This window comes from Endozoicomonas sp. ALC020, from assembly GCF_049275935.1.
Lineage (GTDB): Bacteria > Pseudomonadota > Gammaproteobacteria > Pseudomonadales > Endozoicomonadaceae > Endozoicomonas_A.
Genome location: NZ_CP184830.1, coordinates 1,284,730 through 1,342,400, shown reverse-complemented (window position 1 = coordinate 1,342,400; position 57,671 = coordinate 1,284,730). Strand labels below are relative to the sequence as shown.

Annotated in this window: 34 protein-coding genes and 1 tRNA gene (2 of these 35 only partly in view); 15 read left to right on the top strand and 20 right to left on the bottom strand. The window is 49.4% G+C overall.

What is annotated here, in order from left to right:
• The 4 genes from ACOJUO_RS03970 to ACOJUO_RS03955 form a co-directional block, all read left to right on the top strand.
• Positions 1-40, top strand: the 3' portion of a protein-coding gene (locus ACOJUO_RS03970) for a hypothetical protein (RefSeq protein ID WP_422138989.1). Its footprint begins 437 nt before the window's first position; the window shows 40 of its 477 coding nt (coding positions 438-477); its start codon lies beyond the left edge, outside the window; it ends in the stop codon at positions 38-40.
• 323 nt (positions 41-363) lie between these two features.
• Positions 364-702: a hypothetical protein gene (locus ACOJUO_RS03965; protein WP_422138988.1), complete on the top strand. Its 339-nt coding sequence runs from the start codon at positions 364-366 to the stop codon at positions 700-702.
• A 20-nt stretch (positions 703-722) separates the two neighbouring features.
• Complete coding sequence (locus ACOJUO_RS03960; protein ID WP_422138987.1) at positions 723-1,157, top strand: hypothetical protein; 435 nt, start codon at positions 723-725, stop codon at positions 1,155-1,157.
• Positions 1,158-1,256: 99 nt separating this feature from the next.
• A tRNA-Arg gene (locus ACOJUO_RS03955) sits at positions 1,257-1,333 on the top strand.
• 97 nt (positions 1,334-1,430) lie between these two features.
• Here the strand turns inward: ACOJUO_RS03955 and ACOJUO_RS03950 are convergent.
• A complete protein-coding gene (locus ACOJUO_RS03950; RefSeq protein WP_422135464.1) occupies positions 1,431-4,424 on the bottom strand; it encodes a hypothetical protein in 2,994 nt (997 codons plus the stop codon).
• 348 nt (positions 4,425-4,772) lie between these two features.
• Here ACOJUO_RS03950 and ACOJUO_RS03945 point away from each other — a divergent pair, with 348 nt between their 5' ends.
• Positions 4,773-6,356: an NTP/NDP exchange transporter gene (locus tag ACOJUO_RS03945; protein ID WP_422135463.1), complete on the top strand. Its 1,584-nt coding sequence runs from the start codon at positions 4,773-4,775 to the stop codon at positions 6,354-6,356.
• Positions 6,357-6,515: 159 nt separating this feature from the next.
• The gene (locus tag ACOJUO_RS03940) at positions 6,516-7,877 is read left to right on the top strand and encodes an OprD family outer membrane porin (protein WP_422135462.1); all 1,362 of its coding nucleotides are present in this window, start codon (positions 6,516-6,518) and stop codon (positions 7,875-7,877) included.
• 23 nt (positions 7,878-7,900) lie between these two features.
• On the opposite strand, the gene ACOJUO_RS03935 is transcribed toward ACOJUO_RS03940, so the two are convergent.
• Positions 7,901-9,052 (bottom strand): HD domain-containing protein, encoded by a 1,152-nt coding sequence (locus tag ACOJUO_RS03935; RefSeq protein ID WP_422138986.1) that lies wholly within the window; start codon positions 9,050-9,052, stop codon positions 7,901-7,903.
• A gap of 481 nt (positions 9,053-9,533) precedes the next feature.
• On the opposite strand from ACOJUO_RS03935, the gene ACOJUO_RS03930 reads away from it, so the two are divergent.
• The 3 genes from ACOJUO_RS03930 (at position 9,534) to ACOJUO_RS03920 (ending at position 31,654) form a co-directional block, all read left to right on the top strand.
• Positions 9,534-10,232, top strand: a complete 699-nt coding sequence (locus ACOJUO_RS03930; RefSeq protein ID WP_422135460.1) for a SapC family protein — start codon at positions 9,534-9,536, stop codon at positions 10,230-10,232.
• A 107-nt stretch (positions 10,233-10,339) separates the two neighbouring features.
• On the top strand, positions 10,340-29,920 hold the full coding sequence (locus tag ACOJUO_RS03925) for a leukotoxin LktA family filamentous adhesin (protein WP_422138985.1): 19,581 nt from the start codon (positions 10,340-10,342) through the stop codon (positions 29,918-29,920).
• A gap of 48 nt (positions 29,921-29,968) precedes the next feature.
• The gene (locus ACOJUO_RS03920) at positions 29,969-31,654 is read left to right on the top strand and encodes a ShlB/FhaC/HecB family hemolysin secretion/activation protein (protein WP_422138984.1); all 1,686 of its coding nucleotides are present in this window, start codon (positions 29,969-29,971) and stop codon (positions 31,652-31,654) included.
• Between the two features lie 62 nt (positions 31,655-31,716).
• Here ACOJUO_RS03920 and ACOJUO_RS03915 read toward each other — a convergent pair whose 3' ends face one another.
• The 3 genes from ACOJUO_RS03915 to ACOJUO_RS03905 form a co-directional block, all read right to left on the bottom strand.
• Entirely contained in the window at positions 31,717-32,055 is a 339-nt protein-coding gene (locus ACOJUO_RS03915) for a DUF5615 family PIN-like protein (protein WP_422135457.1), read from the bottom strand.
• Positions 32,055-32,276, bottom strand: a complete 222-nt coding sequence (locus tag ACOJUO_RS03910) for a DUF433 domain-containing protein (RefSeq protein WP_422135456.1) — start codon at positions 32,274-32,276, stop codon at positions 32,055-32,057. Before ACOJUO_RS03910 ends, ACOJUO_RS03915 begins: the two co-directional genes overlap by 1 nt.
• Before the next feature lie 164 nt (positions 32,277-32,440).
• Positions 32,441-32,656: a hypothetical protein gene (locus ACOJUO_RS03905; RefSeq protein ID WP_422135455.1), complete on the bottom strand. Its 216-nt coding sequence runs from the start codon at positions 32,654-32,656 to the stop codon at positions 32,441-32,443.
• A gap of 13 nt (positions 32,657-32,669) precedes the next feature.
• Between ACOJUO_RS03905 and ACOJUO_RS03900 the strand changes: the two genes are divergently transcribed.
• Both ACOJUO_RS03900 and ACOJUO_RS03895 read left to right on the top strand, forming a co-directional pair.
• On the top strand, positions 32,670-33,119 hold the full coding sequence (locus ACOJUO_RS03900) for a ShlB/FhaC/HecB family hemolysin secretion/activation protein (RefSeq protein ID WP_422135454.1): 450 nt from the start codon (positions 32,670-32,672) through the stop codon (positions 33,117-33,119).
• A 335-nt stretch (positions 33,120-33,454) separates the two neighbouring features.
• Positions 33,455-34,018, top strand: coding sequence for a hypothetical protein (locus tag ACOJUO_RS03895; protein ID WP_422135453.1), 564 nt, complete (start codon positions 33,455-33,457; stop codon positions 34,016-34,018).
• A 170-nt stretch (positions 34,019-34,188) separates the two neighbouring features.
• Here the strand turns inward: ACOJUO_RS03895 and ACOJUO_RS03890 are convergent, their stop codons facing one another.
• The 6 genes from ACOJUO_RS03890 to ACOJUO_RS03865 all read right to left on the bottom strand — a co-directional run bounded on the left by ACOJUO_RS03890 (position 34,189) and on the right by ACOJUO_RS03865 (position 41,867).
• Complete coding sequence (locus ACOJUO_RS03890) at positions 34,189-35,835, bottom strand: ABC transporter ATP-binding protein (RefSeq protein WP_422135452.1); 1,647 nt, start codon at positions 35,833-35,835, stop codon at positions 34,189-34,191.
• A 1-nt stretch (position 35,836) separates the two neighbouring features.
• Positions 35,837-37,207, bottom strand: coding sequence for an ABC transporter permease (locus ACOJUO_RS03885; RefSeq protein ID WP_422135451.1), 1,371 nt, complete (start codon positions 37,205-37,207; stop codon positions 35,837-35,839).
• 10 nt (positions 37,208-37,217) lie between these two features.
• Positions 37,218-38,195 carry an ABC transporter permease gene (locus tag ACOJUO_RS03880; RefSeq protein WP_422138983.1) on the bottom strand — a complete coding sequence of 326 codons (978 nt, stop codon included), beginning with the start codon at positions 38,193-38,195 and terminating at the stop codon, positions 37,218-37,220.
• 43 nt (positions 38,196-38,238) lie between these two features.
• The gene (locus ACOJUO_RS03875) at positions 38,239-40,410 is read right to left on the bottom strand and encodes an ABC transporter substrate-binding protein (protein ID WP_422138982.1); all 2,172 of its coding nucleotides are present in this window, start codon (positions 40,408-40,410) and stop codon (positions 38,239-38,241) included.
• Between the two features lie 65 nt (positions 40,411-40,475).
• Entirely contained in the window at positions 40,476-41,447 is a 972-nt protein-coding gene (locus ACOJUO_RS03870; protein ID WP_422135448.1) for an aldo/keto reductase, read from the bottom strand.
• Between the two features lie 114 nt (positions 41,448-41,561).
• Positions 41,562-41,867 carry a DUF1244 domain-containing protein gene (locus ACOJUO_RS03865; RefSeq protein ID WP_422135447.1) on the bottom strand — a complete coding sequence of 102 codons (306 nt, stop codon included), beginning with the start codon at positions 41,865-41,867 and terminating at the stop codon, positions 41,562-41,564.
• 263 nt (positions 41,868-42,130) lie between these two features.
• Between ACOJUO_RS03865 and ACOJUO_RS03860 the strand changes: the two genes are divergently transcribed.
• Both ACOJUO_RS03860 and ACOJUO_RS03855 read left to right on the top strand, forming a co-directional pair.
• Entirely contained in the window at positions 42,131-42,352 is a 222-nt protein-coding gene (locus ACOJUO_RS03860; RefSeq protein ID WP_422135446.1) for a TA system antitoxin ParD family protein, read from the top strand.
• The gene (locus ACOJUO_RS03855; protein WP_422135445.1) at positions 42,345-42,641 is read left to right on the top strand and encodes a type II toxin-antitoxin system RelE/ParE family toxin; all 297 of its coding nucleotides are present in this window, start codon (positions 42,345-42,347) and stop codon (positions 42,639-42,641) included. The genes ACOJUO_RS03860 and ACOJUO_RS03855 overlap by 8 nt, the downstream gene beginning before the upstream one ends.
• 122 nt (positions 42,642-42,763) lie before the next feature.
• On the opposite strand, the gene ACOJUO_RS03850 is transcribed toward ACOJUO_RS03855, so the two are convergent.
• The 5 genes from ACOJUO_RS03850 to ACOJUO_RS03830 form a co-directional block, all read right to left on the bottom strand.
• Positions 42,764-44,980, bottom strand: coding sequence for a YgiQ family radical SAM protein (locus tag ACOJUO_RS03850; protein ID WP_422135444.1), 2,217 nt, complete (start codon positions 44,978-44,980; stop codon positions 42,764-42,766).
• A gap of 179 nt (positions 44,981-45,159) precedes the next feature.
• Positions 45,160-46,491 (bottom strand): hypothetical protein, encoded by a 1,332-nt coding sequence (locus ACOJUO_RS03845; RefSeq protein ID WP_422138981.1) that lies wholly within the window; start codon positions 46,489-46,491, stop codon positions 45,160-45,162.
• Complete coding sequence (locus tag ACOJUO_RS03840; RefSeq protein WP_422138980.1) at positions 46,491-46,985, bottom strand: SycD/LcrH family type III secretion system chaperone; 495 nt, start codon at positions 46,983-46,985, stop codon at positions 46,491-46,493. The genes ACOJUO_RS03845 and ACOJUO_RS03840 overlap by 1 nt, the downstream gene beginning before the upstream one ends.
• 111 nt (positions 46,986-47,096) lie before the next feature.
• A complete protein-coding gene (locus tag ACOJUO_RS03835; RefSeq protein WP_422138979.1) occupies positions 47,097-50,303 on the bottom strand; it encodes a hypothetical protein in 3,207 nt (1,068 codons plus the stop codon).
• Positions 50,304-50,413: 110 nt separating this feature from the next.
• The gene (locus tag ACOJUO_RS03830; protein ID WP_422138978.1) at positions 50,414-51,001 is read right to left on the bottom strand and encodes a hypothetical protein; all 588 of its coding nucleotides are present in this window, start codon (positions 50,999-51,001) and stop codon (positions 50,414-50,416) included.
• 228 nt (positions 51,002-51,229) lie between these two features.
• Between ACOJUO_RS03830 and ACOJUO_RS03825 the strand changes: the two genes are divergently transcribed.
• Positions 51,230-52,231 (top strand): hypothetical protein, encoded by a 1,002-nt coding sequence (locus ACOJUO_RS03825; protein WP_422138977.1) that lies wholly within the window; start codon positions 51,230-51,232, stop codon positions 52,229-52,231.
• Between the two features lie 84 nt (positions 52,232-52,315).
• On the opposite strand, the gene dbpA is transcribed toward ACOJUO_RS03825, so the two are convergent.
• Positions 52,316-53,695, bottom strand: coding sequence for an ATP-dependent RNA helicase DbpA (gene dbpA / locus ACOJUO_RS03820; RefSeq protein ID WP_422138976.1), 1,380 nt, complete (start codon positions 53,693-53,695; stop codon positions 52,316-52,318).
• A 103-nt stretch (positions 53,696-53,798) separates the two neighbouring features.
• Positions 53,799-55,343, bottom strand: coding sequence for a hypothetical protein (locus ACOJUO_RS03815; protein WP_422138975.1), 1,545 nt, complete (start codon positions 55,341-55,343; stop codon positions 53,799-53,801).
• 200 nt (positions 55,344-55,543) lie between these two features.
• Between ACOJUO_RS03815 and ACOJUO_RS03810 the strand changes: the two genes are divergently transcribed.
• The gene (locus ACOJUO_RS03810; RefSeq protein WP_422135436.1) at positions 55,544-57,013 is read left to right on the top strand and encodes an SLC13 family permease; all 1,470 of its coding nucleotides are present in this window, start codon (positions 55,544-55,546) and stop codon (positions 57,011-57,013) included.
• A gap of 17 nt (positions 57,014-57,030) precedes the next feature.
• Here ACOJUO_RS03810 and ACOJUO_RS03805 read toward each other — a convergent pair whose 3' ends face one another.
• On the bottom strand, positions 57,031-57,372 hold the full coding sequence (locus tag ACOJUO_RS03805) for a DUF2956 domain-containing protein (protein WP_422138974.1): 342 nt from the start codon (positions 57,370-57,372) through the stop codon (positions 57,031-57,033).
• Between the two features lie 71 nt (positions 57,373-57,443).
• Positions 57,444-57,671 carry the 3' end of a methyltransferase domain-containing protein gene (locus ACOJUO_RS03800; RefSeq protein ID WP_422138973.1) on the bottom strand. 627 nt of this gene lie beyond the right edge of the window, so only the last 228 of its 855 coding nucleotides appear in the window; the start codon falls outside the window, past its right edge — the gene reads right to left on this strand; the stop codon is at positions 57,444-57,446.

The following is a 57,671-nucleotide window of genomic DNA, read 5'->3' as shown; positions in this document are numbered from 1 at the left end:
GTTGTTTACCTGTAGTCGTTTGTTTCATGGCGTAAGCTGATTGCCTGACTTTTCCGTTGTTAATTTGTTGCTCCTGTCATCTGGGGAGCTCTGCTGTTTCTGATTTTTCCCCTTTTTGAGTGATTCGCTTGTTGTTTGTTATGGTAAACGATTAATATCCTCATTTGAGAGGTTGTCAGGGCTTAATGGATTGCTGGGCTCACGGCTTTTGGGCAGTGTTTATTAGGGTTTATTTTATATGGATGTCCTATTTTTCCATTTTTCTCTCTTAATGATGAACGACACTACAAAGAAACGCACAGCTTTTCAGAAGTAAAGGAAACAAAATGGAGAAGAAAGTTTGTTGATGGTAAAAATGTGACTATGACCGATAAATATGGTGATCCGAAATGGGGGGACTTGGATGATGTTCTTGGTGCAGTAGCTTATGCAGCGGATATCGTACTAGGTAGAGCCCTTAATTTAGATTATCAAGCTAAAATTCAGCACTACGGCGAATATGAAATGTGGGAGCAGGTTGAGGTCACAAAGTACTATGAACATAGAATGCGTTCATTAAGTGACTATGATGAAACACTGCTTTCGATCAGCGACCCTGTTCCAACAGGTAGACATGAGTGGCGGCCAACCGGTCTAGTAACAGATACAAAACAAGTAGACTATACATTATGCCCAATATCATGCAGTCTGATTCATCAGTAAATTTATGGAAGTGCTTTCTGTTGTTAGTGTTTACAGTTTTACTATCTGTTGCTAACGAAAGATTTAGTAAGCCAGATATGTCATTTGTCACTGATGACTATAGACAGTACTACCGTGATATAGAAAAAAAAGATTCTCTTACAGAAGAGGAATTTCAAAAACTTACAGATAGGTCTAACGCTTTTATCGAAGAGTTGAATAAAAAAGAGTCAGTAAATAAAGTTGTTGGCCAAACAGTATTTGTAAAGCTGTTAATTATTCCAATTTCTGCATTATTGTTCTTTTTTGCTCCTTTAGTCCTTAAACTAAGAGGGAGGGGGAGCTTACTTTTTGCAACCATCCATATAGTGGTTATTGTGAGCCTACTAGTGAATATTTTTGAGGCAGTGCTCTATCTAGCCGCTTTCTTGATGGGTAGTAGATTTCAGAATAGAAGGGCTAATGATGGGTTATGATTATTTCTGGTTCTTGAGAAAATAAAAAGGTGGCGGGGCACTATCAGAAAAATATGCTGAAGGTTCCCCGCCCACCGCCAGTGAACAAGTTAGCATTACGCGCTCGTAGCTCAGCTGGATAGAGTACCTGGCTACGAACCAGGCGGTCGTGGGTTCGAATCCTACTGAGCACGCCATCTTCAGAAAGCCCTATTTTTATAGGGCTTTTTGTGGTTCATGTAGTGATTTTTACGGCTCCTTGCCTGTTTGAAAATAATCCAAAGACCTACTCTGTCAACTTTCACCTTCCACGGGTTCTGACCAGGCCTGTTGCATCATTTTTACCTTAATCATCCCATCAGAATAGATATCGCTTTCCACGGGAGCTTTACTTTTTAATTGCTCACTGACTTTGTTGAGAATATTGTCGCTCAAAGCATTCAAGTCATCACGATAGGAAGCTGTCAGGGTTTTAAATGCATTTTTCAGATGGATATCATTTCCAGATAAATCCGGAGCGTATAAAACGATTCTAACCAGTGCTGAAGCGATCAGGTCAGCCGCTTTGTCTGTTTCTTTGTCAGCCATTAAAAAACGGGCTTCTGAAAAACAATGAATGACAGATGTAATAATTTGTACGAGCTGGGTGCGGGCATCCAGCTCTGGTTTTCCAAAGTAGAATTTTTGACGTCGATAAGACTGCGTTAACTCTTCATTGGCAGAATCTGCTGCCATTTGCTCATCCTCGCTATGGGATGCCGCAACATTCAACATGGCCTTGCGGGAATGGGCATAAATTCTTTTTCTGAGAGGATCTGTTGTTCCGAATTCAAAAACATTGGCCAAAAAGTTAGCTATAGACCGCGAAACCAGATCCATGCTGTGGAAATAAGCTTTAATGGACGCCTGCACTACAAAGCCTGCTATACCAAGCATATATTCACCATAAACTGCCCAGGAATCCAGGACATCCTGAGCATATTCTGTATCTTCCTGATCACATTTAATACCCCAGTTATTTAATATATCCAGATAACTATCCTTAATGGCTTTGTCACCATAGTTTGAATCCAGCTCGGCAAGATGAAGTAAAACCTGTCTTGCATAAAGGGGCATCAGATTTTTTTGTTGTAACATGTTCAGAGCATTGCCCAATCGTGCGTTGGCCAGGGCAGAGATGACCTTACTGCTGGTTTTAAATTCCGGATGATAATATCTGAGAGCGTAAGCAGAGTATGCGACAACTCTGGCTGAGTCAGTGTAATTTTTCTCCTGATCCGTCAAGAGGGTGTTCGCCAGTAACCAGCATTTTACCAGCATGGCTTCCATCGTCATCTTATAGGAGCGACTGGTTTGGGCTTCAATACTGAGTTTCCGGTGTACAACATTCACCTTGGCAGCAAGCTCGCTCTGAATCTCCTGATCTTCCGGGTCAAGAATGCCGGTTGTGCTGCCTATCCCGTTTTTAACGACAGTTTGCAGATGCACAATGGCAGGTTCACCCACTGAACGAAGTCCGAACTCTATCATTGAGAACAGGAAATAATAACTAACCAGTCGCCAGAAATGTTTTTGCCCGGTTTTCTTTGGATCAACTTTATCAATGGTTAAAGGTTTGATTAGCCCCATTATCATTGAGTACCCGAGAGCGGCACCATGTATTGTTGCGGTAGTCACGGTCTCTCTGCTGGGCAAATATTGGTAATAAAATGGAGATTCTTCTTCGGGTTCAGTCAATCCCTCGGGTAGACACTCTTCTGCAGGGCAAATGTCAGTCTGGTTGTTGGTTGCCACTGAATGGGATGTAACAGGTTTTGCGCCATCCAAAGAAATCTTTGCCCAGCTTTCGCTGAGTTCCTTGTACCCTTCACAATCAGAACATGCAGGGTCGAGAGTTATAACCTGTTTATAGATCTTGTTAACCTCTGATACCGATTTAATGGGCTGGTAAGCTATCAAAAGGCTTCTCATAAGTGTGTCCTGGGCGTTGACTTCAACGATCTCCCGATAATTCTGCACCAGGGCACCGGCTAAAATAGGGGCTTTTTCAGAGGGGGTTCTGTAGGCATCCGCAAAGTGAATAATCAGTAACTCCATTGCCCTTTGACTATTTGATCGGGCGAAATTGGGTTGCTCAGCCAGAATCATCCCCGCTTTTTTTTGCAGGGTACTGAAATACTGGTTGCTATAATCGGCGATGCCGGATGTTCTGTTGACCGATGAGCCGGTATTAATAGCACCCCAGTTTTCAAGGGAGCGCCTTGATTGGGAAGCAAAGCGTTCCATATTTTCTTTTGTGGTTGACAGCCCGACTATTTTGGAAAAATGTTTAGTTATCACCTGAATAGCGATATGTTTTTTATCAGCGAAATAAAGGAAAGTTCCGGGTACAGAAACCCCTAAAATAAAAATACTTGTTCTGATTTGATCCTTCGAAACACTTTTTAGCAATGACTTAATAAGCCCTGTTTCCTCAAGGTTAGAATGAGAGGCAAGCACTTTTAACTCATCTATCGCATCGTTTTCATATTGAAGGCAATCAATACTCCCAACTTTCCACTGATTCAGCATATCGCAATACCTGAGACCCATAGTGGCCGAATGTTCCATCAGTGGATCCATAACCTTCAGGTAGTGCGTTACTCGAGATCTGAAGCCAGGATGCTGACGCCAGTCAATCGCCCGGCTGAAGCTGGCGTAAACACTGTCGAAAACATCAAGGGCTGTCGCCTCCGGATGAAGGTAAACCATAGATAGAGCACTAAATGCCATCAATGCTGCAGCGTGATCTTCATCGCCTCTGGACATAGCCAGGCTCGCAGAAGAAGACACTGTATCAATAATGTCGAGTAGCCGGAAATAGGTTTTTCTGGCCTTTTGCGCATGAAGGCTCAATATTGAAAATGTTGATAGTGAGCGGTAGAGCAAATCAGATTGCAGTTCGTCTGTCTTTTTAGTTATATGACTGTCCGATAAAGCTTTATAGCTGATACTTTCGAGGCGGGCACTGATATTATCAGTGAGGTGTTGGCTCATAGCTCTTTGTACATTATTGCTGTGAATCTTTAGTAGCTTATAGAGAAAGTTATAGCCTTTAGAATCCAGATACTTATCAAGAGAAGTGATCGCTACCTCTGAGCCAAGGGGGACCAGCCCCCAGGCGACACCTGTCTTTAAATGATCTGTTATGTAAAATTGATGATTGTCATCATCCTGCTTCTCTGTGCCTAAAGCAGATTGACCAAACAGCACGAACGTGATGATCAAGTTCACCGTGATTTTGTTCATTAGTCACCTGATAGGTTGAAAAAACCAGTTTTAACCATTGGCTGTTGATATTCATAGTAACGTGACTGCCCCCCTACCCTCTCGAAAGTGTTGCGTAAGTTCTGGTTCCCATGCTTTCAAGCCCTGTGGGTTCCATCGGGGAAGCCCATACCTTCACTGAAAGGAATAAAAAATGCGTTCCCACAGAGATCATATTAATGAGTTTTCGAACTTTTGCGAAAACCTCAATTGAGCGAGGGTTTACGGCACTTTTGCAATAACTATAGTTAGAAAAAAGTTGTCGTATTTAACCTTTTCGTCTAGATAAAGTGAGTTTGTCTCAGAATTCACCAGTCACAAGGCGATAAAATGTCAGATAATACTGAATTCAGTAAATGGAGAGCGAGGCTTTGGCCCGTCTACGTTTATGAGCTTAAAAAGCTACTTCCGATGATCCTGATGTTCTACCTGATACTCTTTAACTACACCATATTGCGAGACACGAAAGACACTCTGGTAGTTACTGGTGCTGGTTCAGGAGCGGAGATAATACCTTTTTTAAAATTATGGGTGAATGTACCTTTTGCAATAATATTCACAGTTACATACGCAAAGCTGAGTAATATATTTGAGAGGAGAACTTTATTTTATTTAGTTATATCCAGCTTTCTGTTGTTTTTCTGTTTTTTTTCTCTGGTTCTTTATCCCGCTCGGGATATGCTTCATCCAACAGAGTTTGCAGATTACTTGCAGAGTATTTTGCCGCCCGGATTTATGGGATTGATCGCTGTTATGCGTAACTGGACGTTTTCTCTTTTCTACGTCATGTCTGAGCTTTGGGGAAGTGTCTGCCTCTCTCTGATGTTCTGGGGCTTTGCCAACCATATTACCCGAGTCTCAGAATCCAAACGATTTTATGCGCTTTTCGGCATGATGGGTAATTTGGCATTACCAACGGCAGGACTGTTTGTCTACTTTGCTTCACAGACTCGTGAAAACCTTGCTGAAGGTGTTGACCCCTGGGGTTACTCCCTGAATTTAATGACGGGTGTCCTTACTATTGGTGGCATTTTGATTATGGCGACTTACTGGTGGATCAACCGGTATGTGATGACAGATCCAAGGCTTTATAAACCTGATGAGATAGCAAGCTCCAATAAGGAAAAATTATCCTTATCCCTGAAAGAAAGTTTTATGCATATTATCAATTCAAAATATCTGCTTTGTATTGCCCTTTTGGTTATTGGATATGGTGTCTGTATCAATATTGTTGAAGTCACCTGGAAAAACCAGCTACGCATGCAATATCCAAACCCCCATGAATACAATCAGTTCATGGGATTATTTTCCACCTGCACAGGCATTGTGACTATTTCCATGATGCTGTTTTTTACTAACAATGTTATCCGTCGCTTTGGCTGGACAATAGCTGCACTTTGCACTCCGGTGGTTTTATTAATTACCGGAACTTTGTTTTTTTGTTTTGTTTTATTCAGGGATATCGTACCCGATATTTTATTTCTGGCGCTGGGCACCACTCCATTGATGCTAACCGTCATATTGGGGGGTGTACAAAATATCATGAGTAAATCGACCAAGTACTCCTTGTTCGATCCCACCAAGGAAATGAGCTACATCCCACTTGACCCTGAAGAGAAAGTGAAAGGTAAGGCGGCAGTTGATGTTATTGGCAATCCGACCGGTAAATCAACAGGCTCAGTCATACAGCAAATATTAATAATTTATTTGGGTTCACTGGCGGCTATTGCTCCTTACGTAGCTGTTATCGTTCTGCTTTTTTTTGCTATATGGATTGCCGCAGCCCGCTCATTAGGGCGCCAATTTAATGAACTCTCGAGGGCGAAGAAAAAGCCGCCTGAGGCGCAATCTCAGGAAGCTGCCCCCAGCTCGCAAGCACCTTTGGGCAAAAAACTGGGTCCGGCTGATTACTGAGGCATCTTTCAGAGTGCCTTAGCACCTGACCAATCTTGGCGAAGGTGAAATTGATCCTGGTCGGTCAGTCCGTATTGCCATTAAGCAGGTATGACCGTAATCAAAATGTCAAAAGGTAGCTATTGTGCAATCCACAGTGGCTACATAGCAGGTTTTTATATGCACTTAAAATCAGGTTTGCAGCCATTAATGCTTTTTGCTTCAGGATTTTGGAATACTGCAGTTTTATCGGGTGAATCATTATCAGATAACTCGCGCTTTATTAATAATACGACACTGGGCGGAAAGCTTCGGACTGTCTATTACGATGTACACAACACGGTAAAAGACTCGACATCAGGAGCCTGGACGGGAGGCTTATCGCTTGATTTGCGTTCCGGTTTGGGTGAAATGGTAGGAATAGGAGCCAGTTTGTATAGCGCGGTCAAGTTGTACATGCCCGAAGAGAATACTAATTCATATCAATTGTTGAATAATGCTAACGAAGGCTTCAGTAAGCTGGGGCAAGCTTATGTCGAACTAAAATTACCGTCAACGTTCGAAAACCGATCACTCAGCTTTAAGGCGGGACGACAGAATTTACGTACCGGACTGATTTCCGGCTCCAGCTCAAGAACCGTTCCCAGCAACTGGAATGGGTATAATCTCAAAGGCACGATTGAAAACCTGGAAATCGGTTTTGCTCTGGTTGATCAAATGTCACTTAGAAATCAGGCAGGTTTTCATAGTCTGATGAACTTTTCCGGTGAAAAAATTGATTACATCATAGGTGCTGAAGCGATCTATACACTTCAGTTTTCCAAAGAGCGTGAATTGCAGCTTAAATATCGCAATGCTTTTGCCAAAGAATTTTTAAAGGCACACAATGGCGATATCTTGTTTACCACATACGCAGGACAGAATCTCAAAATTAACCTGGGGGGTAGTTATTATCAAACCCAAAAAAGTGGTCGTCTCTGGCAGGGTGCAGGCTGGGGTGGCTCGCCATTATTTGACGATAAAGCCAGTGTTATCAACCTTCACGGGGGCTTGGCTGCTGGTGCATGGCATTTTCGTGCAGGAGTCAGTCATTTTAAGGCACCATCCAGCGTAAAAGCTTCAGGCAATGCTTACACTCCACCCGGTGCTTATTATTATGATTTCGGAGCAAACACCCACGGGTACTGGGATATTAACACTTCAGGTTCTGCAGAAGATATGTTGTATGACGGTGAAACCGCATGGATGATGGGTGTTACTTATCATTTTTCAGAATCCTGGCTCAAAGGGCTGAAAGCAGGTTATTCATTTCATTATGGCTCCGGCATGAAGGTCATCACCCCCGGCGGCCAAAAAATAGCTGTCGCAGAACAGGAACACGACATTCATCTGGTTTATGCCTTTCCGAAGACTGTATTGGAAGGGTTGAAATTTAAACTGAAATACGGTCTTTATCGAGATGATAAGGCATTACGAAAAGCCATTCACAAAGAAGAAAACGATCTGCGTGTCTGGCTTGATTATGATTTCCGGATTTTCTGATTTCAGCCGGAGGTGCTGTCGCCTTATGGAGACTTAATGGCTGCATAAAAGAACCGACAACGTTCCATTTCAGCCTGATATTTTCTTTTAAAGGATGGACTAAGGGCTGACAGCCTTTTCCAGCTCGCTGAAACCATTACTCTGGGATCAACAACCCGGCAACGAAGATTTTCAAAGGTTGTGCTAGCCTCATTTGCATCAGTCGTCTCATAAACCCGGTACCAGGCTGATTTTATTTTTTCGACAAGAGCGGCAACCTTTGTATCTTCGCTGCTTAGCATGGACTGCCATACTTCTCTATCTCCCATCTGGTATTTGATATCTTCCAAAGTCAATTCATTTATAGATATCATGCGTCTGATTGCCTCTGTCGTCCATTGGTAAAGTGTCCGTCCCCAGGCGGTGACAAATATATTCTTGTTGAGCTCCAGGCTGGCATCTGCAAGTAACTGGGCTGAATCCTGACTGCTAAAATACCAGTGGTTAGTTAACGGATCATGGCGAAGGGACTTTATGATCTGATCGACCTGTTCCCGGGTTAAAGTCTTCCTTCTGACTGAGCCTTGTAATATGTAATCCAGCCGATCTGCGCATATATCCGGCAGCTCTCTTTCAAGCATTGTGAATTGAATATTTTCAGGGGCTACGTCGTCAGGCGTTAGACCATGATTTTTCAATATCAGGGCAACCCCGTGCTTTTCTAAAAAACCTCTGAATAGCGAATCATGGTAATCAGGATTCCCTGCAGAGCTTGTAGTAAAAAGGTAATCTGAGACATGACTGAATGTAGTGTGAGATATATCGTGGAGCAACCCGCTGACCTGCTCCTCAAAGGGAGCCCCGAAATAATTCAGAAGATAAAGTACCCCAAGGGAATGGTCATAACGGGTATAAGATTCATTGTTATGCCCCTGAGAGTCAACCAGCTGAATAATTCCATACTGGTTAATGTTCTTCAGTCGTTTAACAGGTTGACTGTTCAACAGTTCTGACAATAAAGGAAACTGGGCACGATTAAACTCCAACACGCCATAATAGGTTTCTATCTGCTCATGGTCGTTGCTATTGGCTTTGGTCAGGAATCCCAAAACACATAAATGAGCTAAAAGCAGGTACCACGAGAAGCGTCGGAACTGCTGGTGGCCGGACTCAGACAGGGTATGACAGGTTATCATTTGATGCACCTTAAAACACTGGTAAACCAAAGTTAGCTCTAAAGCGGTGTTTGCCAGTATAGTCGCCAGTTCTGCCCTTTTTATCTAAACTGGCTGTTAGTTAAAGAGAGTGTGCAAGTAATCCAGGGGAGCGTAAAATTTCTTCCATAGATTCCATTCCGACTCCATGAGATTTTCTTCAAGTGAGATACAATAAACTGCATTGTTTGAAACGCCATTGATCAAAGCAAGAGCCAATGCAGAAGCGAGGATAATGTCGAGGTTTTTCAATAAATGTTTTGAGTCCAGTTGTGAGCTACCGTTGTAGACTCTTCGTTTATTGTGATTATTGATCCAGTCCGGCTTTCATCGTCTTTAACGGAATTGCAGTCGTATTTGCGACCTTCTACCTGTATTACGGTTTGAGTAGAGCGCGTGATTTGTGCGACAATGCTCTTGCCAATGAGATTAAACAAGAATTATACGAGAATGGACTTCAAGCATGGCAGCATTACTTTTCTATAAAGACCCTGCACCACTCAATCGTGATCTTCACAAGGCACTGAGATACCAATCTTCCGGAGATTATTCATTTACCGATAGTGTAAATTCTGTACCTCTGACGGGTATTGAGTTTTTTGAAGCCAGTCGAGATATGCCTGTGCTTTTCAGCAAAGATGATGAAGGACGTTTTTTTCCTCTGGCGCTGCTTTCACTGATGGATGCCGGCCATAAACAACTGGATGGCGAAGGACGCTGGGAAGACAGTTATGTTCCAGCCTTTGTCAGACGCTATCCTTTTGCTCTCACCGATGAGGGAACGGTTTGTTTTGACAAGGAATCTGCTCAAATTGGTGGTGAAGAGGGTGAGGCACTCTTTAATGACGAAGGTGAAAACTCCGAAACCCTGAACAACATCATCCAGTTTTTGAACAACTACGACCAGCAGTACAAAAATACTCGCGCCTATTGTGATGAATGCAGTGAGCTGGAGCTGTTCTCACCTTTTAATCTTCAGGTCATGGCCGATAAGGATAATCCCCTGAGGCTGGAAGGGCTGTATGTCATCGATGAGAAAAAGCTGGCCGGGTTGCAGGAAGAAAAAATAAACGACTGGTTCAAGGCTGGCTGGCTGGCCTGGAGCTATGCGCACCTGCACTCTCTGGGAGCGCTCAAGCGGTTGCTGAAAAAACAACAGTAAAACTGCAGTCATTGAGAGTTAAAACAGACGGGGGCTTGCCCCCTCTTCTTCGTCTGGGGCGCCTGAAGGACAGCGTCAGGAATAAAAAGAAAAAGGAAAGGGATTCTATGACATGCTTTAATCGCACGCTGTTGTCGACCTCTATTGGCCTGGCTAACAGAGCAACATTCAACAAGGTTCCCTGGCCGGTAGTGACCGGTGCCCTGTTTTCTGCGCCGGCAATGGCAGTGGATAACGACATTCGTGCCGTAGATGGAATCACCTCGGTGTCCAGTTCCGGTAATGTCCATACCATTACTTCCACAAAGCGCTCCAATGCTTCCGCCATCAATGTCTTTGACAAGTTTGTAGTCGGCACATCCCATACCGCTAACCTGACAGTACCTGCTGATGCCAGTAATCTGGTCAATATCGTCAGGGGCTCTGATGCGCCGGAAGTACACGGTATCCTGAACAGCTACAAGAACGGCTCCCTGGGCGGCAATGTGGTATTCGCCAGCTCTGCTGGCTTCATCGTAGGTGAGACCGGTGTCGTCAATGTCGGCAAGCTTTCTATAAAAACACCCGATAGCAGTGAAATCGCTGCGCTTCTGTCCAATGGCGCGCCGGTAGACAGTGAGGTCAGTGATCTCCTCGGTAACAGTTTCAGCGTCTCTTCCTCTGGCCTGGTGAGAATCCAGGGCAAGATCAACACAGCTTCAGGCATAGACATCTACGCCAACACCATTGATGTTGATGAAAAGGCTATCATCATTGCCGGCAATGCAGCGGCTGCCAGCGGTGTCAGCAACTATGGACAAAACAACGATTACACGGCGGTTAACGTCGATGACCTGACTATTCCAAACGAATTAAAGGTCGATGGCGGCACTATTGTTCTCAAGGCTTCCAGCAGCGCAGACGCTGCCATTAACCTTTCCGGTGATCTTTATGCCGATGGTGGATTTACCATCACGGCTGAGAAAATTTCCGTCAACTCGGGTTCCACTCTGGATGCAAGAGACGGCGCCAGTCTGGCTTCGTCCGGCAGTATTCAGTTTCAGGCTGACGGTAATACATCTACGACACTGACTCTCAATGGCAGTAGCAATCGTGTACTTCTCCAGAGTGGTTCTGCCGCTTCTCCGGAAACCAATGATTCCGGCATTAACCTGATTGGCAGTGTTCTCTCTGATGGATCAGTGACAGTTGCCGGTGACAAGGTTCAGATGAATTCTGGCAGTTCTCTGGATGCAGAGGGCAGTGTAACGGTCACGGCTGCTACTCAGGCCAGCGTCAGTGGCACTTTGGCTGCGGAATCGGGCATCAGTATTGACTCCAAAGATATAGATCTGAACAGCGGCAGTGTTCTCGATACTCGAAACTCAAGCGACACTGCCCGGGGTGATGTAACACTCACGGCCTCAGCCAGTCAGGATGTCAGCCTGGCTTCCGCCAGCGCGACAACCAACATTGATTTCAGCGGTCAGGTATACGCCGGAAGTCTGACCGCAAGCGCCAAATCGAAAGCTGCCAGCAGCATCAAAGAGGAACCTGGCGTAGCCATGGGCTCCGTGGTGGGTGGTGCCCTTGCCGGAGCGTCATTTTACCTGATGGACGCCGATGCTGAAGCAACAGTCAACGTCAACAGCGGCGCCAATATAAACGCCAGTGGTAATGTTTCTCTGGCATCAGAATCCCATGCCGTTTCCGACGCTTCCGCCATTACCCTGGGCAATGCTCTGCCCGGAGCACTGGCAGCAGTTTACGCCACCAGTGACGCCACCAGTACCACCCACGTGAAGTCAGGAGCTACGATTCAGGCGGGAGGAAACCTGGACGTTTCTGCCCACAACGAGTCCTATGTGGCGGCCACAGCATTCAACCTTATTGCTGAAGATGCCAACAAGGTAGTGATTGCTGCCGCCGTCGGGGAATCCGATGTTGACGCAACCGCCAAGATTGACAGCGGAGTTACCCTGGACGCCAACAACCTGGTGGTCGCCGCAGAGAACCAGAATTACTACCATATCTCTGCTTCTGCCTATGGCCTGAAAGCAACCCGCTATGGTGTTGCGGTTGCTGTGGGTGATTTTGATACCAATGCTACGGCCGAGCTGGGCAGCAGCCTTGGAACCGATCAGGATAAGACGGGAAATGTTACCATCACAGCCCTGGACCGGACTCTGAACCAGAGGGTTCACTCCGGTGTGACAGTGGGCAGTAACCTGTTCATGCGCACCATCGGCTCCAAAGCCATCAGCGGGGTTTCTGCGTTGCAGAATGGTGTCCACAACTTCACCACCAAATACCTCCCGATAGGGCACTCTGCTCCCACCGATGAAACGGGCAAGGTCAGCTTCAAAGGCGGCCTGGCATTTTCCCTCAACCTTTCGGATCACGATGCCTACAGTTTCCTCGGCACCAATGTATCAGGGCAGACGGATGCACCACATATTATTGCGACTGGCAATATTCTGGTTGCCAGCCAGACCGATCTGGGCAGCGATAATCAGGCCGTTGCGGGTGGTAACAACAATGGTGCCCTGGGAGGCGACCAGGGCGGTTACAGAACTTCGGCAGAAGCGGCTGTATCGGCTCCCAAAGAGAATTCCAGTGGCAGCAACCAGACTCCGGCATCGGACAAAAGTCTGGCGCTGGCCCTTAACCTTGCCATTAACGACAGTGACGCGGTAGCAGAAGTCGGCCAGTCGGTACAGATCGATGCGGCTAATCTCGGTGTCATTGCTCTGCAACATATGCCTATTGTCTCCACCTACGACAAGTGGGACACCTTCTCTGATGTCGTCGGCAAATTTAACGGTATCGGCGGGTTACAGAACAATATTCTGACCGGTTTCGCCAATGCCGGTGCGGCTGCAGATAAGGAAGCCTACGGCGGCAGCTTTAATGTCCTGTGGAACGATATGGACACCAAGGCCTGGGTAGGCGACAAAGCCAAAATAACGACGACCGGTACGGGCAACTGGAGTGCGAGCAGAGAACTGAAGGCCAACAGTGAAGTTCCCGGAATTCTGGGTAGCAGCAAGGTCTTTAAAGACGTCACCTATACCTTCTCTTTTGATGATTCGGTAGCGGTCAGGGCCTATAACCTGATGGAAACCGCTACTGTTGCTGGTAATCTCGGTAGTCTGGGGCTGATACCGAACGCCAACGGCACCAATGAGAAAGGTAAGTCGGTTGGCGGCTCCATTTCCTATATCCAGCAGTCCGGTTCAGCCGTGGCGGGTATTGGCAAAGCCACGGTCAATGCCAGTGGCAATGTGGGGGTTTATGCAGAAACAGACGAACGTCACTTCCTGGTGACGCCTTCCTCCGGGCAGTCCAGTGGTATTGGCTTCAGTGGAGTTCTCGGCTTTCTCAATTCGGAAGTGTTGACTCACGCATCCCTGCACAATCAGGCTCAGCTGAGCGCTGATAATCTTGTTATCATTGCTGACCATGAATTTGGCAACTGGGCGGCGGCTGGTGCCTTCAGCTGGTCAGACCAGTCAGCGGTTGGCATCGCTATAGCGGCGAACGTTTCCCAGGGCGATACCAAGGCGTTTATTGGTGACAATTCAAAGGAATACAATAAGGTCAAGTTTCAGGACAAGAACAATAGCGAGACCGATAAGCCTTCCCCAAGTTCGCCAACGGCACCTGATCCAACAAAAGGCATCGTCGTTAATTCGGTAAGCGTGCGTGCCCGTTCAACAGGCACCAACGGATCTCTGGCGGTTGCCGGAGCATTAACCACAGAGCCCAGTGATGAGCCCGGCATTGGCGCCAGGTTCGAGAATTGGTACAACGGCTTGTCTTCAAAGCTGGCTGCGAATTACACCGGCGCTACCGGAAGCAGCAGTGATTCATCGATAGGCAAATCTTCAGAAAGCGGCAAGAACGACGACAGTGGCTCAGGTTCTGGCAAAAGTTCTGCGGAAGTCTCCAAGGAGCAGCTGGGCCTGACAGGGGCGGGCAGCTTTACTGTCTCCGTCAACAATATGGACGCCAAGGCCATTATTGATGGTGCTGCCATCAGCGGTCACCAGAACGGTAACAGCTACAACGATGTCGATGTTGACGTTCAGGCTCTGGAAAAAGTGATCTCCGCTTCTGCGACAGGTTCAGCAGCGCTGTCTATGCTGGGAGCAAATTCGCCTACCAATCAGGATACTATTGCCGGGGCTATCTCCTATCAGATCAGTTTCAATGATGCCCTGGCCTGGATTAAAGACTCTGTCATCACTTATGCCGATGACGTAAATGTTCAGGCATTGCACGGTGGTGAACTGACTTCCGTCGCCCTGGCGCTATCTGTCACCAGGCCGGACTCTTCCTCTGGCCAGACACGTAATGGTGCGCTGTCCATCTCGGGTGCCCAGATATACGACGGCACATCAGCACGGATTGAAGGTTCGTCCATCAGCTCAAATCAGGGGGCGAATAATGATCTTGAAGTCTCCGCCTATAACAACAGTTATGTTGGCGTAGGGGGCGGTACCCTTTACGGCGGCGGCAAGCAGGGGGCCGGTCTGGCCATTACCTTTGCCGAGATTAATGATCCGTCCGCCATTCCCGGAGACGCCAACCCGGATGGCAATAATGTTCTCAGTACCGCCTATGATGAGGATGTTTATGACGGTGCAGCCACCGAAGCCATCGTTGACTTCAGTGGTTCCAACCGGTCTTATCTCAATAACTTTGACCGGGTCGACATCAGTGCCCGCAGCCTGAACCGGATCGGTATTGGCGCCGCAGGTATTGGCTATAACAATAATCAGGAAGATTCCCTGGGCTTCCAGGGCAGCTTTGCCATAGGTTCCATCGGTGCGGACACCAAGGCGCTGATGAAAGGCACCAACATCACTGGGGCGGGTGTCGTTAATCTTAATGCCAGTGGTGAGAAAGACGGCGATCTTGACAAGATTCTCAGTGACCTCGGCTCCAGTAATACTAACAAGGATTACGACTTCAGCGGTGCTGAAGCCATGGACAATACCAACGTCCACACCAGTGAAGACGGTAGCGGCTCGACTTACAACTACTCCTCAGAAGGCAAGCGCATCATTGCTGTGGCTGGTGCTGTTCAAGCTGGTAAAAAGAATCTGGGTATTTCCTACGCCCATGCGGATGTGAAAAGTGAAACCAAAGCCCGCATGGAAGACGTCAATATCAATAAGTCAGGAGCCGGGGCAGACGTTAATATCAATGCCCGTGACAACTCCCTGCTCTACAGTGTTGCCATTGGTGTGGGTGTAGGCACTGGCGGCTTCTCCGGTGTCGGCTCTGTTGCGGTTAACCGCCTGAATAACCAGGTCCTGGCTGAAATTGGTGACTGGAACGGTTCCGATAAGGGGACCATCAACGCCAGTGACTTGTCTGTGGTCGCCCAGAATGACATGGATCTGATTAACGTCGCTGGTTCAGTAGCGGTGGCCAGTGGTCAGGGTGGCGCTATTGCCGGAGGTCTGGCAGTAGCCCTGAATCTTGTAGGTACTGACGAGCATTCAACAAAAGCCAGGGTCAGCAACACCAGCCTTAAGGTGGATGAGGATCTTACCGTCAGGGCGCTCAGCGGAACATCCAATGATCATAATCTGCTGGTGGGCAACGCCATCGCTATAGGTGCCAATCTTGGGCAGAGTGGTATTGGCTTTGCCGGCGCAATTTCTACCAACAATGTCGATCAATCCATCGAAGCCGGTATTAAAGACACCGCCACCAATCGTTCCAGCGCAGCATCTTCAACCAGTGGCGGTGATGTCGTTGTCCAGGGTCAGGATTACAGTGATAGCGTAGCCACAGCCTGGATGGGTGCTGGCTCCGGCAATGGTTCCGCCGGTGGTGTCGCCATTGCTACCAACCGTGTCGATTCAGATGTCACGGCAGAAGTGCTGGGTAACAAAGGCAACCCTGGCAGTACAACGCTCAAGGCGCAGAACGTTACTGTTGACGCTTTCCGCCGTAACTGGCTGTTGACCATCGACGCCGGTGTTGCTGCTTCCAAACAGGTATCCCTGGCGGGCTCAGTGGGAACCGGCGTTATAGACGGCAATGTGACAGCAAGAATTGCCGACGATGCCCGAATAGATGCCTGGAACAATGTCTTGGTCAATGCTGATGCGATGAGCGTCAATCTGGTGGGCAGTGGTGCTGTCGGCATTGGTGTCGATGCAGGCGCTGGTGCTGTCGCCATCTCTACAGCGATGGAATACGGCAAAACAGAAGCCTACATTGACGATGCAGTTGTGATTGCCAGAGGCAAGGGCAGCACTATGCAGGTGGATACCGGTGATCTCAAGGGCTATGGTGATCTGCCGGATCTTTCTACTGCCGGTGACAGTTCCAATCCGGATGCTGTCTCCATGGGTGACCTGACTTCCGGCTTCAACACGTTATCTGTGGAGCGCACCAAAGAATCGGTCAATGGTCTTGTTGTTAATGCAACGTCCAGAACCAAGCAGCGCGCGATTACTGTCGGCGGTGCTGGTGGCAAGGCCGTTGCTATCAATGTCAATGTAGCAACTAACGGCACCTATAACGCTACCAGGGCTTATATCAAGGATGCCACCATTAACTCCGGCGTTTCCGGTGAAGATGGTGCAGATGTCTATGTTCGTGCCAATGCTCATGAAGCGGGACTGGCTGTTTCTGCAGGTGTTGCCGTTTCTGGTGGCGGTGAAGCCGCTGGCGCGGGAGTTGGTGGTTTTGCCACCAATGACCAGAAGCGTTCCAGTGAAGCTACGGTTGAAAACAGTACTGTTAATGCGGATAAAGTAACCATTGACGCCAATACCTCGAAACTGGCTCAGGCCGTTTCAGCGGGTGTGGCAGCCGGGTTAGGCGCAACCGGTGGCCTGGGTGGCGCTGCTTCAGTGGTTATCACTGAACAGGCCGGTAACACGCGTGCCTGGTTACGAGGTGGCACAACCAATGCCAGAGAGGTAGTGGTTGTCTCCGACAGACGTCAGGAAGCCAATGTCGCCGCCGGTGCAGCCGGTATCGGTACGACAGTGGGCGTTGGTATTGGATTGGCCGTCAATATTGTGGGTGGTGATTCGAAAGCCATTATTGGCAATGATCTGGACGATAACGGCGATACCCTGACTACCGCAGTGAACTCAGATACGGTTACAGTGGATGCTGATCGGGTTTCCAGTGCAAAAAGTTATGTCTTTGGTGCTGGACTGGGTGGCGGCTATGGTGTCGCAGCGATGATCAATACTACGGAATTCCGTGGCGAAACACGTGCTGCAATTCATGGTTATCTCAAGAATAGCAACCTCACCACAGACATTCGTGGCAGTGACGGCAGTTCTGCCGCCACTAACGTGACCGTTAATGCTCAAGAACTTCAGGATGCTGATCAGTGGGCTGCGGGTATCGGTGCTGGCGCCAGTTTGGGTGTGGGTGCTGTGGCGAATGTGGTGCTGGGACGTTCCCAGGTCTACAGTGAAGCGGTTGGCTCGGACATTGAAGCGGGCACACTGGATATTGACGCCAATGCCCAGCGCCAGTCCAATCTGATCAGTGTTGCTGGTGCTGCATCCACTAACGCAGCCGCAGCGGTCAGTATCGGTCTTGCTCTTTATGGTCAGGGTGATACGACAGCCGAAGATGGCACCAACGCTGAAGATGAGTTTGATCCAAGCCGAAACGAAGCCAACACGGTTCTGGCTACGGATACTGCCAGCTATAACAGACATTTGTCTGATGAAGAGATCGCTACGCTGGAAGCCGATAACAATGTCACCATAACCCGCAGTCAGACGCCTTCTACTTCAACGACGACAGAATCAGGTAAGTCTCTCAAGCTCAGTGGTGAAAGTGTCACTGCTGCCCGGATCAGTGGCGGCAAGATTGATGTCGATACGCTTAACGTCAACGGTCGTACGCTGCAGCACAGCTACCAGGGGCTGGGCGCAGCTCAGGCCAGTTCTGTGGGTATTGCAGGCGTGGTGGGTATCAGTCGTTCCTATGAAATGAACATCGCCACCGTAGACAGCAATGTCAAGGCAGACAATGCGGTGATCGGCGCAAGCCTGGAGAATGCCAGCAGCGATGACGGCGCTCTTGAAATGAAGAGCTTTATTGTTGGCCTGGGTGGAACCAGCGTCGTTATTAACTACACCGATGCGCGCAGTGAAAACCGGGTTGTGGCCGGAATCAACTCAGCAGAGGGTAACGACACCGGAGATCTTGAAGTTACCGCTACCGATTCCACCGATATTCGTCTTGGGGATGTCAGCAGCGGTAAGCCCTCATCGGTTACCGATGGTTCCCTGAACATCAATATTGGCGCCGGGGCTCTTGGGGTCAGCATTGGCTATGCAGAAAAGGACAGTGACATTGATGCCTGGGTGGGTGAAACAGGCAAGCTGATAGACGGCTATAACAACATCACCGTTTCTGCCCTCAACGAAGGTATGGTGAAGAGCACAGGCTTCGCTCTGGCAGGCGGTTTGTTGGCAGGAGTTCAGGGGGTTGTGACTGACGCCCGCGATGATTCCGATGTAAAAGCGACAGTTTACGGCACCATTGATACCGGCTCTGATTCCAGTGCCGTTAATATCAATGCCCAGTCTGCATCGGAACTTTACTCCAGTGCTTATGGTGTCACCGTTGCGGCGGGTGGTTCCATGGGCGGCTCTTTTGCTTATGCCATTGCTGATACTAAAGCGGAAGCCGAAGTGGCTGACGGAACGGTATTTAACGGCAGTGGTGAAGTTATTGTTCGCTCAGAAACTGGCAGCGGCGCTGACGGTTATCAAAGTGCCTATGCTGCAGCCTTTGCAGCTTCCGGTGGTTTGCTCCTTGGTATTGCAGGCAGTGAAGCCAGGGCCACTAATAAGTCTCAGTCCATTGCCAGAGTGGGCGATGGTGTTTATCTGCCGTATTCTGACTTCACTGTGAATGCCCGTCATACCGGGGTGCAGATTGCTGATGCCGACGGCTACTTTGTTGGTCTGGTGGCCGGAGGCTATCAGACAGGTGTTGCTCAATCTTTCAGCTCAAGCCGGGTTGAGTTTGGCAAGAATCCGATAGCTGCCCTGGAACGTCCGGGTGACCTGACTCTGGACGCCACCAGTTACAACCAGAACCAGAGCTTTACCACCGCAGGCGGTGGCGGCTATTACTCTGGCAGTGCTGCAGAATCGGTTATGGATGCTGGTGATCACAGCAATGGCAATGAGTCCGCTGCGGTCAAGATTGATGACTGGTCTGGCAACTATCGGATTGTTCCTGTCGATGCCGGTGGTGTTTATATTTCTGCCAGCAGTGAGACGGAGTTCTTTGCCGGAACCGATGCTACCACCGTTTCTGTAGTGGGTGGTTCAGGCGCAACTTCTCTGGTCGAGGTGGATACCAATGCCAGGGTGGAGCTGGGCGAGAATGTCAGCTTCTCGGCGCTGGATATTGATATTGACGCCTTCAACAGCGCTTACCAGATTCAGAATCCTTACTTCAATGGCTTTACCTCTTCTATTCACGGCGCGGGCGGTGGTGCCGCCAACGGTACTGCGGGGCTTTCCTACCAGGATCTGAAAAACCTCGCCGCCGAAGTGGTGGTGGGTAAAAACGCTGTGCTGAAGATTTCTGACCTGGCCTGGATGGACAGCACTTACGACCACAACATTATGTTGGACGCCAACACGGATTTCTTTGTCTACGACGAATCCAAGCTGGAAATCGGTGGTGCCTTGCAGGGGGCAGGCGCTGAATCCGATGTGGATGTCAAAACCCGCAACAAAATCTCATTGGGTGAAGGGGCTGAACTTTATAACCCGAGGGGAGAGATTGGTATCGGCACTTACTCCCGGGGCAGTGCCGTATCCCAGGCTAATGTAACCGTCTGGGCGGCAGCGGGTGTTGCCGGTGGTGTCAGTACCGTTGATCTGGATGTCCTTAACCAGATTGATATTGGCAAGAATGCCATTATCAATGGTTATGGTAATGTCGGAATCTACAGCGGTCGTGGCAGTAATTACTTTCAGGAGAATCAACTGACAGGTAATGCCCTGGCCAACGTCTATAACTGGACGGCTATTCCTATTCCGGCTGGCAACAAGGCAAAATCCAACATCACCCTGAATAACAAGGTGAACTTTGCTGATGGTTTTGACATTGGTTCCGACAGCCATGTGTTTATTGAAGCCAATGAAGGACAGGTCAGTTCCACGCACCGTGGCATTGAAAAGAACCCCTACCTGGAGCTGTTCAGTTCTGAAACCAGCTTTGGCAGCAGTGACTCCAGCACCAGTAATATTCTGACCTTTAACGGCAATGGTAAGGTAGTTGCCGGGCAGTACGCCTATCAGTGGGTGGAAATAGAGTCTGACGGCACCATTAACAAGCAGCTTTACCGTTATGGTACGGCAGCCCGGATGAATGAGAAGTACTCCAGCCGGGCAGAACTGGAAGCCTACATCAAGGATCTTCAGGATCGCGTTGACCTGCTGGAGTCCTGGGACGGTTCCAGCATCCTTATCGATGGGATTACAGTGAGTGATGGCGATGGCGAAGATACCGGCAGCTCATCCGGCACTGGCTCCGAGAGCATCGTCGATGGTGGCACAAACCCTTACCAGGATGAGATCAATGAGCTGAAGTCAGAAATTGTACTGCTGTCGGCTATCGTCAATGATCTGTCTGCGAATCCGAACGATGCCATCAGGGTGGCGGATGTTCAGGCTACAGCAGGGAATATCAACCTGGTGGCAGACACCATTACACTGGCTGGCAGTAACAAACCTGACTTTACTGCCAAAGGCGACGCCTACATCAAAGTGGAGAACAAGACCGATGAACATTTGCTGCTGGAAAACCTGAGCATTACCAATCAGACCGGCGGTAACGTGTTTGTCACTGGCGGTGCCTCGCTGGGCAGCAATTACATCTTTGAGCAGTCCGGCAGTGATTTTACGTCGAAGACTGGCATTGATATCAGTCATGCACCAACCGGCGCCAACTACCTGGACTCTGACGTTATTATTAATGGTGATATCTCTAACCTGCTGTCCAGTGTCAATATTGATGTGGCAGAAGGCGATCTGATTCAGCAGGCTACCATCGAAGCTAACGCCATTAACCTGAACGTAGAGAACGGCAGCCTGCTGCTGAATTCCAACAAGCCACAAACTTACGGTCGTGATCCCAAGGCGCTGGTCAACTACACTGCTGGCTGGAAACCCTCCGCTGAAGGTTTTGTGCAGCTTTATCTCAACGACAAATACAGCACAGCCATCAATGCTACTGGTATTAATGACTTCAATAACTGGTTTACAGGCCGTGCAATCCGTCATACCGACGACCAGAAGAGTTATTACCAGGGCGGTAGCTACGGCTACGACGAGATGAACATCTACTTCAACTGGGGCTTCAGCGACAGTAAAGAATACAACGGCAGCGATGCAGTAGTATTCGAAATGCGCACCAACAGCAGCAGTCGTGGCGGTAGCAAGTGGAAGTTCAAGCCTGTTCAGAATTTACAGTCCAAACTTGAGCAGAGCGCTACCTACTCCCAGGTAAAAAGCAGTCTCGGCGGAACCGGCACTTCGATTATTGGTGAGAAGGTTGTTATTAATGCCGAGCGTCTGGATATCAACGGCAAGATCATTGTCGGTACCGATAACTCCTGGTCTGTGGATGTGGGTTCAGGCTTTGATGCGACCGTCGCCGATTACATCAGGGACGCCGGACTTTCTGCCGGTGATGTGATTAATATCAGGCCCGGCGAAACCAAGGCTCTCTGGGTCAAACATCCGTCTCTGCCCGGCCTCAAAACCCTGAAATACTATAACTTTGATGTGTCGTCCAGTAATGGCACCTCCGGCATCGGTCTGACTTATGATGTTGCTACCGGCAAGCTCAGGGCTGATGATATTCCGGTCAGCGGCGGTGGCTATGTGGCTATCAGGGCCAGAATTTCCTCAACCGGCGAAGAAGGTAATATTACCGTTAAGGACGGTCTTGGCCAGATTGACATCAATAACGACTCCAGCAAGCAGCTGGTGCTCGGTACTATCAGTGCCGGAGACGATGCCACTGGTGTTATCCGCATTACCGACCTGAACAAAAGAAAAAATGGCAGCTATTACAGTGAATGGTTCGTTCACTCGCCCGGCAACAAAATCAGACAGTATGAGACCGACGCCTGGGCGGTCAGTTATGACGAATCCAATTATGTGAAGAGCCTTGGCGGCACCGGAACAACGTCGACCATGACCTACAACCCCATGGCCGGACAGCTGTTTTATATCCGTGAAGGGGCGACAGTGGTGCGTAGCTTCGATCCGCCCGGAGACAGCTCTGCGCCTTATGATGGCAAGTCTATCGATGGCTACTTCGCGAAGTACCCGAACACCTTGGGGGACTGGTATTACGAAACCAACTGGAACACTGAAACCAGCTATTACACCACCTGTTCCTACAAGCCGGAAGCCTGTTCCAATGGCACAGCCAGTAATTACCTGACCCAGGTCTATGACCGTGGTGGTGAGTATGTCTGGGGAGTGAAGTGGGGCCTCAGCTACGACAAGTACTACGGCAGTAACATGACCAATGTCGATCCTGTGGTTTACGTTCCCTATCGTATGTGGATGGACGCCCACACCTATGTGAAGGCGGACAACGCGATCAGCTTCCAGTTCACTGGTTCGGCTAATGGCTTTATTGACCTGACCTCAAAATCTTCTATAGAGCTGACCGGTAACGTTTATAACCCCAGTGGCACCACGAATATCAGCACGCTCAATAATCTGATCACTTCGGGGTCCACCGCGATTACCTCTGACGTGACCACCATTGCGGCCAGAGGCAGCATTGGCAGCCAGGATAATGCACTGGCGATCATTACCGACGAGTTGGGCCTGAGCTCCAGTCATGGTTCTCTTTACTTCAACGTGACAGGCGCCGATGGTGATGTCGAACTTCGACATCTGAAAGCCAAATACGACATTGTTGGTGTTGTTGACAAAGGCATTGTGGCCAAAGACAGCAGTACGATTATTCAATCTGACCGTCTGGATCTGACCAGCTCAACCGGTGGTATTGGTAAGGTCGGAACCATTGGCAATACCGGTACCTACCAGTTCGTCAATATTTCCACCACCGGCACAGTGAAACTGAATGCCGCTACTGATATTGCTGTTAATCAGGCCAGTGGCGACCTTGAGCTTTACAGCGCCAATGCTAACGAAGAAGTGGTAATCAAGCTGGGTAATGGCCGGATTACCAACGGTATTGGCCGACTGGACAAGACCGATGAAGAGCTGGCTTATGATGCTGCGGTATGGGACAGCCTGAACCTGCTGGATGATGACGCCGGTGCTGTGACTGTGTCGTCTTACGAAAACCAGTTCACGCACAAGTACCATAGCTACTGGATGATCAAGCAACGTCTGTCTGACGACAGCGATGCCGGTTTCACCATCGATCCCGCCTTTGTTGAAGCCCTGAAAGTGCGTTACAACACCACTGACGAAGTGGAACTGACCAGTCTGGTGAAGGCCGACTATCAGGGACTTGAACAGTGGTTCGCAGATCAGGTTGCTGCCGCTGATGTTTACGACAAGGCTGAAGACGCCATTGGCATTGAGCAGAAAGGTACTCTCTTCGGTTATGACTATGGCAATCTGCTCACTGGCAGTTACGATCAGAGCTATCGCCTGACTCTGGCGAAAGACTCGAGCTGGTACACCGGCATGGTGGATGGTGCAAAGTGGAAGCAGAGCCAGCTGGATATCAGTATCTCTGCAACAGCGCTGAATGGCGACGCTTCAAGCCAGCTGACCAACAGGGAGGCCAACATCAAGGCTTCCGACATTCACCTGATTGCCAATGGCGGCAGTGTCGGTGAAAACCTGAATGACCTGGTCTTCACTGTCAGCCGTGATGGTTCCGGAACCATTACCGACGCCCAGAAAGCCGCTCTGCTGGCTGCCGGTGCCGGTGATATTTCAACGACAGTGACCCAGAACAATGTAACGTTCAACGTCAAGCAGGTTGACCCGATCAAGATCGATATGTCCGGGGAGCTCTACGCATCGGCCACCAAAGAGATCTACATCGAGTCCAAATCCGGCCTGACCCTGGGCAGTCTGGCTTCTTCCGGTAACGACATTCGTCTGGTGGTGGATGGTGCCATTGAAGCTAAATCAGGGCTGACCAATATAACTGCCCGTGACCTGTTTATCGCTAATACCCGTGGCGATATTGGCTCGCAAAGCAATGCCGTGAAGCTCAATCTCACAGGAGCGCTCAGACAGGCGGGTGCTGCATCGGATATGTACCTTCAGGGTGTGGGTGGTGATCTCTATCTCGGATCAATCAGTGCTGGTGGCCTGCTCTCCATAGCCAACGGTAATGATCTTCTGTCGTACAACAACGACAGCTTCCTTGCTGCTGAGTCATTCAATCTGGACGTCAACAGCCACGATCTGGGCAGCAGTTCCGGGGCGTTGAATCTGATTATGACAGGTACGGGTACTTTCCGTGCTGACGCAGGCAATGCCTGGCTGAACGTGAAGGACTCCAGCCTGTTCACGCTGGGGCAGGTTGATATCGACAAAACCTTGTCCCTCAGCGCAGTGGGCGCCCTGGCTCTGCAGGGGAATATTGACGCTACTGACCTGACTCTGGATGTGGATGGCGCTCTGACCAGCGGTGGTTACACAATGACCGTTGGGAATGACGCTGACATAGATGCCGACAGCATTGACCTGGGCGCCATGAACGTCAGAGTGGGCAGTGCTAATATCTACGCCCAGTCTGGCGGCCTCACTCTGGGTGATGTCACTGCATCCAAAGGTTTGTTGACGCTGCTGGCTAATGGTCAGCTGACCCTGAATGGTGACATTGTCACTCAGGGTGGAAATCTTCTGGCTGACGCCAACAGGATTGCAATGGATTCTCTGGCCTCTGTGACCAGCTCCGGCAATATCACTATGACGGCGTCGGATAGCATGAGCCTGTTTAATCTGACAGCCCGCAATGGTGTGATTGACCTGACTGCCAGCAACGGCTTTGATGCTCAACTGGGTTCAATTACCGCGACTCGTCTGGATGCCCGTGAGGTAGACATCGAAACCCAGGCTGACCTGACTCTGATTGACACAGTCGCAACCTCTGCAGGCAATATATTGCTTACCTCAGGTGGCGATATGTTCCTGAATGCGGATATCACCAGTGACCAGGGCTCCATTATTCTCGATGGACAGAAGGGACTGTATGCCACTCGTCGTATAAAGTCTGGCCAGAATCTTCAGATCACCACCAAAGGCAACCAGGAGCTGAGCACTCTGGAGGTTGGCGGTAACCTGGATATTGATCTGGAAGGCGGCTCAACCCTTAGTATTGCCTCTGCTACTGTTGCCGGGCTTGTCGACATTCTCTCCAGTGGCGACCTGACGCTGTCCGGTTCTCTGGCTGCGAGCGATGTGAGTATTGAAACAACCGGTGGCCTGACCTCTGGCGGTTCCATCAGCTCTTCAACAGGTTCCATGACCCTGAAGATGGGCAAAGGTCTGAACGTTCAGGGTGACATCGGTGCTTTCAGCAACATGAATATTGTTGCCGTTGAAGGTGTCACTATGGCAGCCGGCAAGAGTATTACCGCCGGTGGTTACATGGACATTAACGCCGCCTTCATCAATATGAGCGACAATAGCCTGATAAAATCCGGCGCTGACATGAAGCTCTATACACCGGGCTCCATGCTGCTGGGCACTCTGGAAGTGGGTGGTAACCTGGATATCGATATTGAGTCGGGTGCCGAGCTTGCTATCAGCAGTGCGACGGTTGCGGGTATCGTCGACATTCTTTCCAGCGGTGATCTCGATCTGTCCGGCTCTCTGGCAGCCAGTGACGTCACCATTGAAACCGCAGGCGAACTCACTGCCGGTGGTTCCCTCAGTTCTTCAGCTGGTTCCATGACCCTGAAGGTAGGTAAGGGGCTGAATGTTCAGGGTTATATCAGTGCCTTCAATGATATCGACATTGTTGCTGCAGATGGGCTGACAATGGCCTCTGGCCGAAGCATTACCGCTGGTGGCTACATGGACATCAATGCCGCCTTCATCGATATGGGCGACAACAGTCTGATGAAATCCGGTGCTGACATGAAACTCTACACACCGGGCTCCATGTTGCTTGGCGTTCTGGAAGTAGGCGGTAATCTCGATGTCGATATTGAATCAGGCTCCGTGCTTGCCATTGATTCTGCCACAGTTGCGGGAACCGTTGATGTACTGTCCAGTGGCGACCTGACACTGTCCGGCTCTCTGGCTGCAGCGGACGTGAAAATAGAAACCGCAGGTGATCTGACTGCCGGTGGTTCTATCAGTGCTTCTGCAGGCGCCATGACGCTGAAGATGGGCAAGGGGCTGAATGTTCAGGGGGATATCAGCGCTTCCAGCAATATGAATATAGAAGCGGTTGAGGGTGTCCTGATTGCTTCAGGCAGAAGCATGAGCGCGGGTGGCAACCTTGATCTCAAGGCTGCTTTCCTCGAGATGGCAAGTAGCAGAATTCTCTCCGGCGGCAACATGCAACTGACCACCAACGGTCTGATGGATCTTTCCGAACTGGTGGCAGGAGGTAATCTGACCCTGTTCAGTGGATCTGGACCGATTCTGTTCAACAAGTCTGTTACTGCTGGTGGACATACCAACATCAGAACAGGCAGCCCGGTTGTCTTGAGACTGTCTGCGTTTTCAGAGCCAGGCGCAGTGAATCTGGCAGCGGGAGAAAGCATTACCTCAGCCGGTGGCATCTCAATAGACACAGACACTCTAGTGCTGGGTGACAACAGTCGTTTGAATTCCGGGGATGGCGTCACTGTGTTGCTCAACACTTTTGAGATGGGCGACGATGTGGAAATTTCTGCTGTCAATGACATCGACATGACGGTTCAAAGTCAGGTCGTTCTGAATGGCCCGGTAAGTTCCAGCGCGGGTTCCATTCGAATTACCGGCGCTGAAGGTCTCGATATTCTGCACAGCCTCAATGCGGGTCAGGATATTGTTCTGACTGTTCCTGAAACCGTGGTTCTGCCTACCGAAAAACACCTGCTGGCTGGACGCAGCATCCGTGTGACTTCTGACTGGCTGGATCTGCAGGGCAATAACAATCTGCACGCAGGGGCAAACCTGACACTCAGCAATAATGGTATGAGCTTGCCTGACACGACCAGCCTGAGAGCGGGCGGTGATATGGCATTGCTGACCAGTGGTCTGGTCAGATTGAATGGTCAGGTGCAGCAGACAGGAGGCTCTTTCCAGGTCAACACTGACAGTGACATCCAGCTTAAGCAGGACATCAATGCCGGTCGACATATTCTGTTGACTACGCCTGAAGATGTTTATCTGGAAGTGGGTCGCAGCCTGATTTCCGGAGAGGACCTGCGGGTTGAGTCCGACGGCCTGTATCTGGGACGAAACACTGTGCTTGATGCCGGTGGCAACCTGGCGCTTATTAATAATACGCTGTCACTGCCTGACAGTGTGCAGATCAGCGCGGGTGGCGATCTTGAGCTTGAGACCGATGGAAGGCTCTATCTGACCGGTACCATTGGTGATATTGGCGGCTCTCTGCGGATTCGCACCGATGAACTGTATCTCTATCAGGATCTGAATGCCGGCGAGAGCATCGAGCTTGATACCAGCTACCGCATTTATCAGCAATACCGCAGGAATCTGGTCGCTGGAGAAGATATCAGTCTCAGTACTGACCGTTATTACACCGGCTATCGTAGCAGCCTGACGGCCGGGGATGATATTTCTGTGTCTACCCGGGATGGACTCGACTTTTACTACGTCAGCGCCGGTGGTGATTTCGCTGTTGACAGTGCATACGGTGATGTTCACTTCAAGGAGTCTGTCACAGCAGGTGGAGACATGAGTGTTGAGTCTGACCGTAGTGTCTATCTCTCGTCATGGAAAGACATCACTGCGGGCTCTCTCGCTGTGGGAACGGCCAATCAGTCCGGAGCTTATCGTTTCTCGGTGGGGTATGGCAGCACCATCGAGACAGAGGGCGACCTGCTGGTGAACACCACCTACAGCCAGGACTATCAGGAACTGATCGTTGGCGGTGATTTCACGGCAAGGGCTGAATATGGCTCTATCCATTTCCGGGACTCTGTGACGGCAGGTGGTGCTGTGAACCTCCACTCGGGAAGGGATATCTACCTGTCATCCCACAATGACCTCACAGCGACCTCTCTTTCCGTAGGGTCAGAGAGACAGGTGGGAGCCTACAACTTCTCGGTTGGTCACAGCAGTACCATCAAACTTGATGGTGACCTGTTGGTTCATACCAGACACGATCAGCAGTATCAGGCAACAAACGTCGGTGGCAGTGTTAATGCTGTGGCTGAGCAAGGGCGGATTTACTTTGCTGACTCCGTGATTGCTGCAGGGGATATGCAACTGCAGGCAGGACGTGACATTGACCTTTCAGGCCGTAGTGTCCTCAGCGCCAACTCTCTGACCATTGGCAGTCAGGAGCAGGCCGGGGCATACAACTTCTATGCAGGGTACGACAGCCGTATTGAGATTGCTGACGACATGTTCATACACACCACAAACTACCAGTCTTATCGTGATGTGACGGCTGGCGGTGATTTTGACGCCATTGCACATAGCTGGATCAATTTCAATGGTGATGTAAACGTCGCAGGAGCGATGAATCTTTATTCCGCAAGGGATATCCATCAGGCTTCACACACTGATTTGAAAGCAGGCTCCCTTACCGTTGGTTCAGAAGATTCGGTCGGTGCCTATCGCTTCAGCACGGGCTATGACAGTGTTATAGAAACCGACGGTGATCTTTTCATCAGCACCACGTCTTCCCAGAATTACCGTGCGCTGACTGCAGGAGGCGACTTCACCGCCAGGGCAGGATGGGGAGATATTGACCTGGGTGGATCAGTCATTGCTGAAGGTGCTGTAAGCTTGTTCTCCGAGAGGGACATTAGTCTTTCGGGCTGGACAGACCTTAAGGCGGCCTCACTGACAATAGGTTCCTCTGAGCATTACGGAGCTGATCGTTTCTCAATGGGCTATGAGAGTTCCATTGAAGCCAGTGGCGCGGTAACCATTCATACCCGCGGTAACCAGTATCTCGGCAGTCTGACATCCCACGCTGATGGATTGGCCTTTGCTCTCACCTCTGCACAAGGCGGCATTTACGGAAACAATGAATACAGATTCAGTAAGTGGCGTGATGCCAGTCACCTGACAGCCAGCAACGGAGAGGCTGTTCTTCAGGCTGCTACAGGTATCGGGCATCCGCTGGTGGTTCATCTGCCATGGCTTTCAGCAGAAACTGAGAGTGGCAATATCAACATTCTGGCCCGTGCCGATCTTCAGGCCAGTCTGCTTAAGACGACCGGTGGCAATATCTACATGACAACTCTGGGCTCACTGTCCATTGATGAACTGGAAGGTAACGCCTGGCTGGTGGTGGGTGATCTCCTGTTTGCCGGCAAAATGACCATGGAGCGTGGCTCGATTCGTTCTGAAAATGGCGTGGAGGTTGAAGAACTCAGTCTGACTGGCAGGCATGGCGTCAGCTTTTACGCACCTGATATCCGGGTGACTCAGGTCGATGACGAGGGCACCAGCACGGAAGTCGATACACAGCACTATGCGTATATCAAGCCTGCCTCTGAAAGCCGCAGTTGGGGATGGGGGAGATTTTTCTAGGGTGTAATTGGCCTGTCCAGTGATGGGCAGGCCTGGGAGTAGATGTACTTGGACGGGTATAACAAGAAAAATAATGCTTGCAGAAAGCGACTTTTCTCTAAATTCCATTTCTCGTTGAATGCAGCCGGACTGGCTTTATGCAGTCTCTGGCTGCAATCAACGGTCACTTTGGCCACACAACTACCGCTGCCAGATCCTTCGGGAAATCTCAGCAGAGACATTGAGAAGCAGAAAGAGCGCCTGGTTGAGCCTGAACTGAGAAAAAAGACGCCAACTGTGAAGAAGGATCAGGAGCCGGAAGCGGTTCAGGAAAGCGGTGGTCCAATGCTTCTTTTGCAGGGCATTCGCTTCACAGAATCTAGACACCTGTCCCGAGAGGAATTGCAGTCGCTGGCGGAGCCCTGGCTGGGCAAAGAAGTCAATTATCAGGATTTGCAAACCCTGCTTGGAGCTGTCAATACACTCTACAAGAGCAAAGGCATTTACACAGCTGCTGCAGTGTTTCCGGAACAGAAAATAGAGAATGGGCTGGTCAGTATCAGACTGGTAGAAGGTCGCTTTGGTGAACTCGTTTTTGCTGGCGAAGTAGAAGAGGATGACAGAGCGTATTTTCAGAAGTGGATCAATACAGACTGGCAGAAAGACTCCATCGATGTCGAAGCGCTGGAGCGGGATATCCTGTTTTATAACCGGGTTCACGGCCAGAGATTGCAGTCAGAGCTTAAGGCCGGTCAGGCGTTTGGATTGACCGATGTCGTTGTTCAGATTCCTGAATCGGAAGAAGGAGCGTCGCTCTATTTTGATAACCACGGCACTGAAAACGCCGGAGAAGAGCAGTTAAGTCTGCTCTACCAGAAAACGTCGGTGTTCAGCCACGGCGACAAATTATTGGGCTATGGTCTGACGTCTGATGGACTCAAGTCATTCAGCGCCAGCTACAACCGGGTCTTGGGCGAAGAGGGCTGGAGACTGGGAGGCAGTTTCCAGTACACCGACAGCGAGCTCGAAATCACAACAGTTGATGTCGACGTTACAGGTGACACGACACGTTACACCCTGGATGCCAGTTACCTGTTCTGGTCCGACATTGATGGCTGGCTGAACCTGCTTTTTTCAGCCAGCAGTACCCGTTCGGAAAACGCTGTTGCGGATGAACCTTTGTCGAACTACCGTAATGATCAGCTGCAGTTCGGGCAGGAATTGAATCTGCTGGACGACAACTGGCAGGTTAATGGCCGACTGCTGTTCAGCAGACTGCGCAGCAAGTCCATTCTGAATGATGATGTGCGGTACCTGAGTTTGTTGAACCCGAGCCTTACACTGATCTACAACTTTGACTCGCCACTCTATGTGCTGTCTTCATGGGAGGCTCAGTGGGCCAGTGAAGCAACTCTGCCTTCGAGCCTTGGCTTTGCTCTCGGAGGGTTGTACAGCATTCGAGGCTATAACAACAGTGCTGTGACCGGCGACAAAGGCTGGCGTCAGCAGACAGAGCTGCACTACTCTGGCCTGTCCTATCGACAGAGCGCAATCGAACCTTTTGTCTTTCTTGATCATGGCGAGACAAGGATGCCCGGTTCCCACGAAAAACTCACCTCCGCTGGCCTGGGGACAAAAGTCTCTGCCGAATGGGGCGCTGTTGAAATCACTGCCGCCCAGACGCTCGAGCCGGTGGGTGTCTCAGGGAATGACTTTCGGGTTTATGCGCGGTTTAGTCTGACCAGCTGGGATTGAGGTGCTCTGATCATCAAACAGGTTGCCACGAGGTTGCCACGCTTGAGCATGGGAGCGAGCCATTATGACTGAATGGTCAGCAATCCATCATTAGTCTCTGTCAGAAATTGATTGATACGACTCCTGTTATTACTGATCAGGGATTCAAGAGCGGGTAGACGAGCGTTACCGATTTTAATGTGGATGACTTTAGGCGGTGGCCCGAACCGACTCCAGAAATCTACGAAGTCTTTATCTTTGGTTAATATGGCCTTATTGTGTGCTTTCGCGTATTCCCAGACCAGCCGATCCGGGGCTCCTTCACCCAGTGATTCGACTCTTGAGACAGCCTGCGTCCCTTTGTAATCAGCTTCTATTCTTGCTGCCAGTTTGTAAGACAGGTTTTCATCAATCAATATCACTACGCAGCATCCCCCTTAGCCAGATTTTGGGCGGCATAACCCAGGGCAGCTCGTATCTTGGTTTCATTCAGGCTGGGAAAGTCCGATATGATTTCGGCGAAGGACATGCCGGAACTCAGCATTTCAAGAATGCTTTCTACAGTGATCCGGGTGCCTTTAACGCAGGGCTTGCCTGTCATGACTTCAGGGTTGCATACAATCCAGATGTTACTGTCAATCACGTTGTATCTCCATTTATTGTGATTTTTCGGTAATTTTAGGCGTTGGGGGCGCTTTCAACAATGTGGCAAGCCATTTGACCCTGTATCCATGCCAACTTACTGAATTTTGAGCATAACAAACCAACACGCTGACCTACATGCCTCCGTTGCTAAGTGCCAGAATCTCAGGACTCCAGCACAGAAACCGACACTGCTTCCTCCGGGCCAATGCTGAGAAACCGAAAGCGGTATTCACAGTCTGCTGCTAACTGATAATTGGCTATTCCGTCTTTTGAGACAGTGTCTGCGTAAGCCATTGGCAGGCTGTCCTGACTGACTTCGGACGACAACTGGCAGGTTAATGGCCGACTGCTGTTAAGCAGACTGCGCAGCAAGTCCATTCTGAATGACGATGTGCGGTACCTGAGTTTGTTGAACCCGAGCCTGACACTGATCTACAACTTTGACTCGCCACTCTATGTGCTGTCTTCATGGGAGGCTCAGTGGGCCAGTGAAGCAACTCTGCCTTCGAGCCTTGGCTTTGCTCTCGGAGGGTTGTACAGCATTCGAGGCTATAACAACAGTGCTGTGACCGGCGACAAAGGCTGGCGTCAGCAGACAGAGCTGCACTACTCTGGCCTGTCCTATCGACAGAGCGCAATCGAACCTTTTGTCTTTCTTGATCATGGCGAGACAAGGATGCCCGGTTCCCACGAAAAACTCACCTCCGCTGGCCTGGGGACAAAAGTCTCTGCCGAATGGGGCGCTCTGGAAATCAGCGCCGCCCAGACGCTTGAGCCGGTGGGTGTCTCAGGGAATGACTTTCGGGTTTATGCGCGGTTTAGTCTGACCAGCTGGGATTGAAATGCTTTGATCATCAAACAGGTTGCCAGGAAGCCTCCCAAAATAATAAGAGGGTGTCACAGTAAAAAAAGCAGTGATGGAAATGAGTATCTATACTTGAGCGTTGGGTTAATTCGGGAATCTGATAAAGCGGAGTACTTCTCTTTCTTCTGCTATCTGATTGACGACATCTTGTCGTTAGTGTCGAGTGAGCTGGTAAAAATCCGACTGGTGACGTTCGTTTGTTTTTCTACAGATGGATAAATGGTGACTGGAATTTTTTATGTGACCTTGGTCTGGTTAAAGCAGCTTCATGATATTCCCGGGTTATAACATCAGAAGAGGCTTTTTTAGTTATGAAAGTTTTAATGGCTATTCCTGTTGGTTTACTCCTTTCCGGTTTCCTGTCCACAGCATCGGCAGCAGAAGTGACATTCAGAGATGAAACGGTGGGGTTAGGCTATGGCTTTAGTGCAGTAGCTGCAGGTTTTCAACATAATGCTTTTAGATATTTCAGGAAGGTGGGTGGCTTGAAGGCCACTTTGGACAGTTTTATTAAGTCTGGTGTTTATCTTCCCATCAGTACCAGTATCAGTCTCCAGAATGTGAACAATGACCTTCATCCCACTGATGCCAGGTATCCCAAGGGGACTGTGGCCTGGTCCCTTGATAGCCCCGATGTTTATAAGCCCACCTATACTTTCTCTGTTTTTGCAGGTGGCATATTTTATTATCCTGATGAGCAGCCGTATATGATTACACTGTCAGTGGATGGAAGGGATTACGGTCCAGTGAAAACAAACAGGGAGAGTAACTGGTCTCCTACTCGCTTTGAGAGAGTACCTTTCTCAGATAGCAGTGATGTGGTTATAACCCTGTCCCCGATAGCTCAAAACGAGCCTCAGAATAATGAACTTTGAGTCTCAAACATTCCGGACAGTTTTTCACTATCGGGTTCATTTCTTCAGGGTGTAGAGCCTGATTATCTTCACGGATGCATAACGAGCCAGAACCCTCGCAGCCTGTAGGACAGTCTTAAGTCCGACAGGCTGCTCGCCCATAACTAAGCGTGATGGGCGGGGAATGGCGCTTAACGCACTTCCGGAACAGCGCTGAGCAGCTTACGAGTGTAATCATGCTGAGGTCTGGTCATTACATCTTCGGTATGGCCCTGTTCGACAATTTTGCCTCCCTTCATCACCGCGACCCGGTGAGCGAGATGAGGAATGATTGAAAGATCGTGAGTTATAAACAGGTACGAGACTTGCAGCTCTCTTTGCAACTCCAGCAACAAATCCATGACTTCTGAGCGGATAGATACATCCAGTGCGCTGGTAGGTTCATCACAAATGATCAGGTCAGGTTCAACCGCAAGCGCCCGGGCGATGGCTATGCGCTGACGCTGACCACCAGAGAACTCGTGGGGATAGCGATAGCGGTGCTCAGGCTCCAGCTGGACCCTCTTTAAAAGCGATTCAACACGTTGCTCCCTTTCAGCTTTGCTCAGACCCATCTGCAGGCTAATCATACCTTCTTCGATAATGTCACCCACCGTCATACGTGGGTTCATGGAAGAATAAGGGCTTTGGAAGATGACCTGGATTTTTTTGCGAAGGGGCAACATTTCCCTGCGGGAAAGCGCGTGAATTTTCCGGTGGTTGTACCAGATCTCACCACCGGTCGCTTTTTCCAGGTTAAGAATGGCACGACCAGTGGTGGATTTGCCACAACCCGATTCGCCTACCAGGGCCAGCGTTTCACCTTTGGCGATGGAGAAGCTGATGCCATTAACCGCTTTGGTGTAATCGTGAACTCTCTGGAGGATTCCCTTACGAATGGGAAAGTGAACTTCCAGATTATCTACCTTCAACAAGGGAGTGGGATGGGTCTGAGGCCGGTAAGCGTCCATGTCAGGCAGGCTGTTAATCAGACGACGGCTGTATTCTTCACGAGGATTCTCAAAGAAATCATCACAGCTGCCTTCCTCAATGATCTCACCCTGATACATAACACCAACACGATCAGCGGTTTCACGAACTACGCCCATATCATGGGTAATCAACAATACCGCCAGGTCACGGCTAATGGTTAATGCTTTTACCAGCTCCAGAATCTGCTTCTGAATGGTGACATCCAGGGCGGTGGTGGGCTCATCCGCCAGCAGAATATCCGGCTCACAGGCCAGAGCCATAGCAATCATAACCCGCTGCTGCTGACCTCCGGACATCTGGTGGGGATACCAGTCTACACGTTTATCCGGGTCAGGAAGGCCGACTTCTTCAAACAGTTGGACAGTGCGTTTTCTGATCTCGTCACCGGTCAGATTGGTGTGTATTTTCAGGGTTTCTGCAATCTGGTCACCCACTTTTTGAACCGGATTCAAAGAGGTCAATGCATCCTGAAAGATCATGGCGATCTTTTTACCACGAACGGAGCCCATTTCCTGCTCGGTCAGGGCAAACAGGTTGGTATCATCTTGCCGGATTATTCCCTGAGTGATTTTCAGAGCATCGGGCAGCAGACGCATGATTGACAACGATGTTACCGACTTGCCACTGCCTGACTCGCCAACCAATGCAAAGACTTCACCCTTGTTCAGTTGGAAACTGACGCCTTTTAGAATCCGGGTATCGGGTTCATGTCTGAGGACAACATTAAGATTGGATACCTGCAGTGCCGGTTCTTTGCTCTCGGCCGTTTTGGCCATGTTCTCCCCTGAGGATTCTGTAATGCTCATATCAGGCAGCCTCCAAATGGGTTTTGGGGTTAAAGGCGTCACTGACGAGGTCCGAGAAAAGGTTGGCTGCCAGCACCAGAACAAACATCAGGGTAAAAGCGCCTGCAAGGTTCCACCAGACGGCGGGTACCCGACTGAGTTCTGCGCTGCTAGTGCTGATCATATTACCCCAGCTGTGCATTGAAGAGTCGACTCCCACACCGATGTAGGCAAGCACTGCCTCGGCCATTACCAGACCACTGAAGTCGAGAACAAATATGATCAGAATGATATGGGTAACATTGGGCAGAATGTGTTTGCTGATGATTCTGGCATGACTGACGCCGAAAGCATGGGCAGCCTGGACATAGTCAAGTTGACTGATTTTCAAGGTTTCCGCTCTGAGCAGACGACAGAGGGTGGCCCAGCTGGTAACTCCGAGAATAAAGCATAGGCCGATGAATTTGGCATCACCTTTTTCGAGTCCGGTACTAAAGTAATCAGGGTTCAGGTCAATCCATATCTGGAACAGCAGAGCGGAGGCTGCAATCAATAGAAGACCCGGAATAGAACTGAGAGTGGTATACAAATACTGAATAATGTCGTCTACCCAGCCTTTGAAATAACCAGCGGCTATTCCAAGGGAAATGGCAATAGGCATCATGATCAGAGTAGCCAGAGTGCCAATCAACATGGCGGTGCGAATACCTTTGAGGCATTTGTAGAGAACATCGTTACCTCCTTTATCTGTGCCCAGGATGTGATAAAGGCAGCCGATGTGAATCATCCAGGTGAGCAGGCAAATAATAATTGCCAGGGTTATATAGGCCGTTTTCCACGGGTAGATGCTGTTTTTACCTTTCATCCAATAGGCATGGGCAGCAATCAGAAGAGCACTGAACAACAGGCCAGTGAGAAGCGCCTGAAATGATTGCAGGGCAATATCCACAAGCCTGTCATCAGAGGATTCCAGATGCTTACCTGCATGTTTCAAGCTGGCATAATCCCGGTAAGTATTGCCTTGTTCATCTTGCATATTTTCCTTGGAGTATGATTTCAGTGAGAAGGGGGCTGAATAGGTTTTTTCCTTGTCCTCCCCCATTTCGCCCAGCACCAGATCCAGAACACTGTTTATATGACTGGAGTAATAAACGTCACTTTTATACTGACCTTCAAGAGGTTCGATCGCCTTGCGAAAATGCAGTGAATCCAGAACACCTATGACAATGTAGGTAAGAATAATCAGAAAGCAGGACATGCCCAGTCGGGAACGAAAAACTCTGCTCCAGCGTTCACGACTCTCGTTGTTGCGAATGATACTGACAATGAATGCGATCATGGCTGCCAGTAGGATAAACAGCAATGCATCACTCCATAAAATAACCGGTTTCATGGATGTTCTCCTAATTCAGCCTGACACGGGGATCGACCAGTGTGTATGAAATGTCAGTGGCAATCAGGCCTATGATGTAGAGTACTGAGCCAATAAACACCATTGTTCTGACAATGGCGAAGTCCTGGGATTTCAGGGCATCAATCATGTAACTGCCCAGGCCCGGGATGCCAAAGAAGGATTCCATCACCAGGCTGCCCATAAACAGCATTGGAATGACAATCACGATATTGGTCAGAATCGGGATCATGGTGTTGGGCAGAATGTGCCGGAACAGGACGCTGACTTCGCTTACCCCTTTTGCCCTGGCCGTGCGGGCGTAATCCTGATTCGCTTCCTCCAGGAACAGTGTCCGGTAGAGTCGGGCTCCGGCTCCGGTACCGGCAATGACACCAATAACAACCGGAAGAATCAGAAACCTGAAGGAACCCAGTCCGGGCTGGAAACCCGACACAGGCACCAGGTTCCACAAACGGGTGACCAGATACTGGCCACCAATGATGTAAAACAGGTAAGAGACAGACATCAAGCCAACAAAAGAGACCACAAACACTTTCTCAAGTCCGGTATTGCGGAACATAACCACTAAAAGGGCTATGCTGATATTGACCCAGAGTCCGATGAGCAGTGTTGGCAGGGCAAACATGACGCTGGGCCACATGCGCTGGGAAACATCGCTGGTAATATCCCGACCGCTCTCCGACCGTCCAAAGTCGAAGCTGAAGAGACTGATGGATTTGTTGAAAAAGATGGTTTCTGTCAGTGCTTTCAGACCTTCTTCTTCGTGATTGAAAAACAGTGGCTGGTGGTAGCCATTCGTCTCTTTCCAGAGTTCAATGGCTTCCTCGGTGACGTATTTATCCCCCAGCTGAGCTCGTGCCATATCGTCAGGGCTGTTCACCACAAAGAAGAGTAAAAAAGTAATCAGATTGACACCAATAAGAATAGGAATGGCGTAAATCAGTCGTCTGATAATATAAGCAAGCATGGTAGAACGTCCTTAAACCTGAAAATTATTCTTCAGCTTTTTATTAGCTGTCGGTATTTATGACCAGCTTCTGGCGTCGTCTATAGGCGCGAATCGCAGGAATAAACAAAGCGACAAAAACCCCCATGCCTGCCACCAGAGGGACAAGATTGGGTTGGTTCCATTCAGCCTGTTTTTGTTTTCTCACTTCTGAATCGATCTTCAGGTATTTAAGGGTAGCCTTGGAGATGCCATGACGTTTGGTATTAGAAACCCACTGGTTATTCAGGTAATACTCTTTCGGGTATTCGCCAGTAAACCAGGGAGCATCAGCGCGAACCTGATCCAACATTTCGGCGATTAACCGATTTCGCTCAGGACCGGGCTGCATGGTCTTCATCTGCTTGAAAAGCCTGTTATAGCGAGGATTGTTATAGTTGGCATTGTTGTTGCCGTCACATTGACAGGCGACAGGGCTTTGAGGGCCATAGAGCAAGAACAGAAAATTCTCGGGATCAGGGTAATCGGCCAACCAGCCATAGGAGAACATTTGGTGGTTCCCTGTGCTCATTTTCTCTTTATAGCGATTCCAGTCTGTCGCTCTGAGTTCTAACTCTATGCCGAGTTTTTTGAGCTGGCGTTTTTGCCAGTCTTCACGGCTTTTGCTGGTGGCTTGGGCCTGGACATCCAGATAGAGCTTCAAAGGCTTACCTGTTTCAGCATAACGACCATTGGGGTAGCCCGCTTCAGCCAAAAGCTGTTTGGCGTATTCAAGGTCTTTGCGAACGGCCTTGCCATTTTTCCAGTCGTGGGTGAAGGGATTGATGCCTGCCTCTGCTTTCAGAGAACCTTCAATACCGGGAGGAATGGGCCCCATGAAAGGAATGGCGGAGCCGTTTCGGAATATTTCTATATATTCTTCAGAATTCCAGGCAATGGAGATGGCCTGACGCAGCTTTTGCTTTTTCGGGGAGTAACCACCCACCACATTGTCCAGCATATTGAAGCCCATATAGTAGACCGCAGGCTTAACATCCTGGGACAGAGTGATCTGTCTGTCTTGCATTTCGTCGGTAAGCTCTACACCCTCGGGGCCGATGGTCAAGGCCTGGTCAAAGTTTTGGGTGACGTTGCCGTGGTTTTCTCCTGAGCGATCGTAATATCCCTGCAGGAATTTGGTCCACATAGGCAAAACTTCTTTGTCCAGGCTGAAAATGGCTTTATCTATGAAAGGTACCTTTGCTCCGGCATCAGCAAGCAACCCTGCCTCTTTATCACCGGGGGCTCCTTCAGTGGGATAAAAATCATCCCTGAAGTTAGGATTTCGTTCCAGAATGATTTCCCTGTTAGGGTCATTTCTGGTCATCATGTAGGCACCTGTGCCGACTGGATACCAGTCCAGAGTCAGGTTGTTGTCTTTGAACCCGGGGTTGTTATAGAAGCGATCCGCCTCCCAGGGGACAGGTGCAAAAAAGTGCATGGCCAGCCAGTAAGAAAACTGGGGGTAGATGCCTTTTATAGTAATAGAGAAAGTCAGCTCATCAACTCTTTCCAGTCCCCTCATTTTGAATTCACGAAGATCCAGCCACCCGTCTCTTTCAACAGTTTTTAATTCCTCGGTCACTTCACTCATGCCATCTATATACTGAGCAAGGAAGCCAATTAAGGGTGCTTTATTGTGAGGGTCGGCAATCCTTTTGATCTGATAGAGAAAGTCGTCTGCGTCCAGCCCCCGAGTTGCTGTTTGACCAAAGTCGGAAAGAGCTTTGTAGTTTACGGTTTCACTTTCATCGTTAAAGAGATAGACGTAATCGCCTTTACCGTTTTTGGCGAACGCCGGGTGAGGCTGATAAACAATACCTTCCCTGAGGGTGATGGTGTATCGACTGAAGGCAATGTCAGGGCTATCAAAAGTGGTCTCCTCGTGGTTGGCGTTAAGAAAACGAACCTCTGGCATGGATTCAGCCACCAGAGGTTGCAGTTCATAAGGCCTTTTCAGAAAGTGATAACCAAGAGGAGGCTCGTAGATCTGGTCGATCAGCATACTTTCATCAGTGCTGTACGAAATAGCCGGATCAAAGTGCTGGGGGGGGAGTTGAAAATTGGTGTAGTAGACAGTCTGGTTCTGATGACCAGAACTTTCCTGATGAGGATTATTCCAGGGACCTGAACAGCCCGTCAGCTGAGTGGTAGCTATGAGTGTGGCAGCCAGATATCTGGTTGCTTTCTGGTTCATAATAACTTCATCCCCGTTTTCTAATAATTGTTCGTCGATGTCAGAGTTACTGAGTCATTTTCAAATCAAGGCAGAGACCGCCCTCTGGAGGCGATATAAAGCTTGTACCAGTCTTCCCTGCTTAGATGAACTTCCATCGCCTGAGAGCATGCACGAATACGATCTTTATCCGTTGTGCCAATCACAGGCTGGATGCTGGCCGGGTGCCTCATCAGCCATGCCAGAGCAATGGCTTCTCCGGAAGTCTGATAGTCTTCAGCCATCTCGGCAACCTGTTTTGCAGTGGCCTGAACGGCCGCTGGTTCCTTACTGGTATCTTTTCCGATGAACAGTCCCTGATCCAGACAGCCCCAAGCCTGAAGCTGAACGTTATTTTTACGACAGTAATCAATCATTCCCGGCGTAAAGCCAGTGTCGGCACTCTCACTCATGGCGACCAGTATCCCGTCTTCCACAAAGTCACAACGGGCAAGACTCATGGGCAACTGGTTGACGATCAAAGGTTGTTCGATGCAGGAGTGAAGGTAGGCGATTTGATGCTGGTTCATATTGGAAACACCAAAGTGTCGTACTTTTCCGCTGTCGTATAAGCGAGTAAACGCTTCGGCGATTAAATCGGGTTCCATCAGCGGGTCAGGGCGATGCAGTAAAAGAATATCCAGATACTCTGTACCCAGCCTTTCGAGAATGCCATTGACACTGAACTCTATCCATTGGGGAGAAAGGTCGTATCGACCGGGGTTGTCGTCGTCGGCAAAGCGAATGCCACATTTGGACTGGATGATCAGGTCCTGGCGAAGCTTTGGCTCCGCTTTAATAACGTTGCTGAATGCCTGTTCTGCTTTGCCCATGGTATAGATATCAGCATGGTCAAAGAAGTTAATGCCACACTCCAGTGCTGTATTCACGGCATTATGGGCCAGAGTGTGGTCGTGATCGGAAATAGGATTATTGTTCCACTCACCTCCCAGGCCCATACAACCATAAATCAGTCGGCTGGCTTTAGGAATGTGAATCTGAAGCGGGAAACGATTCATACTCAGCTCCCTTCTTAAGGACTATTCGGACAGCTCAAGGCTGTTCGGAAAAACTCATGGCTGTGTTGGGATTACTATGGCTGTTTGTTGGGTATTCAGTCAGTATTCAGAGCACTACTTCTTTTGTCTGGCTTCAAAAGCGGCCAGCTGTTCCTCCGATGCGGGCTGCTGATGCTTTTCTTTCCATTGGGAATAGGGCATGCCATAGATACGTTCTCTGGCTTCATTGTCGGACACTTCAACACCCAGATCGTCAGCAGCCGTTTTGTACCACTTGCCCAGGCAGTTCCGACAAAAGTTCGCCAGAATCATCAGGTCAATATTCTGCACCTCTTTATGATCATCGAGGTGCTTCAGCAGGCGGCGAAAAGTAGCTGCGTCGAGTTTGTCCTGAGTTTCCTGATCAATCTGTGTATTCATCACATCTTCCTTATAAGGTTGTCAGGCAGTGTAAGAAATTGTGGGTCAATAAAAAAGCCCCAGAATCTTCGGGGCTTTCTTCCCGATTATTGCTACCAGCTCCGGCACCATCGCACCATCTCTAAGCTGCAAGATTGGCTTGGAATAAACCACCAGAGGTAGCACACTTTTCGTGACTTCACGAAAAGGGTCAGGGCTTTTGACAGGCTTGATGCATATGACTATATTTGTAGCAATTTGTTACAAAAAGTAGGTTTTGAAACATGCCAAGCAGACCCTTACGACTGGATGAAGAGCTGGTGACCGCTGCAACCCTTGTTGGCAAGGTCAAAAAACGCTCGGCGGCAAAACAGGTGGAATATTGGGCCTGCCTTGGCAAGATTGCCAAGGAAAACCCTGATCTGCCCATTAATTTCATTGAAGATATTCTGGAAGCCGAAGAAGAGCGCAAACAGGGACTGGTCTCGGAGTACCGTTTTGGCTAAAGCAGAAACGATACTCCAGACAGCCCGGTTTGCAAGAGCCGTGAAAAAACTCAAGCCCAACCAGAAAGCGGATCTTGATACAGCTATCAGAGCCGTAGCCAATAATCCCGATATTGGCGATAAGAAGAAAGGCGTCCTGAGCCACCTTCAGGTTTATAAATTCAAGATGGCAAAACAATTGACCCTGCTGGCTTATTATTTTGACGACGGCAAGCTGTTACTGGAGCTGATCTCCTTTGGCTCCCATGAAAATTTCTACCGGAACCTTGAGCGGCATGAGCGCCAGTGATGCGGTTAAAAAAATATTGGCTATATGTAGCAAATATTGGCAAGGCCACTTTTTGCCATCCCCATCAACCGAGCAAGGGTCAATAAAAAAGCCCCGAAGAATTCGGGGCTTTTTTTTAGGGGTTATCTGGACTTTTTATTAGCTGAAGGCTTTTTCCGGGCTACCGGCTCTTTGCGGGGTGCTCGGTTATCCCACTGACCACCACGGGCCTTCTGGAATTTTCCCGCAGGCTTTTTGTTGTATGGTCGGCGGTTGTCTTTGCTCTGTTCTTCCGCAGGTACCAGTTGATTGGGGCCATCGCCAATCAGTTCGGAGCGGTTCATCTTTCTCAGGGCGTTACGGAGGACATCCCAGTTTCTGGAGTCGTGATAACGCAGGAAGGCTTTTTGCAGACGACGTTGTTCCAGCTCTTTGGGAATATAAAGTCTGTCACCCTTGTAATTAAGCTTCTTGAGCGGGTTACGACCGGAATAGTACATAGCCGTTGCCAGAGACATAGGCGACGGATAAAAGGTTTGTACCTGGTCGACACGGAATTTGTGACGTTTCAGCCAAAGCGACAGGTTCATCATATCTTCGTCTTCACAACCCGGGTGGGCGGCAATGAAGTAAGGAATAAGATACTGCTTTTTTCCGGCTTCTTTGGAGAACTTGTCGAACATTTTCTTGAAAGCGTCGTAGGTGCCCATGCCGGGTTTCATCATCAGGTCCAGAGTACCTTTCTCGGTATGCTCCGGCGCAATCTTCAGATACCCACCGACGTGGTGCGTGACCAGCTCACGGACGTATTCCGGATCTTCTACTGCCAGGTCATAACGAAGACCCGAAGCAATGGCGATTTTCTTGATGCCGGGAATGGCACGGGCTTTTCTGTACAGCTCTGTCGTTTGCTTGTGTGAGGTTTCCAGATTTTTGCAGATACCCGGGAACACACAGGAAAGACGGCGGCAACTGGCCTGAATCTCTGCACTCTTGCAGTTCAGGTGATACATGTTGGCGGTTGGGCCACCGAGGTCAGAAATCTGACCGGTAAAGCCAGGCACCTTGTCCCTGATCTCTTCCAGTTCCTGCAGGACGGATTCCTGGGAACGACTCTGGATGACCCGACCTTCGTGCTCGGTGATGGAGCAGAAAGTACAACCACCAAAGCAGCCCCGCATGATATTCACGGACGTTTTGATCATGTCGTAGGCCGGAATTTTTGCATCACCATAGGATGGGTGTGGCCTGCGCTGATAAGGCAGGGCAAAGACACCATCAATCTCCGGCGTTTCCAGAGGAATGGGAGGCGGGTTTACCCAGATTTCCCGGTTGCCATGTCTCTGCACCAGCACCCGGGCATTATGGGGGTTGGATTCCTGGTGCAGCACTCGGGAGGCATGGGCGTATAGCGCGGGATCTTTACGCACTTTTTCAAACGACGGCAGACGAATACAGCTTTTGCTGGTATCAAAGTCAGTCTTGCGGTGCAGCGGAAGTGGAACAATGCGGACAGGCTGAATATCCGGCTCCTGTCTTTTTTTGGATTCGCACTCTTCTTCTTGCACATATTCGTATGGGTTGGTGCCATAGGCTTCTTCCAGAGATCCCGGATCTCTTGGCCAGTCGATACGGGTAGAGTCTATTTCGGTCCAGCCTTCTGGTGTGCCAGGCTTAACGACAACCGTACCGCGAATATCATCCATATTTTTGATATTAACGCCCGCAGCCAGTTTGTCCGCCACCTCGGCCATGGCTCGCTCAGCGTTGCCATAGAGGAGGATATCTGCAGTGGAATCCATCAGAACAGAACGGCGCACTTCATTACTCCAGTAATCATACTGGGCAATCCTGCGAAGGCTGGCTTCAATACCGCCAATAACGACGGGCACATCGTTATAGGCTTCTTTACAACGCTGACTGTAAACAATCACCGAGCGATCAGGCCGTTTGCCCGGCTCTGCATCCGGTGTATAAGCATCGTCATTTCGAACTTTCAGGTCGGCGGTGTAGCGGTTGATCATGGAGTCCATGTTGCCACCGGTGACACCGTAAAACAGGTTGGGCTTACCCAGACGCATAAAGTCTGCTGTGTTGCTCCAATCTGGCTGGGCAATAATGCCCACCCTGAAGCCCTGGGATTCCAGGAAACGGCCAATGACTGCCATACCGAAGCTGGGGTGATCTACGTAAGCATCGCCTGAGACAATGATAATGTCGCAGGAATCCCAGCCTAACTCATCCATCTCTGCTCGGGTCATGGGGAGGTAAGGCGCTGTGCCATAGCATTCAGCCCAATACTTTGGGTAGGAAAACAGTTCCTTGGCAGGCAACGGTTGCTGCAGGGAGGAGTGACTCATGAATGTTCTGGTTTTATCTGCTCTTTCTGAAGGGGCACTATTTTTTCAAAAAATGCGTTGCTTTGATAGCACGAATTGCAGCCAGGGGATGAGATGAAACCGAAGTGATGTGGTGATAAACCATCCCTGCCTCGGTATGAACATCATTGATTCATGGCAAAGGCAGGGTGGTCAGGTACTTACACAGAGGTGAAGCGCTTGATCAGGCTCAGTTCACCGTCTGCATCCTTCATGGAAGAGAGCACCTCGTCAGGAACACCGGATATGTCATCGACAAACCTCTTAATATCCTTTGCCTCTGTAAGCTCTTTATCACCGGTTGACGCACTCATGCTGTCTCCGATACTGCTATCCAGTCCCTGAGAGCCCAGAATCTCTTCTGCCAGAGCAGGGTCTCCGCCTTGCAGTGCGTTGATAGCTGCCTCAAGCTTTTTCTTGGCTTCTTCCGATTCAGCCTGTTGCTGGAGAGTCTGGAGCAGAGCCTTTCTTCTCTCAAAGTGATCAAGACCTTCGCTGGCAATCTGAAGGCCTTCAGTGGCATCGCTCACTGGAGAGCCCGATTCATCAAAGGCTTCTTTGCGCTCTTGGGTATCATCCGTTTCTGATGGGTGATTATCGGTTCGTTCAGAGTTGCCGATTTCCACCATGGAAGCTGGCATAATGGGGCTTGCATGTCTGATTAAACTCGCATCGGCCTCCCCGGTCTGCTGCAGCATAAAGTCGATTTCATTTTTAGAAAATATACTTAGATGAGAGTTGTCTTTGCCGGGGTTGACCTCCCGGTCAATCATCAGTGCGGTTTCCCACAGCATGACAGGCGGGAACAGGAAAGACAGGGCTTTCAGGAAAATATTGTCAGGATTGGCTGTAGCTTCGGCACTGGCGCTGTTAGCCTCTTCAATGTGTTCCCGAATACGCTCGATATTACTATCATGCCGCTGTTGAGCATCAAGGGAAGCCATCTCAATCTTGTTTTCAGCGTATTTAACCGAGCTGTCTTCCAGGCTGGCATTGATCTGAGCCAGTATTTCTTCGAGCTTGTCGGCGGTTAGTGTGCCCTCAATATGCTCCATTTGAAGTTGATCTACGGAATGACCAATGTGCTGCATGACCCGAGGAGAGGCTTCCACCACCCGTGACAGTTTGGCTTCGGTATCCAGAACAGTCTCACCTACCGCCATAGTCACTAACTCTGGTCGGCTACTGGTAATTGAGTTCGGGCTTTCACCAAACATGCCGCCAATCTCGCCTCGCAGTTTGGCTGTGGTTTGTTGGGTTAAATGCTTTTCAAGGTCATCCAGTTGGCCCGCATTCATTGAGTCGGGTTCTGGAATGGAAGGAGCCTCTGAACCACCGGGAGGCAGATCAACCTGACCTTCCCCGGTTCTGACTGATACCGAGTTCTTGTTTTCATAGCCCTGTGAGACCGTCTTAGTCTTCTCAATCTCTTTTAGAGCTTCTGCCTGCGTTGGGACTAAAATAGCTTCATTGCGATTAACTGAATCGACCATCAGGACTGCCCTCCCTTTTCGTCCTCAAAGGTCTGGAGCAGATTCTCGACTCTTTTCAGCTCCAGATGATTAAACTGATGTTTTCTGGCATCTTTCAAGGCGCTTTTATAAATCACTTCAGCAATGCCTCCTTCCTTCAGAGCCAGGTAGCAATCACCCATATAGACTTTGGCCAGTGGATTACTGATATCCATTCGCGCAGCGTATTCGAGGGTTTTGATGGCCTGACCGTAAGTTTTCAGCATCATCTGACAGGAACCCAGGCAAAGAAAGTTGCGGGCATTCCAGTGGTCATAAAAGCAGAGATATTGGAAGATTTTGGCAGCCTCTTCAAAATGACCATTCTGGTACTGGTTGTAGCCATGGGAATAAATGGACTCAAGGGCCTTCTCACTCATCTGGTTGGCTTCTGCCAGTGTTCCTCCAGTGAGCAGGTATTCGGTGATAGTGGCCAGTTCCTGACTGTGAGGGGCCTGAAAGAGCTGTTTCGACATCGACGGCATCCTTGCTGGTATTTCAAATGACTGTTTCTAAAGGTATAGCATCTGCTTTCAGGAGACTCCTGCCTGTGAAGACGAAAGTTATAAAAAGGCCTAATGAGTGGTTCACGATCCTTTCTTGGACTTATTGCCTGCCTTTTTGGGTTTGGCTTCCTTGGTAAACAACTGGTAATCCTCCTCAAAACCGGATTGAAAGTAATGCTCCATAGAAGCAAACCATTGGTGTTCTTCTCCGGAATAAGTGGGGTATTCCAGATGCAGGTGGGGTTCCGGGTTTGTCCAGAGGTCGAGTTGCTGGGGCCTAACCAGACCTGGCCGAAAGTAGAGCCTGTTGCTCAATGGCAGGTTAGCCTGAACAGGAATGTTCAGAGCATCTGACAGAAAGGTAAAGTCAACGCCAAAGTACCCGGAGTCTTTCAGAAAAGTACCCTGCTTCACTCTTGCCAGCATTGCTTTTACATTCAGCTTCTCAGGCACAGCTTTGCCATCAGGTGTTTTTCCGGTCTCATTGAGCACTTCAAGATAGTCACAGAGCCTTGTCTGGAGTTTCAGGCCCAATTCACCGGGATCGGCATATTCCTCTTTAACAGCGGTGGCTTGAGGTTCTGTTGGAGCTTTTTCTCTTTGCCCCTGCCGCTTCCCTTTTTTGCCTTTTCTGGATTTTGCAGCGGTCAGATTTTTTTCCTGAACGCTTTCTGAATCGTAGAGTTTCATGGGTGCAATGAGCTTGTGCTCTATGATCGAAAAGCCCAGGGCGACCATCATGTTCTCGGGAATAGGCAGCTTCAGGGGTAGCAAAACCCCATGAGCTTCTTCAATATCAGCAACTGATGGGGTTTCTATCTCCCCTTCGTCGGAGTCCTTTGAAAACTCAGCAGTAGCTACCGGAGGGGTTGCCATGGATGAGGTTGCCGGTTCGGGCAGAGAGCCCTGTGCAGAATCATTACTAATTTCAGGCGCAGGGCCCGGATCATCAGGGTTCAGGGTCTGCTGCTTGTCTTCAATGGAACCAGGGCTGGTTTTTTCATCCGGCGTCGGGGTGTTTGTTTTCGCGATTGAAAGCGTCTGTCGGAATTGAGCCGCCTGTTCACATGTAAGGGTTTTTTCCAGCATTCCCATACTGGTATCGAGCTTTTTGCCGAGTGCTTCCAGATCCTTGATGTGATCGCTTAGCTCGCGATGTCGTTCTGAGTCACTTCTTAACTCGCTGCGCCGCTGTGAGCCAACTTTTTTAGACAGCTTGTAATGCTGAATCATTTGACCCCGTCGGGCATAAATATCTGGAATGTCCTTGCAGCATTGAATGACGGCTTTTCCCTGTGCAACCAGGTACTCCATGTCATTGTGAAGGTCCACCAGTGCATCAACAAACTCTGGCTGATCTTCATTAAGGCTAAAGAAAATCTCCTGTGCTTTTGTGACGGCCTTATTCATGATCAGGGTGTTGATACTGATTTTCTGCATATTAAGCTTGAACTGCCTCAGTGCTTTCCTGAATTTGATGTCTTTCTCCAGCTCAGGCGGACCCTGATTTTCCAGAGCTTCACTGAAGGCATAAACGGGCTCAATCATTTTGTGAACAGACTCCAGTTGACGCCGAAGCCTGGAAGTCACCATGTCTGCATAACTGTAGTGAGCCTGAGCCTTGTCAAAGCCGCTGACCCGGGGATGTTGAATCACTTTCTTGAAGATGTTGTTCAGAACGCCAATAGGCTCTTTTCGGGCAAACGCCTCGGTAGCCTTGCTCAGAGTACTTTCCAGGTCATAGGGCTTTGGCTCAGGGGGCTCCGGCTTCTTCTCTGCGGCTGCGGCCTGTGTGGCCTGCTTTTTCTGCCATTGGGCCTCCTGTCTCTGTTCTTCTTTTTCCCGACGTTTTTTTGCTCTGGCCTCCAGTTTTTCTTTGATCTGCTTTTGTTCCTCTTCTTCTTCTCTAATCAGGTCGGAAGCTATCTGAACGACCCCTGCTTCGCGCTCACGAAGATCCTTTATTACTAATTGGTAGTCGTTGTTGATCCGCTCAAAAAGGTACACCAGCGCAGCCCATAGGTTGTCAGTTAGCATTTTTTTCTTGTTAATGGTTCTGATCAGGGTTACTAACTCAGTTAACGGAGCTAAAGTCCCTTCCAGCCGTGCTTTAAAGTGGGCCAGTGGTTCAGGGCGGTCATAAAGATAGGCTAGCGATGTAATTAGGGAATGGCAGAGTGAGAAAACATCCTGTGGGGCAAAGTCAGGATTATTTGCTTCCATCTGTTTCCGGAAGAACTGTAAGAAGCGCTCAGCTTGTTTGGGGTTGTCTGCCAGAATGGCGGCATTGATCAGATGCTTGACTCTCCAGCTACACAGCTTCACTACTTGTGGCTGCTCCGGGTCGAAGTCAGTCAGCCACTGGATGAAGCAGCAGGAATGGGTCGCCAGCATTTGACGAAGTTTATCCTTACCGTCAGTGGGCATGTAGTCATCCATGGCCAGATCAGCCAGCATGGCTGCCCCGAAGGCCGCTCTATCGTGGGCATTAAGGCTTTCTTCAAGTTTTGAATATTGTTCAAGCCCCAGCTGACATTGAATGACTTCCTGGTACATTTTCATGCATTCAATGGACTGGGGCAAAAAGTCTTCTATCCTTTGGCGGAAGGTTTCGCTCCCTCGTATGGCATCAAGTTTAGGAATCACTTTGAGAGCTGTGCTAAGGCGTATTCCACAAAGACTGGCATAAAGGAGTATCCGTTTTTTCTCTTGCCAGTACTCCTTGTAGCGTTTGTCAGAATTTCCCAGAATGACGAGGTCTTTCAGGAGATTCTGTTCCTCTTCGCTGACCCGTCGCGATCTGGCAGCTCTTCTGGCGGTGCTTTCCAGTTTTCCATACGCTCTGTAATCCGACTGGAGCACTTGGTACATCCGGTTCACATTAGAAAAATGCGCATCCAGTAACCGTTTCATCTCTACGAACAGGACCTGAGTGGACTCTTTGTAGCCATCGTAAAGTTCACATTTAAGTTCGGGTACCCCTTCATTTAAGCCATTCTCTATTAGAAATGCTGCAATGGCTTTCCGGGACTTTTCGACCTTATAGCCCATTTCGGCCATTTCATCCGGAGTGTATTTCTTCCTGCTGACGCTTCGTTGCGACAACTGCTCGTCCTTGCCAGCTGCAACAGCTGCTCTGGCTACCAGATTTTCGCCGCTGGTGGGAGTGATAGCACGATGATGATGTTCACCTGTGACTTCGCTTTCCTGCTCAGAGCCCATTAAAGATTGAGGAGGGGGAATATTCCCTGTTTGGGGAGAGGGCTCACCCCGGCTTGTTCCGTCCACCGTAACCTGCCATTTTGTTAGTTAGTTTTCTTCAATCAGGAAAGTCTAGCAGATTTGTCAGAATAGGCAGGAAGCTGGCTCACAGGAGCCAGCTTTACGTGAGGGATAGGTCAGATATCCCAGTGCAGACCCAGATTAAAGCCCTTGATGCTTTCATCGTTATAGATGCCCTTGGTGCCATCCATATCGATTTCGTAGAGGCGGTAGCCAGCCTGCAGTTTCAGGCCGACAAACAGGTAAAAACGGGCACCCACTTCCAGATCGTTAAAGTCAGTATCTTCAGAGCGACCTGCGAACAGCTTGCTGTAAAAGCTGATAGTGCTGGCCTGAAACAGCTCCACATCGGCAGTTAACATGGAGATAGTATCGCTGAATGAGGCGTCCCGGTATTTACCGCTGTCAAAGCGACGAACCCCCAGACCCAGGTCCAGGGCAATATTGCCATTATCCAGAATTTCGTAGTAGCCGGAGGCATCGTAACTGTCGAATTTCAGCTTGTCATGATTGAGTTTGCTGTAACCTGCCGCGAGATTGGGGAGCAGTGGGATGGGGTGCTCTATCTGTCCGTAAACAGTGTGAAAGTCACCGTGATCGGCAGTATTCCAATAGTTGTAACCCAGTTTTGCGCCAATAATATCTGCCTGGGCAAGGGTAGAGCTGGCCGCCAGGATGACAGCCGTCAGAATCGATTTTTTCATTTGTCGTTATTGCTTAGATAAAAATAACAAAATTACCGTTTGTGAGCACTGGCTCCCATGCTGACTTTTACCTATAGCCAATGCTCAGTGATATTTCATGTCCCTGAGGGAGAGGATGTGGCGATAAATCCTAACTTCGTCTATATAACTGTGTCTAGAAAAAGATAACTCCAAAAGTTCTAAGGCAGCCGATTCTGAATTATCAATTTTTAGCAGTGGTGAACTCTGATGCGTTTAGTTCGAATGGCTTTATCCAGTCTGACTGGGGCTTTCCTTTCACTGTCTATGGCACATGCGGAAGCAAATAAAGCGTGTTGGCTTTCTACCTATTCCAGCAGCTCGTATAACGTCGATGCCCTCTCTGAAATCATTGAGTCTATTGACGATGTGCCACTTTGTGTGACGAATTCGCCGACACGCTCTGGTATTGAGGTTGGGCATGTGTCTCTTGAGGGGGTAGAAGGCGGCGAGGTTCTGGCCTGCTTGTATATGGATTCCAACGGAAATAGCTCTTACGGTTATGAGTTTCAGTGGCTATTGGCCAATTACACTCAGTTACAGGAAGCAGAAACCTCTAATCCCTATTTGAAGGACCCTGCGGGAATTAGTACTGAACTTTTTCTATCAAAACGTGTTTTTGAGTTTTGTGATCTACCGACAGGTGAGCCCGAGGTTGATGCTAAGGATGGAGAGTATCAGCGAGAATCAACCCCCGGTGGTGGAGACAAACCTACCCAGGAACACGAGCCTGCCACGCAGGGACTCAGGTTCTGTACGGGTAGCGGAACTGAAGAAGTTCGTGGAGAAGAGCGCCGTTACTTCTCTTTTGGTACTAAATCAGCCGATGGCGAGCGCTGTGAGCTGGGTGAGTCTCGTTATTACGAAAATCAGGTTTTCTCAGACCTGGCATCGGAAAATCAGGTATGCAGGTTCCCTGAATATGTTAAAGGCAACATTGATGTCTGCAAGTTTGATATAGGGACTCATAACGGCCATTACTGGATTCGGGACGGTCAGGAAATGAAGCATTCTGCCAGGGATCTGGGTGAGTGTGCCCGTTTCAACTACGAACCAAGGTTCTGCATGGATATGAAGGGTCACTGCATTATTGGCAGAAAAGTCAAACACGATAGTGATCACAACCGCAACTACTGTTATGTCTGCAATGAACAGATAACTCAGGAAGCGAAAAAACTGGACTGGAGCAAGGTCAAGTGTATTACCCCTTGATTTAGGAGGCGGTTTCCAAAGATCCCGGCTCATAACACAAATTGGATGTGTTATGGGCCGTGAGCACTTAAAACACGGGAGTTATCAGAGTCTGCGAACTTTAAACTTCCGGCCCTTAATTCTGCCCTGTTCAAGGCGAGCCAAGGCTTTTCGGGCATTTTCTCTTTTAATGGCCACATAGGCGACAAAATCAAAGATATTGATTTTGCCAACTTGATCTCCCGGAATGCCAGCGTCACCAGTAAGAGCACCCAGAATATCACCAGGGCGCACCTTGTTCTTTTTTCCTCCGTCAATAGCCAGTGTCACCATTGGGGCTTTTGAGGGTGGCTGTGTTGCTGGCTTCAGTGCTCTGTGGTCACCAAAAGTCAGTTCCGTCCGCAAGATATCGGCAATAGCATCCAGCTTGTATTGCTCACGGGAGGTGTGCAGGTTTAAGGCCAGCCCCTCCTTGTCGGCACGACCTGTTCGCCCGACTCTGTGGATGTGGACTTCCGGATCCCGACTCAGGTCATAATTGATGACGGCGGCCAGATCATCAATATCCAGACCCCGGGCTGCGACATCAGTAGCAATCAAAATGTCGGCACTCTGGTTTGAAAATCGTACCAGCATCTGGTCTCGTTCTCGCTGTTCCATATCACCATGGAGTACCAGTGGCTTGTAACCCTGATCATAAAGGTATGTTCCAACTTCTTTACAGGTCTGTTTGGTATTACAGAAGATAACAGTAGAAGCGGGCTGATGATGGTTGAGCAGTTTGCGGAGGGTTTCTGATTTATCACCATTCTCAGCTTGATAGAAAAACTGTTGAATGTGCTGGTGAGTATGCACTGACTCAACGGTGACCTCTTCAGGTTCAGACTGGAACTTTTGGCTCAAAGTCCTGATCTGTCTGGGGTAGGTGGCTGAATAAAGCAGCGTCTGCCTGTCTGGCGGGGTGTGATCCAGAATGTTTTCAATGGCATCAATAAATCCCATATCCAGCATACGGTCGGCTTCATCCAATACCACCGTCTTTAGATGCTCGATAGTCAGTGTTCGCTTACGCAAATGATCCTGAATTCTTCCCGGTGTACCGACGACGATATGGGCACCATGGGAGAGTGAGTTGATCTGTGGACCAATAGGTTGCCCACCACACAAGGTAACGACCTTGATGTTCTGGCGGTAGCGAGCCAGTTTTCGAATCTCGTTGGCGACCTGGGTTGCCAGTTCACGAGTCGGGCACAGCACCAGTCCCTGGCAACCAAAAAAGCGTTGATGAATGCCCAGTAGCATAGCAATGGCAAAGGCTGCCGTTTTACCACTGCCAGTTTTGGCTTTGGCAATCAGGTCTCTGCCAGCCATGGCCAGAGGTAAGCTTTTTTGTTGGATAGGGGTCATTTCCCGGTAGCCAATCTGCTCCAGGTTGTGCAGCAGCGCTTCGGGCAGCGGCAAGTCGGAAAAAGGTTGTGTACTCAAGGTTTACTCTCTACCGTGAAAAGTCTGCATCATTCAAATCTGTGCGGCAATGCAGTTTGGGCCCGGATTATAACAGAGCTGAGGAAAAAGCGCGGACGTGGGCTTAGAGATAGATAGGTGCCAGAATAAAAATCTGTATCAGCGGCTTAAACTGGTTGATGATCCAGTCAAACAAGGCACCTATCTCTCTCCTGTCTATGAGGAAGTGCTGTCCTGACAGGCTCAGCATAACATCGCCCGATGCTTCAGGCTGAAAGTTAATCACAGTGACCTGTTGGTCCGGGGTTATCAATTGAGCGATAAAGGGGGTTCGTGCTTCGGTCAGAGCCTCGACATTCTGCAAAGCATCACCTTCAGCTGGATTTTGCTGGAAGCCATAATCTGGCATTGATAGCGCAAGTTTGGCCTGATCCTGAGTCTTTTTAAGTTCCCGTATAGCGCCGGTATGTTCGATAGGAGGATATTCTTGTGAAGAAACCCCCAGTCGTTGGATATATTCGATGATGGCGACTGTTAGAGATTGAGTCAGTATAGCCCCGGCAGTAGCGCCTTCTGATGACGGGGCGGGATCGTCTGGGACAGCCTCGTGAGTAAAAACAGCCAGTTCTGTCACCCCTTCATGGTACACAAAAGCACTTAGAAGGAGGGGCAGGTTTTCGATACAAATGGGCGAACTCTGCAGACCCAGCTCTGTAATAATCAGAGCCTGCTGGTTTTCTACAGGGTGAATATGGATAACCGTGATCATCCCATCTTTTTGGGTCATCCGGATAATAAGGTATTTACTTGAAAGCAAAAGCGACTTGAGATTCAACAGGGATTGAGCTGCAAATTCGATATTAAAATGCGACAACAGTGGGAGCAGGACAGGCAGTTCCACCTTGTCTCTCAGCAGCAACATGGCTTCCCCGGGTGGAAGGGCTGAAGCATGAGTGCCTGATATTCCATAACCTCTCTTTTCAAGTCGTTCAATAAGGTTGTAAGCAATAGATGAACCTTCTGAATCCTGCACAGAAGTCCGCACGGTTTGAAACTCTTCATGACCTCCTTGTTCGGCGGGTTCAATAATATTGTGAGCAACAGATGGAGTGGTTGTCGTTATCATTTCAGCAGGCAATGATTCGACGGCCAGATTTTCGCGGGGGTCATCGTGAGTGGGTAAGCTGGTCTTGTGCTCTGCCGTCCCTTCAAAGCTGTATTTGGCAGTGGCTGGCAGCGATAAACCGGAACGTGAACTCACCATGGCAGAAGAAGAAATATAGCCGCCTGTTGCCTGCCCCGGATCGAGTAACAAACGGGCCCTTTCCATCAGGTCCGCCAGTGAAGAGGTATGATCTCTAACGTTGTAATAGGGGCTTTGTTCAGCTTCTGTCGAAACCGTTTCAGCAGCATAGCCATAGGTTAGCTGAAACTCCATATCATCTTCCAACTTATTGATTTCATCTGACATGCACTGAAGACAGAAGTGCCCCCCGCTGCCGTCCGGTTCCATAGCCATGCTGTGTTTCGAACACACAGGCATGTCACAGGAGGGCCTGTCAGCTGCTTTTGCCTGATACGTTGATGCCGCTACACACAGCATCAGTACAAAGCTCATAAAGAAAGCAATTCTGACTGAAAAGAGTTTGACAGAAAATAAGGAGTCCATTGCCGTAGTCATTCATAATTTTATTTTGATAATCCGACAAAGCGTAGAATAAAAATTGTCATATTGCTCAGGTAAAAATTGGTCAGAATGACCGTTTGCACACTATGGAAGAGGGCGGTATCTGGATTTTTGGAGGTAGACGGGTGAATAAATCAGGGAATTGACCGACTTATAAACAGAATACTTCCAAGGAACAGACCATGAGCAAACAACCCTCCTCAACAGAGCTGGAAGCGGGGGCTAACCCTTACATCTGGCTGACTGGGCTGATCTCAGGGGGGGCATTGTTTGTGATGACCCTGGTGCTGCCTGCACCTGAGAATATGCCTGTTGCTGCCTGGCAGTGTGCTGGTCTGGCACTGATGATGGCGGTCTTCTGGTCCATGGAAATACTCCCTATTTCAGTGACCGCACTGTTACCTCTTCTGCTGGCTCCGTTAGTTGGCCTGTTATCTCTGGATAAGGTTGCTTCGGCTTATGCACACCCTGTCATCTATCTGTTTATGGGAGGCTTCATGCTGGGTCTGGCTATGGAGCGCTGGAACCTGCATCGGCGGATTGCGCTTTTGACCATGCTGGCTTCTGGCACCGGTGAACGCCGGCAGGTCATAGGGTTCATGCTTACCACCGCCTTTATCAGTATGTGGGTGTCCAATACTGCAACGGCCATAATGATGTTACCCATTGGTATGTCAGTGATCGCAATGATGAAAGAAGAACGGGGTTCTCACGGACACTTTCCTGCGGCTCTGCTTCTGGCTATTGCCTATGGCGCCTCCATCGGCGGCTTTGGCACTTTGATCGGAACACCACCCAATGCCCTGTTGGCAGCTTTTCTCAGCGAACAATACGGCATTGAAATTGGCTTTGCTCAATGGATGCTGGTAGGTATGCCTGCGACGCTGTTAATGCTGCTGGTCACGGGCTGGTGGCTCAGTTCCGGGGGCTATGAGCTTCGTCCGGGAGAAAATGAATCTGTACGCCTGTCTTTAAAAGAGCAATTAGCTGAAATGGGTTCCTTAAGCAGGGCTGAAAAATGGGTGGCAGTAATTTTTACTACGACCGCATTATGCTGGGTTTTCCGACCCTGGCTGTCCGGCTTTTTACCAGACATAAAGCTCACTGACACTGCCATAGCCCTTACTGGTGGGCTGCTGATGTTTATCATTCCCGTCCGCTGGGGTGAAAAGCTCGACTTTCTTCTTAACTGGAAAGATATTCGCAGGTTGCCTTGGGATGTTTTGCTGCTGTTTGGAGGCGGTCTGAGTCTGGCGGCAATTATCCGTAAAACAGGGCTGGCAGAATGGATTGCCAGCAACTTCCAGGTATTGGATGGACTGCCTACCATTGCCGCCATAGCCCTGGTGGTTTCTGTGATTATCTTCCTGACTGAAATTACCAGTAATACAGCGACTACGGCTGCCTTCCTGCCGCCTCTGGGTGCGCTGGCTGTCTCCCTTGGCCTGGACCCGGAAGTTCTGGCTATTCCGGCAGCCATAGCCGCCAGTTGTGCCTTCATGTTGCCCGTTGCCACTCCCCCCAATGCAATCGTGTTTGGTTCGGGGCTGTTATCGATTCGTCAGATGATTCGAAGTGGCCTGATTCTGAATCTGGCGGGTATCGTGATTATTACTGTTTTGTGCGCTCTGCTGGTGGACAGGGTCTTCTAGCCAGAAAATCTGAAGTTTTAGACTTCAGACGCAAAAAGGTAAGCGGTAAATGCTGCCCAGCTCAGAGCCAGTAAAAGCCAGGGCAGCCAATGCTGTCTATAGCGGGTCAATTCCTTAGTGATGGTTTCAGTTTCTGCGGCAGGGTTCTCTACCTGCCTTTTAACTTTTTTCAGGTGTTTGTCGAGTTCTCTGGCTTTGGCTTTTTGCTGCTTTTTATAGTGCTCAATGCCTTTCTGGATGCCCTGGGCGATCAGCCTGGTCTGCTCTTTGCTCTGGCCGGGTCGCTGGGTGGCCCTGGCTACAGACATAGCCTCTTCACGGGTTTTGGATGAATCGGTTTTCTTCCGGGGGCTGGCCATATCGTATAACAATCTCGGGGAAGGGAGAGACGGATAATAGAGCAAGACCCCGACGAAATCAGCTCAGATTTCTATCTTTTGTGTGATGCGCGTTGGATCACATAGAGTTTCATATCAAAGCGGCACTGCAGAGCACCCAGGCTGGCCAGCTTTTCTTTCTGGGAAGGTTTGACATGCCAGTAATGCGGGGTCATTGCCAGTAAGTCCATGATATCTTCTGCTGAGTTCAGCTGCATAATGCCCTGAACCGCTTTTGTTTCTGTCAGGTTAAAACTTTCAGGAAGTTGATCAAGCAGTTT

What these genes read in the sequence shown, in the direction of transcription:
- ACOJUO_RS03895 (WP_422135453.1), top strand. Translation starts at nt 33,455, where the DNA reads ATGAAAGTTTTAATGGCTATTCCTGTTGGTTTACTCCTTTCCGGTTTC.
- ACOJUO_RS03930 (WP_422135460.1), top strand. Translation starts at nt 9,534, where the DNA reads ATGGCAGCATTACTTTTCTATAAAGACCCTGCACCACTCAATCGTGAT.
- ACOJUO_RS03810 (WP_422135436.1), top strand. Translation starts at nt 55,544, where the DNA reads ATGAGCAAACAACCCTCCTCAACAGAGCTGGAAGCGGGGGCTAACCCT.
- ACOJUO_RS03805 (WP_422138974.1), bottom strand. Translation starts at nt 57,372, where the DNA reads ATGGCCAGCCCCCGGAAGAAAACCGATTCATCCAAAACCCGTGAAGAG.
- ACOJUO_RS03890 (WP_422135452.1), bottom strand. Translation starts at nt 35,835, where the DNA reads ATGAGCATTACAGAATCCTCAGGGGAGAACATGGCCAAAACGGCCGAG.
- ACOJUO_RS03865 (WP_422135447.1), bottom strand. Translation starts at nt 41,867, where the DNA reads ATGAATACACAGATTGATCAGGAAACTCAGGACAAACTCGACGCAGCT.
- ACOJUO_RS03950 (WP_422135464.1), bottom strand. Translation starts at nt 4,424, where the DNA reads ATGAACAAAATCACGGTGAACTTGATCATCACGTTCGTGCTGTTTGGT.
- ACOJUO_RS03825 (WP_422138977.1), top strand. Translation starts at nt 51,230, where the DNA reads ATGCGTTTAGTTCGAATGGCTTTATCCAGTCTGACTGGGGCTTTCCTT.
- ACOJUO_RS03945 (WP_422135463.1), top strand. Translation starts at nt 4,773, where the DNA reads ATGTCAGATAATACTGAATTCAGTAAATGGAGAGCGAGGCTTTGGCCC.
- ACOJUO_RS03940 (WP_422135462.1), top strand. Translation starts at nt 6,516, where the DNA reads ATGCACTTAAAATCAGGTTTGCAGCCATTAATGCTTTTTGCTTCAGGA.
- ACOJUO_RS03905 (WP_422135455.1), bottom strand. Translation starts at nt 32,656, where the DNA reads ATGGACTTGCTGCGCAGTCTGCTTAACAGCAGTCGGCCATTAACCTGC.
- ACOJUO_RS03860 (WP_422135446.1), top strand. Translation starts at nt 42,131, where the DNA reads ATGCCAAGCAGACCCTTACGACTGGATGAAGAGCTGGTGACCGCTGCA.
- ACOJUO_RS03845 (WP_422138981.1), bottom strand. Translation starts at nt 46,491, where the DNA reads ATGGTCGATTCAGTTAATCGCAATGAAGCTATTTTAGTCCCAACGCAG.
- ACOJUO_RS03880 (WP_422138983.1), bottom strand. Translation starts at nt 38,195, where the DNA reads ATGCTTGCTTATATTATCAGACGACTGATTTACGCCATTCCTATTCTT.
- ACOJUO_RS03875 (WP_422138982.1), bottom strand. Translation starts at nt 40,410, where the DNA reads ATGAACCAGAAAGCAACCAGATATCTGGCTGCCACACTCATAGCTACC.
- ACOJUO_RS03965 (WP_422138988.1), top strand. Translation starts at nt 364, where the DNA reads ATGACCGATAAATATGGTGATCCGAAATGGGGGGACTTGGATGATGTT.
- ACOJUO_RS03830 (WP_422138978.1), bottom strand. Translation starts at nt 51,001, where the DNA reads ATGAAAAAATCGATTCTGACGGCTGTCATCCTGGCGGCCAGCTCTACC.
- ACOJUO_RS03850 (WP_422135444.1), bottom strand. Translation starts at nt 44,980, where the DNA reads ATGAGTCACTCCTCCCTGCAGCAACCGTTGCCTGCCAAGGAACTGTTT.
- ACOJUO_RS03925 (WP_422138985.1), top strand. Translation starts at nt 10,340, where the DNA reads ATGACATGCTTTAATCGCACGCTGTTGTCGACCTCTATTGGCCTGGCT.
- ACOJUO_RS03815 (WP_422138975.1), bottom strand. Translation starts at nt 55,343, where the DNA reads ATGGACTCCTTATTTTCTGTCAAACTCTTTTCAGTCAGAATTGCTTTC.
- ACOJUO_RS03935 (WP_422138986.1), bottom strand. Translation starts at nt 9,052, where the DNA reads ATGATAACCTGTCATACCCTGTCTGAGTCCGGCCACCAGCAGTTCCGA.
- ACOJUO_RS03870 (WP_422135448.1), bottom strand. Translation starts at nt 41,447, where the DNA reads ATGAATCGTTTCCCGCTTCAGATTCACATTCCTAAAGCCAGCCGACTG.
- ACOJUO_RS03885 (WP_422135451.1), bottom strand. Translation starts at nt 37,207, where the DNA reads ATGAAACCGGTTATTTTATGGAGTGATGCATTGCTGTTTATCCTACTG.
- ACOJUO_RS03840 (WP_422138980.1), bottom strand. Translation starts at nt 46,985, where the DNA reads ATGTCGAAACAGCTCTTTCAGGCCCCTCACAGTCAGGAACTGGCCACT.